This window comes from Nocardia sp. NPDC049190 (assembly GCF_040648115.1).
Lineage (GTDB): Bacteria > Actinomycetota > Actinomycetes > Mycobacteriales > Mycobacteriaceae > Nocardia.
Genome location: NZ_JBEZDE010000006.1, coordinates 1 through 57200 on the forward strand (window position 1 = coordinate 1; position 57200 = coordinate 57200).

56 protein-coding genes and 1 pseudogene (1 of these 57 running past the window's edge) are annotated in these 57200 nt (G+C 67.1%); 35 read left to right on the forward strand and 22 right to left on the reverse strand.

The annotated features are described in order from the left end of the window. Nucleotides 1-542 precede the first annotated feature (542 nt). The 4 genes from AB0B25_RS07325 to AB0B25_RS07340 all read left to right on the forward strand — a co-directional run bounded on the left by AB0B25_RS07325 (nucleotide 543) and on the right by AB0B25_RS07340 (nucleotide 2654). The gene (locus tag AB0B25_RS07325; RefSeq protein WP_357176039.1) at nucleotides 543-1073 is read left to right on the forward strand and encodes a DUF2599 domain-containing protein; all 531 of its coding nucleotides are present in this window, start codon (nucleotides 543-545) and stop codon (nucleotides 1071-1073) included. Between the two features lie 33 nt (nucleotides 1074-1106). After that, a complete protein-coding gene (locus AB0B25_RS07330; RefSeq protein WP_357176041.1) occupies nucleotides 1107-1766 on the forward strand; it encodes an SDR family oxidoreductase in 660 nt (219 codons plus the stop codon). Nucleotides 1767-1829: 63 nt separating this feature from the next. Next, entirely contained in the window at nucleotides 1830-2132 is a 303-nt protein-coding gene (locus tag AB0B25_RS07335; protein WP_357176043.1) for a putative quinol monooxygenase, read from the forward strand. Nucleotides 2133-2486: 354 nt separating this feature from the next. Then, nucleotides 2487-2654, forward strand: a complete 168-nt coding sequence (locus tag AB0B25_RS07340; protein WP_357176045.1) for a hypothetical protein — start codon at nucleotides 2487-2489, stop codon at nucleotides 2652-2654. 242 nt (nucleotides 2655-2896) lie between these two features. Here the strand turns inward: AB0B25_RS07340 and AB0B25_RS07345 are convergent, their stop codons facing one another. Beyond that, nucleotides 2897-3784 carry a helix-turn-helix transcriptional regulator gene (locus AB0B25_RS07345; RefSeq protein WP_357075686.1) on the reverse strand — a complete coding sequence of 296 codons (888 nt, stop codon included), beginning with the start codon at nucleotides 3782-3784 and terminating at the stop codon, nucleotides 2897-2899. An 89-nt stretch (nucleotides 3785-3873) separates the two neighbouring features. After that, entirely contained in the window at nucleotides 3874-4095 is a 222-nt protein-coding gene (locus AB0B25_RS07350; protein ID WP_357176046.1) for a DUF397 domain-containing protein, read from the reverse strand. Between the two features lie 324 nt (nucleotides 4096-4419). Between AB0B25_RS07350 and AB0B25_RS07355 the strand changes: the two genes are divergently transcribed. The 4 genes from AB0B25_RS07355 to AB0B25_RS07370 all read left to right on the forward strand — a co-directional run bounded on the left by AB0B25_RS07355 (nucleotide 4420) and on the right by AB0B25_RS07370 (nucleotide 7706). Then, complete coding sequence (locus tag AB0B25_RS07355; RefSeq protein WP_357176048.1) at nucleotides 4420-5217, forward strand: SAM-dependent methyltransferase; 798 nt, start codon at nucleotides 4420-4422, stop codon at nucleotides 5215-5217. Nucleotides 5218-5438: 221 nt separating this feature from the next. After that, on the forward strand, nucleotides 5439-5681 hold the full coding sequence (locus AB0B25_RS07360) for a hypothetical protein (RefSeq protein ID WP_357176050.1): 243 nt from the start codon (nucleotides 5439-5441) through the stop codon (nucleotides 5679-5681). Nucleotides 5682-5908: 227 nt separating this feature from the next. Next, nucleotides 5909-7201 carry a helix-turn-helix domain-containing protein gene (locus AB0B25_RS07365; RefSeq protein ID WP_357176052.1) on the forward strand — a complete coding sequence of 431 codons (1293 nt, stop codon included), beginning with the start codon at nucleotides 5909-5911 and terminating at the stop codon, nucleotides 7199-7201. A gap of 70 nt (nucleotides 7202-7271) precedes the next feature. After that, complete coding sequence (locus AB0B25_RS07370) at nucleotides 7272-7706, forward strand: CBS domain-containing protein (protein WP_357176054.1); 435 nt, start codon at nucleotides 7272-7274, stop codon at nucleotides 7704-7706. Here the strand turns inward: AB0B25_RS07370 and AB0B25_RS07375 are convergent. After that, nucleotides 7703-8134 (reverse strand): pyridoxamine 5'-phosphate oxidase family protein, encoded by a 432-nt coding sequence (locus tag AB0B25_RS07375; protein WP_357176056.1) that lies wholly within the window; start codon nucleotides 8132-8134, stop codon nucleotides 7703-7705. The genes AB0B25_RS07370 and AB0B25_RS07375 overlap by 4 nt on opposite strands. Nucleotides 8135-8338: 204 nt before the next feature. Here AB0B25_RS07375 and AB0B25_RS07380 point away from each other — a divergent pair, with 204 nt between their 5' ends. From AB0B25_RS07380 to AB0B25_RS07395, 4 genes are read left to right on the forward strand one after another with little or no spacing between them, the layout of a single operon-like run. Beyond that, the gene (locus AB0B25_RS07380; RefSeq protein WP_357176058.1) at nucleotides 8339-9556 is read left to right on the forward strand and encodes an aminotransferase class V-fold PLP-dependent enzyme; all 1218 of its coding nucleotides are present in this window, start codon (nucleotides 8339-8341) and stop codon (nucleotides 9554-9556) included. After that, nucleotides 9553-10842: a heavy-metal-associated domain-containing protein gene (locus AB0B25_RS07385; protein ID WP_357176060.1), complete on the forward strand. Its 1290-nt coding sequence runs from the start codon at nucleotides 9553-9555 to the stop codon at nucleotides 10840-10842. Before AB0B25_RS07380 ends, AB0B25_RS07385 begins: the two co-directional genes overlap by 4 nt. Then, nucleotides 10839-12371 (forward strand): alanine racemase, encoded by a 1533-nt coding sequence (locus tag AB0B25_RS07390; protein WP_357176062.1) that lies wholly within the window; start codon nucleotides 10839-10841, stop codon nucleotides 12369-12371. Before AB0B25_RS07385 ends, AB0B25_RS07390 begins: the two co-directional genes overlap by 4 nt. After that, nucleotides 12371-13696, forward strand: a complete 1326-nt coding sequence (locus tag AB0B25_RS07395) for a pyridoxal-phosphate dependent enzyme (RefSeq protein WP_357176063.1) — start codon at nucleotides 12371-12373, stop codon at nucleotides 13694-13696. Before AB0B25_RS07390 ends, AB0B25_RS07395 begins: the two co-directional genes overlap by 1 nt. A 10-nt stretch (nucleotides 13697-13706) precedes the next feature. Here AB0B25_RS07395 and AB0B25_RS07400 read toward each other — a convergent pair whose 3' ends face one another. Next, the gene (locus AB0B25_RS07400) at nucleotides 13707-15203 is read right to left on the reverse strand and encodes a condensation domain-containing protein (RefSeq protein ID WP_357176065.1); all 1497 of its coding nucleotides are present in this window, start codon (nucleotides 15201-15203) and stop codon (nucleotides 13707-13709) included. A gap of 178 nt (nucleotides 15204-15381) precedes the next feature. On the opposite strand from AB0B25_RS07400, the gene AB0B25_RS07405 reads away from it, so the two are divergent. The 6 genes from AB0B25_RS07405 (at nucleotide 15382) to ligD (ending at nucleotide 20425) form a co-directional block, all read left to right on the forward strand. After that, a complete protein-coding gene (locus tag AB0B25_RS07405) occupies nucleotides 15382-16008 on the forward strand; it encodes a TetR/AcrR family transcriptional regulator (RefSeq protein ID WP_357176067.1) in 627 nt (208 codons plus the stop codon). Nucleotides 16009-16411: 403 nt separating this feature from the next. Then, nucleotides 16412-16645 (forward strand): hypothetical protein, encoded by a 234-nt coding sequence (locus AB0B25_RS07410; RefSeq protein ID WP_357176069.1) that lies wholly within the window; start codon nucleotides 16412-16414, stop codon nucleotides 16643-16645. 19 nt (nucleotides 16646-16664) lie between these two features. Next, complete coding sequence (locus tag AB0B25_RS07415; RefSeq protein WP_357075644.1) at nucleotides 16665-17765, forward strand: SPFH domain-containing protein; 1101 nt, start codon at nucleotides 16665-16667, stop codon at nucleotides 17763-17765. 34 nt (nucleotides 17766-17799) lie between these two features. Further along, nucleotides 17800-18204, forward strand: coding sequence for a cold shock domain-containing protein (locus tag AB0B25_RS07420; RefSeq protein ID WP_357176071.1), 405 nt, complete (start codon nucleotides 17800-17802; stop codon nucleotides 18202-18204). Between the two features lie 137 nt (nucleotides 18205-18341). Continuing rightward, complete coding sequence (locus AB0B25_RS07425) at nucleotides 18342-19427, forward strand: ATP-dependent DNA ligase (RefSeq protein WP_357176073.1); 1086 nt, start codon at nucleotides 18342-18344, stop codon at nucleotides 19425-19427. Then, the gene (ligD, locus tag AB0B25_RS07430; RefSeq protein ID WP_357176075.1) at nucleotides 19424-20425 is read left to right on the forward strand and encodes a non-homologous end-joining DNA ligase; all 1002 of its coding nucleotides are present in this window, start codon (nucleotides 19424-19426) and stop codon (nucleotides 20423-20425) included. The genes AB0B25_RS07425 and ligD overlap by 4 nt, the downstream gene beginning before the upstream one ends. Nucleotides 20426-20446: 21 nt before the next feature. On the opposite strand, the gene AB0B25_RS07435 is transcribed toward ligD, so the two are convergent. The 3 genes from AB0B25_RS07435 to AB0B25_RS07445 form a co-directional block, all read right to left on the reverse strand. Next, on the reverse strand, nucleotides 20447-21205 hold the full coding sequence (locus AB0B25_RS07435) for a DUF4190 domain-containing protein (RefSeq protein ID WP_357176077.1): 759 nt from the start codon (nucleotides 21203-21205) through the stop codon (nucleotides 20447-20449). Between the two features lie 467 nt (nucleotides 21206-21672). Continuing rightward, nucleotides 21673-22308, reverse strand: a complete 636-nt coding sequence (locus tag AB0B25_RS07440) for a helix-turn-helix domain-containing protein (protein WP_357176079.1) — start codon at nucleotides 22306-22308, stop codon at nucleotides 21673-21675. Nucleotides 22309-22318: 10 nt separating this feature from the next. Then, nucleotides 22319-23464: an acyl-CoA dehydrogenase family protein gene (locus AB0B25_RS07445; RefSeq protein ID WP_357176081.1), complete on the reverse strand. Its 1146-nt coding sequence runs from the start codon at nucleotides 23462-23464 to the stop codon at nucleotides 22319-22321. A 212-nt stretch (nucleotides 23465-23676) separates the two neighbouring features. Between AB0B25_RS07445 and AB0B25_RS07450 the strand changes: the two genes are divergently transcribed. Then, a complete protein-coding gene (locus tag AB0B25_RS07450; protein WP_357176083.1) occupies nucleotides 23677-25107 on the forward strand; it encodes an SDR family NAD(P)-dependent oxidoreductase in 1431 nt (476 codons plus the stop codon). Between the two features lie 37 nt (nucleotides 25108-25144). After that, complete coding sequence (locus AB0B25_RS07455) at nucleotides 25145-25558, forward strand: DUF2784 domain-containing protein (protein WP_357176085.1); 414 nt, start codon at nucleotides 25145-25147, stop codon at nucleotides 25556-25558. Nucleotides 25559-25579: 21 nt separating this feature from the next. Here the strand turns inward: AB0B25_RS07455 and AB0B25_RS07460 are convergent, their stop codons facing one another. Together AB0B25_RS07460 and AB0B25_RS07465 are read right to left on the reverse strand one after the other, a co-directional pair. Beyond that, nucleotides 25580-26341, reverse strand: coding sequence for an alpha/beta fold hydrolase (locus AB0B25_RS07460; RefSeq protein WP_357176087.1), 762 nt, complete (start codon nucleotides 26339-26341; stop codon nucleotides 25580-25582). Nucleotides 26342-26559: 218 nt separating this feature from the next. After that, nucleotides 26560-27414 carry an MBL fold metallo-hydrolase gene (locus AB0B25_RS07465; protein ID WP_357176089.1) on the reverse strand — a complete coding sequence of 285 codons (855 nt, stop codon included), beginning with the start codon at nucleotides 27412-27414 and terminating at the stop codon, nucleotides 26560-26562. Between the two features lie 209 nt (nucleotides 27415-27623). On the opposite strand from AB0B25_RS07465, the gene AB0B25_RS07470 reads away from it, so the two are divergent. Then, entirely contained in the window at nucleotides 27624-28574 is a 951-nt protein-coding gene (locus tag AB0B25_RS07470) for a LysR substrate-binding domain-containing protein (protein WP_357176091.1), read from the forward strand. Here the strand turns inward: AB0B25_RS07470 and AB0B25_RS07475 are convergent. Next, nucleotides 28559-29428 carry a serine hydrolase gene (locus AB0B25_RS07475; protein ID WP_357176093.1) on the reverse strand — a complete coding sequence of 290 codons (870 nt, stop codon included), beginning with the start codon at nucleotides 29426-29428 and terminating at the stop codon, nucleotides 28559-28561. The genes AB0B25_RS07470 and AB0B25_RS07475 overlap by 16 nt on opposite strands. A gap of 612 nt (nucleotides 29429-30040) precedes the next feature. On the opposite strand from AB0B25_RS07475, the gene AB0B25_RS07480 reads away from it, so the two are divergent. Further along, complete coding sequence (locus AB0B25_RS07480; RefSeq protein ID WP_357176095.1) at nucleotides 30041-31093, forward strand: nucleoside hydrolase; 1053 nt, start codon at nucleotides 30041-30043, stop codon at nucleotides 31091-31093. After that, a complete protein-coding gene (locus tag AB0B25_RS07485; RefSeq protein ID WP_357176097.1) occupies nucleotides 31090-31992 on the forward strand; it encodes an amidohydrolase family protein in 903 nt (300 codons plus the stop codon). Before AB0B25_RS07480 ends, AB0B25_RS07485 begins: the two co-directional genes overlap by 4 nt. A 54-nt stretch (nucleotides 31993-32046) precedes the next feature. On the opposite strand, the gene meaB is transcribed toward AB0B25_RS07485, so the two are convergent. From meaB to AB0B25_RS07500, 3 genes are read right to left on the reverse strand one after another with little or no spacing between them, the layout of a single operon-like run. Then, nucleotides 32047-33087 carry a methylmalonyl Co-A mutase-associated GTPase MeaB gene (meaB, locus tag AB0B25_RS07490; RefSeq protein ID WP_357176098.1) on the reverse strand — a complete coding sequence of 347 codons (1041 nt, stop codon included), beginning with the start codon at nucleotides 33085-33087 and terminating at the stop codon, nucleotides 32047-32049. Then, entirely contained in the window at nucleotides 33084-35363 is a 2280-nt protein-coding gene (gene scpA, locus AB0B25_RS07495; RefSeq protein ID WP_357176100.1) for a methylmalonyl-CoA mutase, read from the reverse strand. The genes meaB and scpA overlap by 4 nt, the downstream gene beginning before the upstream one ends. After that, nucleotides 35363-37219 (reverse strand): methylmalonyl-CoA mutase family protein, encoded by a 1857-nt coding sequence (locus AB0B25_RS07500; protein ID WP_357176102.1) that lies wholly within the window; start codon nucleotides 37217-37219, stop codon nucleotides 35363-35365. Before AB0B25_RS07500 ends, scpA begins: the two co-directional genes overlap by 1 nt. A 177-nt stretch (nucleotides 37220-37396) precedes the next feature. On the opposite strand from AB0B25_RS07500, the gene AB0B25_RS07505 reads away from it, so the two are divergent. Continuing rightward, on the forward strand, nucleotides 37397-38086 hold the full coding sequence (locus tag AB0B25_RS07505; protein ID WP_357176104.1) for a TVP38/TMEM64 family protein: 690 nt from the start codon (nucleotides 37397-37399) through the stop codon (nucleotides 38084-38086). 339 nt (nucleotides 38087-38425) lie between these two features. On the opposite strand, the gene AB0B25_RS07510 is transcribed toward AB0B25_RS07505, so the two are convergent. The 7 genes and pseudogenes from AB0B25_RS07510 to AB0B25_RS07540 form a co-directional block, all read right to left on the reverse strand. Further along, nucleotides 38426-38797, reverse strand: a complete 372-nt coding sequence (locus AB0B25_RS07510) for a nuclear transport factor 2 family protein (protein ID WP_357176106.1) — start codon at nucleotides 38795-38797, stop codon at nucleotides 38426-38428. Nucleotides 38798-39006: 209 nt separating this feature from the next. Continuing rightward, a pseudogene (locus AB0B25_RS07515) lies at nucleotides 39007-39177 on the reverse strand (SAM-dependent methyltransferase); the annotation flags it as partial. Between the two features lies 1 nt (nucleotide 39178). Then, nucleotides 39179-40900 carry an urease subunit alpha gene (locus AB0B25_RS07520; protein WP_357176108.1) on the reverse strand — a complete coding sequence of 574 codons (1722 nt, stop codon included), beginning with the start codon at nucleotides 40898-40900 and terminating at the stop codon, nucleotides 39179-39181. A gap of 77 nt (nucleotides 40901-40977) precedes the next feature. Further along, complete coding sequence (locus AB0B25_RS07525) at nucleotides 40978-41289, reverse strand: urease subunit beta (RefSeq protein WP_357176110.1); 312 nt, start codon at nucleotides 41287-41289, stop codon at nucleotides 40978-40980. A 55-nt stretch (nucleotides 41290-41344) separates the two neighbouring features. Beyond that, entirely contained in the window at nucleotides 41345-41647 is a 303-nt protein-coding gene (locus tag AB0B25_RS07530; RefSeq protein WP_357176112.1) for an urease subunit gamma, read from the reverse strand. 79 nt (nucleotides 41648-41726) lie between these two features. After that, a complete protein-coding gene (locus AB0B25_RS07535) occupies nucleotides 41727-42116 on the reverse strand; it encodes a PaaI family thioesterase (RefSeq protein ID WP_357176428.1) in 390 nt (129 codons plus the stop codon). Nucleotides 42117-42378: 262 nt separating this feature from the next. Further along, complete coding sequence (locus AB0B25_RS07540) at nucleotides 42379-43080, reverse strand: hypothetical protein (protein WP_357176114.1); 702 nt, start codon at nucleotides 43078-43080, stop codon at nucleotides 42379-42381. Nucleotides 43081-43179: 99 nt separating this feature from the next. Here AB0B25_RS07540 and AB0B25_RS07545 point away from each other — a divergent pair, with 99 nt between their 5' ends. The 11 genes from AB0B25_RS07545 (at nucleotide 43180) to AB0B25_RS07595 (ending at nucleotide 55978) form a co-directional block, all read left to right on the forward strand. Then, nucleotides 43180-44226 carry an iron ABC transporter permease gene (locus AB0B25_RS07545; protein ID WP_357176115.1) on the forward strand — a complete coding sequence of 349 codons (1047 nt, stop codon included), beginning with the start codon at nucleotides 43180-43182 and terminating at the stop codon, nucleotides 44224-44226. 80 nt (nucleotides 44227-44306) lie between these two features. Then, the gene (locus AB0B25_RS07550) at nucleotides 44307-45320 is read left to right on the forward strand and encodes an iron chelate uptake ABC transporter family permease subunit (protein ID WP_357176430.1); all 1014 of its coding nucleotides are present in this window, start codon (nucleotides 44307-44309) and stop codon (nucleotides 45318-45320) included. Further along, a complete protein-coding gene (locus tag AB0B25_RS07555) occupies nucleotides 45317-46219 on the forward strand; it encodes an ABC transporter ATP-binding protein (protein ID WP_357176117.1) in 903 nt (300 codons plus the stop codon). Before AB0B25_RS07550 ends, AB0B25_RS07555 begins: the two co-directional genes overlap by 4 nt. Nucleotides 46220-46290: 71 nt before the next feature. After that, the gene (locus tag AB0B25_RS07560; RefSeq protein WP_357176119.1) at nucleotides 46291-46683 is read left to right on the forward strand and encodes a BlaI/MecI/CopY family transcriptional regulator; all 393 of its coding nucleotides are present in this window, start codon (nucleotides 46291-46293) and stop codon (nucleotides 46681-46683) included. A 42-nt stretch (nucleotides 46684-46725) separates the two neighbouring features. Then, entirely contained in the window at nucleotides 46726-47664 is a 939-nt protein-coding gene (locus AB0B25_RS07565; RefSeq protein WP_357176121.1) for a M56 family metallopeptidase, read from the forward strand. 179 nt (nucleotides 47665-47843) lie between these two features. Beyond that, nucleotides 47844-49460 carry a DEAD/DEAH box helicase gene (locus AB0B25_RS07570; protein ID WP_357176123.1) on the forward strand — a complete coding sequence of 539 codons (1617 nt, stop codon included), beginning with the start codon at nucleotides 47844-47846 and terminating at the stop codon, nucleotides 49458-49460. Nucleotides 49461-49463: 3 nt separating this feature from the next. Then, a complete protein-coding gene (locus tag AB0B25_RS07575) occupies nucleotides 49464-50309 on the forward strand; it encodes a DMT family transporter (RefSeq protein ID WP_357176125.1) in 846 nt (281 codons plus the stop codon). Nucleotides 50310-50845: 536 nt separating this feature from the next. Further along, nucleotides 50846-52282 (forward strand): GuaB1 family IMP dehydrogenase-related protein, encoded by a 1437-nt coding sequence (locus tag AB0B25_RS07580; protein WP_357176126.1) that lies wholly within the window; start codon nucleotides 50846-50848, stop codon nucleotides 52280-52282. Nucleotides 52283-52523: 241 nt separating this feature from the next. Then, nucleotides 52524-53906 (forward strand): hemolysin family protein, encoded by a 1383-nt coding sequence (locus AB0B25_RS07585; protein WP_357176127.1) that lies wholly within the window; start codon nucleotides 52524-52526, stop codon nucleotides 53904-53906. Further along, complete coding sequence (locus AB0B25_RS07590; protein ID WP_357176129.1) at nucleotides 53899-54963, forward strand: hemolysin family protein; 1065 nt, start codon at nucleotides 53899-53901, stop codon at nucleotides 54961-54963. The genes AB0B25_RS07585 and AB0B25_RS07590 overlap by 8 nt, the downstream gene beginning before the upstream one ends. A 49-nt stretch (nucleotides 54964-55012) precedes the next feature. Continuing rightward, nucleotides 55013-55978: a 3-methyladenine DNA glycosylase gene (locus tag AB0B25_RS07595; RefSeq protein ID WP_357176131.1), complete on the forward strand. Its 966-nt coding sequence runs from the start codon at nucleotides 55013-55015 to the stop codon at nucleotides 55976-55978. A gap of 63 nt (nucleotides 55979-56041) precedes the next feature. Here AB0B25_RS07595 and AB0B25_RS07600 read toward each other — a convergent pair whose 3' ends face one another. Together AB0B25_RS07600 and AB0B25_RS07605 are read right to left on the reverse strand one after the other, a co-directional pair. After that, nucleotides 56042-56197 carry a hypothetical protein gene (locus AB0B25_RS07600; protein ID WP_357176133.1) on the reverse strand — a complete coding sequence of 52 codons (156 nt, stop codon included), beginning with the start codon at nucleotides 56195-56197 and terminating at the stop codon, nucleotides 56042-56044. Between the two features lie 658 nt (nucleotides 56198-56855). Next, nucleotides 56856-57200 carry the 3' portion of a hypothetical protein gene (locus AB0B25_RS07605; protein WP_357176135.1) on the reverse strand. The gene runs 33 nt beyond the window's last position, so 345 of the gene's 378 nt are visible here — the last part of the coding sequence; its start codon lies beyond the right edge, outside the window — the gene reads right to left on this strand; it ends in the stop codon at nucleotides 56856-56858.

A 57200-nucleotide genomic window follows, 5' to 3' on the forward strand; every position in this document is an offset into this window, starting at 1 on the left:
CACCACGTGGTCATCGACATGGACGTACAGTGCGGTCAGGAGGGTATCGAGGTCTGTCTTCACAAACCGACGTCGATACCCTCCGCCATGCCAAAACTCGAGCCCTCACGCCCCGAACCGATTAGGAATCACTCGTCTAGGACACCGAGGCCCCGACACAGCGGATCAGCGTCTACTTCGATGGGCCCACCCCGCACGATGCGCTCGTTCTCGAGTACGCGGCCACTCGGACCGAGGCCTGTGAATTCACCGCCGCCGCCGTGCATGCCGGTCTGTCCGTCAGCGTGGACGCCTGGCGCGTCCCGACCTGCGCAGGATTCCCTGCCGATCGCTCTGGCACTGAATACGACGAATTCACGCTCCTGCCCGACCGCTGTCGATCCCGCGCCATGGTCTGTGAGTAACCGCCCACCGACCATCCCTTCCGGAAGTCGGCACCGGAAGCCGGCACACTCGATGCCCCGATCCTCGCCGAGGCCGCCCGTGCTCGCTAGGCTCGAGGGGCACACAGCGGTGCCGAGGAGAACACAGGAGGTTCGACAGTGGCGCAGCGGTACCCGCACCGGGACGGCGTACGGCACCGCGCCGCCGCTTGGTTGTCCCTCGCGCTACTGTCCGTGCCCTGCGTCGCTTGCGGTTCCGACCAGCCTTCCGCCGGTACCCACACAACGGCCAGCCCGGTCACGACCGCACCACCGCGCAGTACGTCGACGTCCCTGGCGTCCACTCCGTCGGAGGCCGTGCCGTCCGTCGACCCTTATGCGGGACTGCCGCTGATCGACCACGTCACGTGGACCGAGGCGGTCGACGGACCGAGGCTGCTCGTGTTTCCCAGTTCCGCCGGGCGCCAGACCACCGTCCCGAGCTCGGACGAACGCGCCTGGCGCGAGGTACTCGCACAATCGGCGGACGCCGACGCCCCCGGCATGCACGACCAGTTCATCTGCCATTGGGCCTGGGCACGGCTGGTGCAGCCGACCAAGTCCAGCTGGAATCTGGAACCCTGGCGTCCGGCGGTCGGCTACCAGGCCACCGTCGAAGCACGCTGCAATCCCGGTGGTCCCGAACGCTGAATACGGCGACCGCCCGACCGGAAGGACCGACTCATGCGCGTCGTCATCGCAGGCGGACACGGGAAGATCGCACTACTGCTCGCCCGATCGCTCACTTCTGCCGGTGACGAGGTCGCCGCACTCATCCGCAATCCCGACCATGCCGCCGACGTACAGGCAGCAGGCGCCGAACCGATCCTCTTCGACCTGGAGAACACCGAGACCGACGGCCTCGTCGCCGTCGTAAAGGGCTCCGATGCTGTGGTCTTCGCGGCCGGGGCCGGACAGGGCAGCGGCGTGGCCCGCAAGTACACCGTGGACTCGGGTGGTTCCGTGCGGTTGGCCGAGGCCGCCGAGCGGGGAGGCACACAGCGTTTCCTGCAGATCTCCACCATGGGCGCCGGCCAGCCGCCCGCGCCGGGCAGCGACGAGGTGTGGACGGCCTACATCGACGCGAAGACCCAGGCCGAGAACGACCTGCGGGCACGGAATCTGAACTGGACGATCCTGCGGCCGGGCCGTCTGATCGACACGGCCGGCACCGGACTGGTGACGCTGGCCTCTCCCCCTGTCGGCCGCGGCGACGTACCCCGCGCCGATGTGGCCGCCGTTCTGACCGCGCTGCTGCCCGCGGCACACACTTTCGGCATGACAGTGGAGCTCGTCTCCGGAAGCACTCCGATTAGCCAGGCGATTGCGCAGCTGTCCGATTGAACGAAAGCGAACACCACCGCAGCCCCGGCCGCTCGACGCCACCGTCACGATGGGAGAACGACCGTGTTCAGTCGTATCGTCTCGATGAAGATCCGCCCCGGCTCGCGCGCGGAGTTCCTCGCGGCCATCTCCCGGAGCGCGGACGCCGCGGTCCGGACCGAGCCGGGATGTCTGCGCTTCGACATCTGCGCAGATCGGGTCGACCCACACCGGTTCTTCCTCTACCAGCTGTATACCGATGACGAGGCAGCGGAAGCGCATCGCTTCACCGAGCATTTCCTGGCCTGGCGTGCCGCGGCGGACCAATTCGTGGAGCCAGGTACGCAGATCGATTACAGCACGGACGTGTTATTCGGACGGGAATGAAAGCACGCGCGCGAGCAGTGCCTCCGCAAACTCACAGACGCCAAAAGCGTAGCGCGACCATGCAATCGATCGTGCAGATGTGCTTGCATCTGAAAGGTACAGCGACCTAGACTCAGTCGGCAACGCTTTACTGGGGACAAGCAGGGGAGGCCGCATGGCCAGCCGAACGCCGAAGTCACCACTTGCTCGCCACTGCCACACAGTAGGGGCATTCGAATGAAACAATCACTGACTGGTGGCCGGCTCGGATTAGCCGATGCCACATCGACTGATCAGCTGGCGAACGGTGGAGGAATGAGCACACCGTCGGCCCGGAGCGGCCCAATCACTACCGCATTCTCGCGGGAAACTGCCGTGGCGTACGTCATCGATGCGGTCGAATCCACCGGTGCGGCGACACGGGATGATTTCGATATCGAGCGAATCGTCACCACCGTGCACGCTATGGCCGACGATTGGGATTTCACCACTTTACAGCGCGCAACATTCTGGCGGATCACCTCCAGCTGTATCAGGCTGTAATTCCGCCTCGCGCTCGATGCCCGGCGCTATGCCCACAAGCACCGCGCCACGAAGACGCCTTCGGTATGGTGCCGTGCCACCATATGGCGCTGGACGTATCCACCGACCACCGAACCAGGGTTTGATCGACTGAAATCGAGTAACCGCTGTAACGCGAGGTAGCGACCGACAATTGAGCCGTAGTTGCCTCGTGTCATCACCTGTTCAGCGACAGCCCCGGTGGATCGGGCCCATCGACGAACTCAGAGTCCGGCAGCGTACTTGTCGATGATCGCGATCGACTTGTCCGGACGCTCGGCCTGGACGCTGAGCCGGTCCATTACCGACAAGTACAGCGCCAAGTCCTGCCGCCGATCCAGATACAGCGCGCTGGTCAGGTGCTCGAGGTAGACGATGTCAGGCAGCTCCGGCTCGGCGAAACGCAAAATGCTGAACGAACTGCCCGCCGCGGCATGCTCACCGGCGGAATAGGGCAGTACCTGGATCGTCACGTTCGGCAACTTGGCGAGTGTGATCAGATGCTGCATCTGTTCGCGGTGCACCTGCGCGCCACCCACGGGCCGATGCAACGCGGCCTCATCGATCACCGCCCAGACGATCGGCGGATCCGATCGGAACAAGATCTCCTGCCTGCGTTGCCGCACCGCAACTCGCCGATCCGTATCGGCGTCCTCGTATCCGAGGGCCACCACAGCCCTGGCGTATTCGGGTGTTTGGAGCAGTCCGGGGACGAGATGCGCCTCGTAGGTGCGAATCTTGTTGGCGGCCTGCTCCAAACCGAGGTAGGTACCGAACCACTGCGGCAGCAGGTCGCTGTACCGATGCCACCAGCCCGGCTCGTTGGCCTGCCTGGCCAATTCGAGGAACGATTCGCGTTCCTTTGCGTCGAGGACCCCGTAGAGGGTCAGCAGGTCACGGATATCGCGTTCCTTGAAACCGGTGCGGCCCAACTCGAGTCGACTGATCTTGGCGTGTGAACCCCGGATCGCATCACCCGCCGCCTCGCGCGTGATGCCTCTGTTCTCCCTGAGCTTGCGCAACTGGCCGCCCAGTGCGATGCGTAGCACGGTCGGACCACGTTCCGCGACAACAGATTGCACATGACCATCGTCATCGGGTTCAGCGATCATCGAGTTCGTCTCCGATACTCCGGGGTTGCCCACAGCGTGTCACAACCACCTGTCGTGAAACACACCGCACCGACCGCCAATGCTACCGCTCAGCTAGTCAAATAGTCGAACTCCCCGGCCTTCGCGCCGCGGACGAACGCATCGATCTCCGGGCGCGTGTAGAAGATCACGCCACCCTCCGGGTTGCGCGAGTTCCGTACTGCCACCTGGCCATTGGCGGCTTCGGCGACCTCGACACAGTTGCCGCTCGGATTACTGAAGGAACTCTTGCGCCAAGTTCCGATGATCTCGTTGACAGATGTATCCGACATCTTCCCCACTCCTCGGTTACCGCAGTTCGACGAATCGGTTCGTGCAGATGCACGCTCAAACGTTCTTGCATTTGCACCCACACCCGGACGATAGCACGAAGTTCGCCCTCGCGCGTTCGGCGATCCGGACCGCTCGATCGCGAGTGTGAAACACGATAGAGTCGACGCCGAAATCCCGTGATCAGCTCGACAATCTCTCCGGCCACTGACGCACGAATCTTGTACTGTCACAGTGCACATCGGATGCACCAGCCATTCGCGACACTCGCGGCGCGACACCCGCACGGCCGTGTCATGGACCCGTTTCACTGAGGAGCCCTACCCATGCCCGAAGACCACAGCCCCTTGATCCGGACCGACATCCCGCACTCCGCGCGGATCTGGAACTACTGGATGGGCGGCAAGGATTACTACGAAATCGATCGCGTCGCCGGAGACGCCGGGATCGAAGTCGATCCCGACATCACCACCATGGCAGTGCAATCCCGCCAGTTCCTCATCCGTGCCGTGCGCTATCTTGCCGGCGAGCAGGGCATCCGGCAGTTCCTCGACATCGGGACCGGCCTGCCCACTATGCAGAACACGCACGAGGTCGCGCAAAGCGTCGCGCCCGAAGCCAAGATCGTCTATGTGGACAACGATCCGTTGGTGCTCACCCACGCCAGAGCACTACTGACCAGCACGACCCCGGAGGGTGTTACCACCTACATCGATGCCGATTACCACGATCCGGAACGCATCATCTCCGACGCCAAGAATGTCTTGAACTTCACGCAGCCGATCGCCGTCATGTTCATGGGTGTGCTCGGCCACGCCAAGACCTACGACGACTTGTTGCGCATCGTGCGGACCGTGCTGGATTCGGTGCCGGCGGGCAGCTTCCTGGTGATGTGGGACGGCACCGACGACAGCAAGGACTACGTCACGCTGTGTGAGAACTACACCGGCACCGGCGGCACACCCTATGTGCCGCGCCCTCGCGCCCAGATCGAAGCGGTCTTCGACGGGCTGGAGCTGGTTGACCCAGGCGTCGTCTCCATCACCCAGTGGCGCACCGACCAGACCCAGATAGGCGAGAACCGCCCGATCTCCGCCTACGGCGCGGTTGCCCGCAAGCCGTAACCCCCCTAGACGTCAAATCTCAAGCGGCACAGCGACGGTCGCACGACCCGAAGTCGGCGACCGCCGCGCCGATTCTCCCGACCGATCGTGCAAATGTACTTGCATCTGTAAGCGACAGAGGCATAGACTCATACTCGAAATCGGGGAGGTACGCAGGGAGTTCGCGCCGGCGTCACCATCACATCGCCTCCCCACCACATGCACACGCGAGGGGTAGTCGAATGAGCCAACCATTCCTAGCTCCCCGCCGGGTTACCGTCCTCGAGGGCACTGGAGCCGGCGCCGAACTACTGCGCCGATGCCCGCCGCCGGAATACCCGATGTCCGATTGCGGAGTCGAGCCGCCCGGCCTCACCTACCGGCAGGCCCGGGACATCCTCTACGCCCATGAGGTTCACGGCCCGCAGTGCAGGCAGTGGCTGGCGGCCGCCGCCTATCTGTCAGCCGGCTTGGACGACGAATAACACACCGAATCGATTGGCGCACACAGTTGTTCGCCCCAGCCCGAGGGCAGTTTCATCATCGGACGCATCCGCAAGGGTCCCCGTCGTGAGCGGGTCATCGCACAATGCGCCAGACCCGCAATCGATCTCGCCGATCACTCGCCACATACACGACCCTTTCGTATAGTGATCCGATCGACTCGGGCGCAGCACTCGCACGCTCGACGTGGCATGGGAGCGAACTCGGCATGACCTTCTCCACGCTGGATCTGTCCACAGATTCCGACTCGGCACTCGAAATCGGCGGACAGCCGGCGTCCGCGCCACTACGCAATACCGATCACGTCGCCTCGCACATGCTCGGATACTTCGAGACCTGCCTGGCCCCCTGCCGCACACTCCCCGGCGAGCACTCGCGCGGAGAAATCACCGAATTCGCCCGCGGCTGCCTCGGCCTCGTCGCCGAGATGTTGGACCGGCGCGCCGTTCCGGATGGTGAGCAACTCGGCGCGATGCGCGAATCGGCGTCCCAGTGGGTTCGGGAGGGCGTACCGCTGAGCACCATCCTGCGCGCCTACCACGAAGGAGTACGCATCGCGTTCGGTCTGGTCACCGCACACGCCGAGGCCGATGACGTCAACGAGGTGCTGATCGCCACCGATCTCGTGCTCGAGCTGCTGGAAGCGATCACCGCAGCGGTATCCGAAGCTTATGTCGACGAGCAGTATTCGGTCGCGCGGGAACACCAGACGGCAGCGCAGACACTGGCCTCTGCACTGTTGAGCGGACGGGGAACTTCGGCGCTGGCACGACAGACGGGCATCCCGATCGCGGGGTCCTATCAGGTGATCGCCCTCGCGATCCCGGAGCATCCGGACGAGCGCGACCCGCAGGTCGACACGAATGTTGCCGCACGCCGCACGTTGCGCAGGCTGCAGTCCGGGCTGGCCACGGTGTTCGCCTCCCGCGCACTGGCCCTGCTCAGCACGAAGGGCGGCACGCTGCTGATTCCGCTGGGCGCGGACACCGAAGCCACCGTCGGGGGTGCGACACTCGATCTCTTGACCGAGGCCGCGGAGGTCCCGCTCACCGCGACCGTCGTGACCAGTGACACCGACCGGATTCCCGAATCCGCCGACCAGGCCCATGAGCTGCTCAATCTGGTCCAGATCGGTAGCCGACCGCCCGGTCTCTATCAGATGGCGGACCTGGCCGTCGAATATCAGCTCACCCGTGGCGGCCCGGCGACCCGGCGGATCGCCACCATTCTCGGTCCGCTCGACGCCCATCCCGAACTGTTCGAGACCATGCGCGCCTACCTCGGCAACGATATGAACCGTCGACTCACCGCGCGCCAGCTCTACGTGCATCCCAATACCGTCGACTACCGGCTGCGCCGCATCACCCAGCTGACCTCCCTCGATCTGGCGACCTCGGCGGGAATCTCGCAGGCTGCGATCGCACTGCTCGCCCGTGACCTGGACCGCAGCGTCGCACGGCCGGTGCGGGCTGCCCGGCCCGTGACCGATCCGTGGCCGTAACGGATTCGTGCTGGTCACCGCACGGCGAACTTGCGATCCTGATAGTGTCGCGACGTCTGGATGGTGAAATATGCGAATTTCGGAGATCCTGCGTAGAAAGGGTAGCGACGTTGCCACCGTCGCCACCGACACAACGGTACGCACGCTGCTCGCCGCACTGGCCGAGCGCAATATCGGCGCGGTCGTCGTCTCCCCGGACGGGAACGCGATCGCGGGCATCGTTTCCGAGCGCGACGTGGTGCGCAACCTGTATGCCCGCGGCGCGGGCCTGCTGGACACCCCCGTCTCGGAGATCATGACGTCCGATGTACGCACCTGCGCGCTCGACGATACGGTCGACGGCCTGCGCCGCATCATGACCGAACACCGTATCCGGCACCTGCCCGTCGTGCACGAGGGGAGGCTGGTCGGCATCGTCAGCATCGGCGATGTGGTGAAAAGCGCGATCTCGGAGCTGGCAACCGAGCGCCAACACCTCGTCGAGTACCTGCAGGGCCGGTACTAGAACTCGCTGAGGTCGCCCAGATCGGCCGAGAGCCAGTGCTCCGGCCGCAGGTAGACCGCTACCTGCTCACCGTATGCCTCGGCGGCCTTCAGATAGGCGTCGACCGATTCCGCGGGCAGATACCGCGCGACCATCTCACGGTGCATCTCGTCGGTCGCCGACGCGACACGGATGACCGGGCCCTCCACGCTCACATAACGGACGGTCGGCTCCACCTGCTGCACCATGAGAGTGAACCGACCGGCTTCCCGGATAAGGCGCATCTTCTGCGACTCCGGGCCGGTGAGCACCCATACCTCGCCGCCGGGGCGGTACTGATACCAGATCGGGACAGCGAGCGGGCCACGTCCGGCTCCCGCCGACACCGACAGTGCCGCGATGTGCGGCCGCGCGAAGAATTCTTGACGCTCGTCCGAGGTCAGTGGCATGACCACCAGGCTAGCGCTCGAAAGCCGTTGTCCACGACAAAACTTCGAAGTCCGTACCGAAAATGCGTATCGTGGGTGACGTCCAGCGGATCCGGCGAAGGGAGCGTCACGTTGGGCTTCCCCGCCCCGAGGTCGCGTGTGCCGCGGGCAGAGGTCACACGGGCAGAGGTCACACGGGCAGAGGTCACACGGCCTTCGGCACTCGTGCCCAGTTCGGTGCGCGAACTGTTCCCCGCGCTGACCGATGCCACCGAGGTCTACCTCGACAGCGCCGCCACCACGCAGAAACCGCTACCGGTCATCGAGACCATCCACCGCTATCACAGCGCACAGACCGCCAACGCGGGGCGCGGTACCTACCCGTGGGCGACCGGACTGTCCGCGCGGATCGCCCACGTCCGGGAGCACGCCGCGACGTTCATCGGTGCCGAGCACGCCGACGAGGTGGTTTTCACCAGCGGAGCCACTGCCGGGCTCAATGCCGTCGCACTGTCATGGGGCATGGCCGACCTCGGCGATGGTGACGAAATCCTCTACAACGCGACCGATCATGCGTCGAATGTGTATCCGTGGCACCATCTGCGCGGATTGCTCGCGCGCTTCGGGCGCCGTATCGCGCTGGTTCCCTACCGAGTGACCGGCACGGGAGAGGCGGACACCGCCGATATCCTGGCCAAGATCACTCCGCGGACCAGGCTGATCACGACCAGTCATCTACACCATGTCTTCGGCGGCCGCACCACGCTGGAAGAATTGCGCGGGCACATCGATCCCGCCATTCTGCTGTGCTTCGACTGCTCGCAGAGCGGTGGGCATCTTCCGGTCGACGTGACCGAACTCGGTGCGGACTTCGCGATCTTCGCCGCGCACAAAATGTTCGGCATGCCGGGAACCGGAATCCTCTACTGCCGCAGACGCGTGCACGACAGGCTGGTCCCGTTCCTGCCGGGCGGCGCCTCCGGGGTGCGCCTGAGCATGGGCGGCCTGTTTCCCGAGGCGATGCCCGAACTACTCGAGGGCGGCACCCCCAACATCCCCGGCATCCTCGCGCTCGGCAGCGCGCTGGACGTGCTGGAATCTCTCGACATCAGTGCGATCGCGGCACACAACCGGAACCTGACGCTGCGCCTGATCGATGGCCTGCGACCGCTCCGAGGGCTGAATTTCCTGCCCGGGCCGGCGCACGCCGACTGCGCCGTCGGGTACGGGATCGTCTCTTTCACGCTTGACGGAATCTCGACCACCGATCTGGGATTCGTATTGAGCGAGTTGGGATTCCTGGTCCGTACCGGCGCGCATTGCACCCCCGCGGTAGTCGAGGAGGCCGACTCGGTGCGGGTGAGTACGCACATCTACAACACCCTCGACGAGATCGACCGATTCACCACTTGCGTCAACAAGATCGCCGAGGAGGTCACGTGACGATCGATACCCCGCGCTACGACCGGCGGGCCGCGTCCCAGGTGTTGGCGGGACTGGCGCAGCCGGGGCTGTTCACCGCACCGCTGCCGCCGCCTACCCAGCCGCGCCGGTTCGAATTCACCTGCGCCGCACTGCCCGCAGAGTCGGGCAGCCACCTCACCTACTCGCAGCGTCTGTATCTGGAGCGGTTCATGCGGCCGTGCCGCGCGGACCAGGTGACCAGCGCCTCCCATCGGATCGCGTGGACCGACAGCGACGGCATCCCGAACACGGGACACTTCCGGGCCGACGGGCTCGGGCCGTTGGTGCCGATCGCCACGCGCGAAGCCGTGCTAGCGCTCTGGCACGCGATCGACGCGAATCCCACCTTCTTCGAACGTGTTTCGGCGCTGCGCCCGAGCGATCGCGCGGTGCTGGCCGGCACTACCACCGATCACGATCCGCTGGACATCGTGCGGGTCGGCATCGAGTCGGCCGGGCGCGTGCTGGCGCAGCACGCGCTGCTCGCCAGGCAGACCCCGTATCGCGATGCCGCCGAGTTCGCCAAGGGAATACAGGATTCCGGACTGTTCGCGGCGGTGGCAACGCGCTGGTTCTGGGAGTTGCAGGCGTCCACCTATCGGCGCGGCATGATCCCGGTGACGCTCGTTGCCCAGCCCAACGGCGCCGTGCGCTACTCGGCGGAGACAGTGGCGACCCTGCGCGCGATGAAAGACGCCACCATCGTCGACGCGCACACTGTGATGTGCCGCGCCACCACCGTCGAGGGGCTCTCGATCCCAGACGCGCTCGCCAAGTACCACGACGATCTCGATCTGATCTCACGTCAGTACGCGTTGCTGCCCGCGGGCACCCGCCCCGCCTGTCTCGCCGCGATGCCGCACCAGATGAACGGCGAACACTACAGCATCCTGCCCGCTGTAATCGACCGGTTCGTCGCGACATTCATCGAGATCACCGAACGCTGCGAGATCGTCCAGGTGAGCGCCGAGCTCGACGGGGCGGTCGCGGACCGCGCCGCCACCGCTGAGGATCAGGTGTTCTCCGTGCCCGACATGACCTGTCAGCACTGTGTCCGCACGATCGGCGGAGTGCTCGCGTCGATGAACATCCGCGTGCTCGACATCGACCTGATCACCAAGCGGGTGGTCGCCGAATTCCGTAGCCCGCGCAACCGGGCACGAGCGTTCGAGGCGATCCGGGACGGCGGCTACAACCCCGTCGCTGTGCAGCCGGAGACCTCGGCACGGCAAGTCGCCACAGAGCCGTCGGAAACCGCGGTATGACGGGTCCGTACCCGGCGCTCCCGGCGAAGCTGCATCCGCTGGTTTCCGCCTTCCTCGACACTCCGGACGCCGTGGCGCAGACGCTCACCCGGTTCGGCTCCCCCGCACACCTGGTGTTCCCGCAAGTGTTCGCGGAGAACCTCACGAGTCTGCGCGACGTGCTCGACCGCCGCGCGCCACGACACCGGATCTGCTACGCGCACAAAGTCAATCAGTCCCGCGCGTTGGTTCGGACCGCCGAGCAGGCGGGTATCGCCATCGACGTCGCCTCGGCGCACGAGCTGGCCAGCGCCGCCGGTGCGGGGTTCGACCCGCCGCGCATCGAGGTGACCGGGCCGAAAGGCGAAGCCTTCCTGCGTGACCTCATCGACCACGGGGCGACCATCAACGTGGACAACCTATGGGAACTGCGCCGGACCGCCGAGCTGGCCGGGGACTCACCAGTGCCTGTGCTGCTTCGGGTCGCCGGGTTCGGCGCCGGTCAGGTGAGTCGGTTCGGCGTGCCGCTCGCGCACACCCGGCAGGCGCTGGACCTGCTGACGGAACACCGCGAGCGCATCGAGTTCCTCGGCTTCGCTTTCCACCTCGACTCCGGTGACCTCGGTGAGCGGGTCCGCGCGATCGACGCCTGCCTGGTATTGGTCGAGCGGGCTTACGATCGCGGGCTCGCACCGTCGGTGCTCGACATCGGCGGTGGATTCCGCCAGGTGTTCACCGCCGACGCCGCGCAGTTCGACACTTATGTGCTCGCACTGCGCGAGTCGCTACTCGGCCGCGGCGAGCCGATGAGCTGGGGCAGCAACACCTTCGGATACCACATCACCGGTAGCGCCGTGCACGGTACGCCGGTGTTCCACAAGTACGCCAACACCGTGCCGGCGAGCACGATGCTCGCTGATCTGCTCGATGCGCCGCTGCAGGCGCACGGCGGGCGCACGGTGGCACAGGTCGCCGGCGACAATCTGCTCGAGCTGTGGCTGGAGCCGGGGAAGTCGCTGGTCGACCACGCGGGCGTCACGGTGGCCTCGGTCGAGTTCGTCAAGCAGACTTCCGACGGCAGTGTGCTGGTGAATGTGGACCTCAGCCGCGATTCGGTGACACCTGCCGACCAGGAGGTCATGGTTGATCCGATCGTCCTGCCCCGCGTGGTGCGCCAGGCTGCGTCCGCCGGGTCGGATCCGGCGCAGGGCAGTACCGAATCCGAGCCGGTCGGCGTGTATTTCGCGGGGCAGCTGTGCCTGGAACGTGACCTGATCACCAATCACAAGGTATGGCTGCCCGCCCCGCCGCGGCCGGGCGATCCGATCGTCTTCCCGAACACCGCCGCCTACCACATGGATCTGTCCGCGGCATCGGCCTCGATGCACCCACCGCCGGGGAAACTCGCCGTCACCTACGACGCCGGCGCCTTCCAGGTCATCCGCGACGCCGACTACGAACCACCCGCCGCCCTCGACCATGCGCACTGCGCGATTCCACACCTTGGCCACCGTCCCACGCGGCCGGTCCGATCCGTCGAGACTCCCTGATGCGCTACGAACACATCACCGAACTCATCGGCAACACGCCCCTGTTGCGCCTCGATCCCACGGTGCACGGGCTGGCGAACGTCGAACTCTACGCGAAACTGGAGTCGCACAACCCGTTCGGCTCGGTCAAAGACCGGGTGGCCTGGGGCATGATCCGCGACGACCTGGCCGACATCGGCGCGGGCCGACAGACCCTCATCGAGGCATCCAGCGGGAACACCGCCAAAGCGTTGCGCATCCTCGGCGCGGTATACGGCATCGGTCTGCGCGCGGTCACCAATCGGATCAAAGTGGCCGAGGTCCGCGATCTCCTACAGCTGTTCGGCACCGAGATCGTAGAACTGCCGGGCCTGTCCGAATGCCCCGACCCGACCACGCCGAACGATGTCTACTCGGTCATCGAGACGACCATGGCACAACAGCCCGGTGTCTATCGCCATCTGTCGCAGTACACCAACGAGAAGAATGTGGAGGCGCACTATTCCGGTACCGGCCGGGAGATCTACGACGACCTCGCCGCCGACGGCATCACCAGGGTCGACTATCTGATCGGAGGGCTCGGTACCACCGGATCCACCCGAGGCACCGCCACTTACCTACGCAAGCACAATCCCGAACTGCGCACCATCGCGGTGGTGTCCGAGCGGTCGGACTTCATCCCCGGTATTCGGTCCGAAAGCGAGATGTGGGATGTCGGGTTGTTCCAACCCGATTTCTACGATCGGATCATCACGGTAGCGGCCGGCGACGCGGTGGACGCGACACTACGGCTCGCCAGCGGATATGGGGTCCTTGCCGGGCCGACCAGCGGCGCAGCCTACGCCGCTGCGCTGGACACGCTCGGCGCACCGGACCATTCGGCGATCGACCCGAGCGATCCGATCATCGCCGTGTTCATCGTCTGCGACCGGCTCGAGCCGTACCTGTCGTATATCAAGAAGCGCAGACCCGATCTGTTCGACCGCGCGGGCGGGGACGCGGCGCCGACTGCTGTCGAGCTGGACGCCACACCCAGACTGTCGCCCGAGCAACTCGTCGAGCTGGACCGGACCGGCCGACCGACCATCGTCGACACGCGTGGCGCGATGGCCTTCCGCATCGGGCACGTGCCCGGCGCACTGAACATCCGCGACGACCAGCTCGACGAGATGTTCACCCACGGCATCCCGTTCCCCCGGTCGCGACCGGTGGTCTTCGTCTGTCCGGTGGGCGAGTTGTCGCTGCGGTTCGCCGCCCGCGCCCATCGAGCGGGATATGACGCCGCCAGCCTGGACGGCGGCATCGTGGCCTGGCGTGACGCAGGTCTGCCCCTGGAACGCGGCTGAGCCCTGCCGGCTACCCAACCGGAGTGGTGCAGTGCCGGATGTTCGCCAGCAGCGGCGCGAGCGGACCGCGGTATCCGGTGGCGAACAATTCGACTGTCGCCGAGAACAATTCGACAAACGCCACTGCTGTGTCGTGCTCGAACAGTGCAGTCGGGTAGATGAAGGCGCCGTCGACGCCCGCGGGCCTGCCCACCCGGTCGTAGCGTTCGACCAGGCCGAACTCGAGATCGTGCTTGGCGCGGATCACGCCGGTGTCGATCTCGGCGACGGTCAGGTCGCCGCCGGTGTGCGCGGGCTGTGCGGCCGCGCCGCGCTGGAGAATCAGCGTCGCTTGGAACAGTGGGCAGGCCGCGTCCTGGAGCAGGCAGCGCTTCAGCCGAGTGTTCGGCGTATCGGGGTTGGCGAACGCCGCCAGCGCGACCCTGCGTACCTGATCGAGCAGGTCGTCCACGTCCGTGGCACGGTCGAGACGGACCCGCATCAGCACGTCATCGGAGAAGTTTCCGACCAGATCATCCAGTAGGCGGTGCCCCCGCCCCGACACCGCGGTGGCCACCGTGACATCGTCGCTGCGGGAGAAGGCTCCGACCGCCACCGCGAACGCAGCCTGCAGCACCATGAAAATACTGGCTTGCGCCGCCGTGGCCCGGTTGAGCAGCCCGCGGTGCACGCCGGCGCCGAACGCGACCGGAAGGAAGGCGCCGGCGGAATCCGCCCGCCGGTCCGGACGTACTCGGGCACAGGGGAATTCGAGCACCGCAGGCCGCCCGGCCAGAACGTTGGCCCAGTACCGCAGCTGCTGGGTGGCCCGACTCCACTCGTCCGCATAGTCGCCGAGCTGGGCATGCTTCCACAGCGTGTAGTCGATATAGTCGACCGGTAACGGCGTCCACCCAGGCGCGACGCCAGCCCGCCTGGCCAGATAGGCGGTGACGAGGTCTCGCAGCAGCGGACCTACAGAGCGGCCGTCGATCGAGATGTGGTGGACGACCAGCACCAGCACGACATCGTGCGGCCCGAGCACACACAGCCGCGCCCGCAGCGGTTGGTCGGTCGCCAGATCGAATTCGTTCGCCGCGAATTCCGCGATGTATTTCGGTAATTCATCCTCGGTGACCATGCAGACCTCAGGCCGCACCCAGGCATCGAGTACCGGAACGACCACCTGGGCCGGACCCGCCCCGGTCTCCGGATAGCGGGTGCGCAATGGCTCGTGCCGGGCGACGACATCGCGGATCGCCGCGACGAGCGCCCCGACCTCCAGCGCTGGACCGCACATCCGCACCGCGCGAGCCACATTCCAGTCACTCGAGCTACCCGCGCGCGCGGCGTGCCACATCCGTTCCTGTGCGGGCGCGAGCGGCACGTACGCCGGACGCGGGCGACGGGCGAGCACGACTGGACGCTGCCGCGGTGGGAGATTGAGGACCGCAGGTCGTCGGTCGCTGGTCGGAGCCACCCCCAGCCCGCCGCCGACGGTGCGGCCTCCCGCAGTGGAGTCGTTCACGCGTTGTAATCCTCCACCGCAGAAACACCGATCAAGCCGGCAGCGTATCCGGCTCGGGTAAACATACAGTTACCATCCCGTAATCGTCCAGCATTTGTTTCGGCAAGACCATGGCGTCCGTACAGGTTCCAGGCCGGTCCCGGATACGTGCGCAGACACCAGGCACTATCGTTGGGCGGTGCAGACAGACCAGGAATCAGAGGGCGACTCAGGCCCACGGATCTGGGGTGGAACCACGCTCACCGAGCGGAGGGAGGCGCGCCGGGCAGCGCTGCTGGAGGCCGCGCTCGATCTGATCGGCGAGGCAGGCGCGAGCGGGGTCACCATGCGCGCGGTATGCCGACGAGCCAATCTCACCGACCGCTACTTCTACGAGAGCTTCACCAGCCGCGACGAACTGCTCGATGTGCTCTACCGTCAGATCGCCGACGAGTTCCTCGCACCGATGACCGCCTTCACCGCCACCGACGACCGGTCGCGCGACCGTGAACTGTCGGAGATCTTGGTGGACGCAGTGCTCGCCGACCCGCGCAAGTCGCGACTGTTCTTGGTCGAGCCGTACTCCAGCACCGGCCTCGGCCAGACCACCATCGCGGTGATGCCGGTGTTCACTCGAATCATGCAGGACCACTTGTTCGGCCACATCGACGACCCGGTCCGGCGCAGGCTTGCCGCGGTGACGATGGCCAGCGGCAACGCCGGTATGTTCGCGGCGTGGCTGAACGGCTCGCTGCGCGCCACCCGGGACCAGATTGTCGACCACTGTGTCGCGATGCTCACCGCGTATCGCTCGCTGTACCGCTGACCGCACGCCTCCCGACACCGATTTCGACCGCGACCGGGTCGCCTCGTACCAACAACTCGGACGCCGGTATTTCCGCCCGGAAATTGCGTGACCCGCCCTCGCGAGGGTGCCGCGAAGGTCCGGTGTACTACCGTGAACTCCTGTGCCCCAATGAGATCGGTGCCACCCCCGCCGGCCGCCACCAGCTGCGGCCGGACGCTCGTACAGCCGTTCGCGAGTTCGCCGATGGACTCCGGTCCCGCCCGACGCCGCACACTCCGAACTCACCACAGCAATACGCACGGGCACGGCTGGATCGCCCAGAACAGGAAAACGCTACCGTCGCGGATCTTTCCGTGTCGAATGTGGTGAGTGCGCACGGGCAGAGACCGACGATCCGGCAGTCCATACAGGAGATCGCGAGATGACCGACCCCATAGTGGGTTTGACAGGTACGCTCACATCGCCGATCCGGGGAGCCGGGACACTCGGTGAGGTCTTGGTCGCGATTCGAGGGGGAACCGAGCTGTATCTCGCACAAGCCGTCGAGCCGATATCGGCTGGATCGGCCGTGCTGGTCATCGCGGTCCATCCGGGACGCGTCGTCGATGTCGTCCCATGGATTCCGCTCGACACGGAATCCGCCGAGGAAATCTGAAACAGTAAGGGAGACAGACGTGCTGGGTTATCACGTTCCGGACCCGGACGAGGCGATGTTGGTCAGCGGCGGCACGAGCCGGGACAACGCGCCGTTCAAGGTGATCATCGGACGCGGCGCTTGGGTGATTCCGCTGTTCCGCAAGGTGAGCTACCTGTCGCTGGCGATGTTCGAGGCCGAGATCAAAGAGCGCTGTGTCACCAAGCAGGCGATCCAGCTCGACGTTCGTGCGGTGATCGCGTTCAAGGTCGCCAACGACACCCCCTCCATCGTGAACGCGGCGCAGCGCTTTCTCTCCGAGCAGGAGCGAGAGATGTCGGTGCTGACCGGACGCATCTTCTCCGGGCACCTGCGATCGATCGTCGGTTCGATGACCGTCGAGGAGATCATCCGGGAACGCCAGAGACTCGCGGACGAGGTGCTCGTCGCGTCGAAAGTGGAGATGAGCAATATCGGCCTGTGGGTCGACTCCTTCCAGATCCAGTCCATCGACGACGGGAACCTCGGCTATATCGCCGCACTGGCCGCGCCGCACAATGCCGCGGTACAGCGCGATGCGCAGATCGCGCAATCGCAGGCGGCGCAGGTGTCGGCGCAGGCCGAACAGGAATCCCAGCGCAGGCAGGCGGAGTACCAGCGCGAGACCGCGATCCTGCGTGCGCAATACCAGCGCGATATCGACAAGGCGAATGCCGAGGCGGCTCAGGCCGGGCCGCTCGCCGAGGCGATGGCACTGCAAGAGGTGCTCACCGCTCAGGCCGAGCAGGCACGCAAAGCGGCCGAACTGCGCGAACAGCAACTGCAGGCCGAGGTCGTGAAACCCGCTCTAGCCGAGGCGGATCGGGTGCGCATCCTGGCCGAGGCGGAGGCCGACCGGACCAGGATCCAGGCCGAGGCGGCCGCGTCGAACAACCGGATCGCGCTGGATCAATTGTTGATCGAACAACTTCCGGAAATCGTCAAGCAGGCCTCGAACGGCCTGGCGAACGCGAATCTCACCGTACTCAATGGACCGGATGGCGTGAGTGAACTGGTGAACGGAATGGTCGGGCAGGGGCTGACCGTGTTCAATTCGCTGCAAAAGGCCCTAACCCCCAACGACAGGGAAGATGCGGGTTAAAGTAGCCGGGTATCGACTGCGGCGAGGAGCGGGTGTGGTGGTGTCCATCGGGAAATTGGTGTCGTTCGACAGCTCTCGGGGATTTGGTTTCATTCGGCCGGAAGATGGCGGGCCTGACGTGTTTGTCCACGTCAATGACATCGGACTGGACGAGGACGAGTTGCGCCAGGGACGGGTGTTCGAATTCGACGTGACCGAAGGCGACCGCGGACCCAAGGCGGTCAATCTCAGCGCGGTCGGCGGCCAGCCCGCTCCTGCGGCTCCCCGGTCCAAGGGGAAGGAAAGAGCGGGCTCGGGACAGCTCACGATCGCCGAACACAAGCGCCTGATCACCGAGTTGCTTCTGGACGCGAGCCCGGCGCTCACGGCCGGTGAGATCCTCACCATCCGGGATCGGCTCACCGCCTTCGCCGACCAACACGGCTGGCTGGAGAACTGAGCCGGAGCGCGAACACGCCGAAGTCCACGAGCTTGTCGGGGGGGCCACCTACCATCGACCGAAGCCGCGCCACGTACCGATGAGTTTGCGCCGTGGGTGACGTCGGTACGGGTGACGATCGACCCGAGGAGGTTCGCGTGGACTTACCGGTGATGCCGCCCGTCCGGCCGATGTTGGCCAAATCCGTGCCCGCGGTGCCACGCGAGCCGGGCCTGAGCTACGAACCGAAGTGGGACGGTTTCCGCTGTGTTGTGTTCCGCGACGGTGCCGACGTCGAGTTGGGCTCGCGCAACGATCGCCCGCTGACCAGGTACTTTCCCGAGGTCGCCGCGCTACTGAAGCTGGCGCTCCCGGACCGGTGCGTAGTGGACGGCGAAATAGTGGTGGTCACCGAGCATGGTCTCGACTTCGACACCCTGCAGAACCGCCTGCACCCGGCTGCGTCCCGGGTCGACAAACTGGCGGTGGAGACACCGGCCAGCTTCGTCGCCTTCGACCTGCTCGCACTCGGCGACAAGGATCTGACCGGTGCGCCGTTCGCCGAGCGGAGGCGATTGTTGGAGACGATCCTGGACACCGAGCTCGCCCGGGTCCATCTGACCCCACTCACCCATGACCCCGATGTCGCCGAAGACTGGTTCACCCGGTTTGAAGGTGCCGGATTCGACGGCGTCATGGTCAAGTCCGACGAGCTGGCCTACCTGCAGGACAAGCGGGTGATGCTCAAGGTCAAGCATGAGCGCACCGCCGACTGTGTGGTGGCGGGGTTTCGCTGGCACAAGGACGGTCAGGGCGTGGGTTCGCTGCTACTGGGGCTCTTCGACGACCAGGGCGCCATGCACCATGTCGGCGTGGCCAGCAGCTTCACCGCGGCGCGACGTAAAGAGCTGGTCGAAGAATTGGCTCCGCTGCGGGAGAACGCGCTGAACAACCACCCGTGGCGGGCTTGGGCCGACGCCGCGGCACAGGCGACGGCAGGGGGCAAGATGCCGGGCGGGGTGAGCCGTTGGACCGGCGGCAAGGACTTGTCCTGGGAGGCGCTGCGGCCGGAACTGGTCGCCGAGGTCCGCTACGAGCACGTGCAGTCGGGCAGGCTGCGCCACGGCGGCAGACTGGTGCGCTTTCGCACCGACCGAACTCCCGAATCGTGCACCTATGCGCAACTCGACGAAGTCGCGCCCGCGGAATTGAGTGCCCTGTTCAGCGAAAGCGCGGCACGATGAGCGAGTCGGTCGATCTCGAGGTCGACGGCAGAACTGTCACGATCAGCAATCCGGACAAGGTCTATTTCACCAAACGCGGCGAGACGAAACTCGATCTGGTGCATTACTACCAGGCGATCGCCGAGCCGTTCCTGAACGTGGTCGGCGGGCGCCCGCTGCTGCTGGAGCGTTATCCCGATGGTGCGTCCGGCAAATCGTGGTTCCAGAAGCGGGTGCCGAAATCCGCGCCGGACTGGTTGCGCACCGTAGAGGTGTCCACGCCGAACGGCACGACAAGCGATGCCCTCGTCGCGCACGATCTCGCTCATATCCTGTGGGCGGTCAACCAAGGCTGCCTCGGATTCCATGTCTGGCCCAATCGCGCCGATAATCTCGAGATCGCCGACGAGTTGCGCATCGATCTCGATCCTTCCCCGGGTATCACGTTCGAGGATCTCAAGCACGCCGCGGTGCTCACCAGAGATCTGTTCGGCGAATTCGACATCGAATCGCGAATCAAGACCTCCGGTTCGCGCGGGTTACACATCTATGTGGCGCTGGAACCGAAATGGGACGGCTACCAGGTGCGTGCGGCTGCGGTCGCGCTGGCCCGTGAACTGGAACGCAGGCACCCGGAGGAGATCACCGCACAGTGGTGGAAGGAAGAACGCGGCAATCGCGTGTTCGTCGACTTCAACCAGAACGCACCGCATAAAACGGTATTCGGCGCCTGGTGTGCCCGGCCGAAAGTCGGTGCGCAGGTGTCGACGCCGATCACCTGGTCGGCTCTGGATTCGGTCGTTCCCGATGAACTGACCATCGCCACCGTGCCGGCCCGCTACGCCGAATTCGGCGACCCGTGGGCCGACCGCGCACCGCAGTCCCTCACCCCGCTGCTGGAAATGTCCGAACGCGACATGGCCGCGGGCCTGATGGACGCTCCCTGGCCGCCGCAGTACCCGAAGATGCCGAACGAGCCGCCCCGCGTCCAGCCGAGCCGCGCCAAGAAGCCGGACTAGCGCACCCCGACATCGATGCGACTAGTCGGTCCACAGGACCCAGGTGCCGGTGCGGCCGGTCCCTTCACACACCAGCGCCCGGCCGTCGGACGTACGGCCGGTCTTCGCACCCGTGGGGTCGCATTTCGATCCGGCCTGCTGGGTCGCGGATGCCACACTGTGCGGACCGGCCCACTGGTAGCCGCCACCGGTGGTGGTGAGGCAGATCAAGGTGCCGCCGTCGGCGGCGGAGCCGATCTGGCCCAGTTGAGCCTCGGTGCATGACGAACCCTTCGTGACCTGCCCCTGGCTCGCCGCGGGTGGAGTGCTCGTAGCCGTGGGGCTCGCCGCGACGGTCGTCGGACCAGGCGCCGAACGCTCGATGGTCGCGGGGGCCACCGATGTCGGGGCCGGGGCGGCCCGAGGTTGCGTGCCACCGGGCAACCAGTTGCCCGACAGCACCACGAACGCGGCCAGCGCGGTCATCTCGGCGACGCCGAGCAACAGCGCGAACATCGCCATGACACGCCCACGGGGATGGCTGTAAGCGATGAACCCGAACACGATCGCGACCGGGAACAGCCCCAGCAGCGCGGCTACCAGCGCGACGATCGCGTACGGATTGACGATCGGCGCAACCTCGACACGCAGTCGACCGGCCCGGCGGCGGTTGGCCGCCTGCTCGGGCCAACGTTCGGTCTCCGTCTCCGACCACCGGCCATCGGACTCCTGCTCGGCCCAGCGTTCGTCCGGTTGCGCCTCCGGCCAACGTTCGCTCTCGCGGCGTTCTGCCCGTGCCATCCAGGTACCTCTCCTACACCACACCGTGCAGGAACCTCGGACTGTCCGAACCCGCCCCGATATACCGACCCAGAATAAGGCGCAAAACGCGAATAGTGGATCTGGAGTCTCGAAACTTCGTGATCGAGTCGTAATAACAGCGATGAGATGCTCGTGCGGATCGATTAGCCACATAAATGCTGGAGCGCCGACAACAGGACAAGGCGCCACCCTTCCACCTCGATGCATGACGACTTAAATCAGATGCCACAGTCCATTCGACCGGAATAGCCCTGCGATATGGGAGGTTTGCTAGACGGCAACTACAATTCGATCTGCTACGGAAACCGCTCTCTCGTGATCGTGGCGACAGCGTGACTCACGCCGCCGCCCAGGATGGCGGAGAACGGGTATCGGAGCCCGCGGGGGCGCCAGCAATCCGCTGCGCGACACTGTGCGCTCCGCACCGAGCGACTCGGCCCGCTGGTTCATCTGCGCCGATCCACCTTCGGCAGCGTCTCATCGACCAGCGTCAGCAGAATGTCCGACAGCAGGTCGTGGACCTGCTCGCGAGTGAGCGTGCGGCGGGTGATCCATTCACGCCCGGCAACTTTTACCAGCCCGCCGTAGGCGCGGACCATCGCGCGCAACTCGGCACTGTGCGCCGAATCGGCGAGACCGACCATCACCAGCAGGCGGTCGGCTGCCGCGTCGTCGGCCGCGTCGAGGATCTGTTGTACCTGCGGGTCGTCTCCGACCCCCTCGTGGCTGGTCACCTTCACCCAGGTGCTGCCATGCTCGGCAATGGTATCCAACAGCCAGCGCACACTGGCATCGACGCGTTCGCGGGTGGCGCCGGTGGGCACGATCATGCTGTCGAGCTTGGGCAGCGTCACCATCCGACGTACCACTGCAAGGTAGAGATCACGCTTGTTGCCGAAATAGTGGTTGATCAGACCCCGGGCCACCCCAGCCCGCTGCGCCAGCTCGGCCGTCGATACGGACGCGTACGGGCGTTCGCCGAACATATCGATCGCGCAGGCGAGGATCTGCGCGCGCCGCTCGTCGGGTTCGAGTCGCCGCCGGCGCGGTAGGACCGGTTCGGCGCCACCGTCCGCGGTCACGCTAGTGGTGTCAGAGAGACCGGGCAATGAGATCCTTCATCACCTCGTTGCTACCTGCCAGGATGCGCAGGACCCGGGCGCCGGTGTAGAGCTGCGAAATCGGATACTCCGTCATGTAGCCGTAGCCGCCGAACAGTTGTAGGCAGCGGTCAACCACCATACCCAGCTGGTCGGTGAGCCAGTACTTGGACATCGCAGCGGTGGGAATGTCGAGTTCGCCACGCAGATGCCTGCCGATGCAGTCGTCCAAGAAGGTACGGGAGACGGTGGCGACCGTCGCGCACTCGGCAAGCTCGAACTTGGTGTTCTGCATGGCGAACAGTGGTTTGCCGAACGCTTCGCGTCCCTTGGTGTAGTCCACGGTGAGCTGCACGGCCTTCTCCATCATGGCGACCGCGATGATGGCGGTGACCAAGCGCTCCTGCGCGAGCAACTGCATCATCTGGTAGAAGCCCTGCCCCTCGTCGGCACCGAGCAGGTTGGACGCGGGCACACGAAGGCCATCGAAGAACAGCTCGGCGGTGTCCTGAGCCTTGCCGCCGATCTTGTTCAGGATGCGGCCACGCTCGAAACCCGGGGTGTCGTCGCCGACTTCGGCGAAGATCAGCGAGACGCCTGCCGCACCCTTGGTCGGATCGGTCTTGGCAGCGATGATGATGCCGTCGCAGAGCCAGCCGTTGGTGATGAAGATCTTCGAGCCGGTGATCACGTACTCGTCGCCTGCGCGCACCGCGCGGGTCTTGATGTTCTGGAGGTCCGAACCGGTGCCCGGTTCGGTCATACCGATGGACAGCACCATCTCGCCACTGGCCGCTTTGGGCAACACACGCCGCTTGAGCTCCTCCGAGCCGAACTCATTGAGGTACGGCGCGATAATCGAGCTGTGCACGGGCATGCCCATCGACCCGTCGCCCGCACGGGACTGCTCTTCGATGATCGCGGCCTCATGTGCGAACGTACCGCCGCCACCACCGTATTCGGCGGGTATCGCGGGGCACAGCAGACCGAGTTCGCCCGCCCGATTGTACAGCGCACGGTCGGGATGCCCCTGGGCGACGAACTCCTCCGCGCGCGGGACGACCTCCTTCTCGAAGAAGGCCCTCGCCAGGTCGCGAACCGCTTCGACCTCGTCGTCACTCCACGCCGCGCGTGCCATCGCTCTATCCCTCGCTCGCTCCGTGTCCGGCCCCGGCACCGGTCTCGCTCCCAGGCTTCCGGACTATTGGCTACGTGTCAACAAGCTGGCGGCCGGCGCACCGGCTCGGCTCGACGTGCGCCACCCAGACGACCGGACGGCGATCCCGCGCAGGGGTTTGCGACAATAGGCCGGTCGATTGCCCAGCTCAGTGAAGGATGTCCCTAGCCGCGATGGCCGAAAGCATGATCGATCCGCAGGACCTTGCGACCTGTCTCAGGGTCTTGGAGCAGGCCGCAGTGCTGGACAAAGCCCACCCCGACTCGGTGACCGTCCAACGCGCGGTCGGGCACATGTTCAAGAAACTCAAGCAGCGTCGCAGGTCCGCGGCCCGCGAGGCGGTCGCCGCGGCTGATCACGCGGTGGTGGCGGCCACCGCGACCGGCTCGCCGAACCGGATCGACGACGAGACTGCGGGTATCCCGATCAGCTCTCGCGCCGCCGGCGCCACCGCGGGCACGCTGCTGCGCCCGCGCCCGTGCTACATCTGCAAGCAGCGTTATTCCCGAGTCGACGCTTTCTACCACCAGCTATGCCCCGAGTGCGCGGCGAGTAGCCACGCCAAACGGAACGCTCGCACCGACCTCGCGGGACGCCGCGCGCTGCTCACCGGCGGACGCGCCAAAATCGGCATGTACATCGCGCTACGGCTGCTCCGCGACGGCGCGCACACCACTGTCACCACCCGCTTCCCCAACGACGCGATCCGGCGTTTCGCCGCGATGGCCGACAGCGCGGACTGGCTGCACCGATTGCGCATCGTCGGCATCGACCTGCGCGACCCGGCTCAAGTGGTGGCCCTCGCCGACGACGTCGCCGCGCACGGCCCGCTGGACATCCTGATCAACAACGCCGCGCAGACGGTGCGCCGCTCCGCGGGCGCCTACAGCGCGCTGGTCGACGCCGAGTCCGGGCCGCTGCCCGCCGGGCAGCTGCCGGAGACGGTGAGTTTCGGCAAAACCATGCAGGCGCATCCCACTGCGCTCACCGCGTCACTCACTCCCACGCTGTCCGCCGCCGACGTGGCCGAACTGGCCCTGGTCGCGGGATCGGCTACGCCGGAACGCATTTCGCGTGGCGTGGCGATCGACGCGGGCGGTCTGGTACCGGATCTCGCGCACACGAACAGCTGGGTGCAGACCGTCGGCGAGGTGGATCCGACCGAACTGCTGGAAGTCCAACTGTGCAACTCGGTCGCGCCGTTCATCCTGGTGTCACGCCTGCGTCCGACGATGGCCGCCGCCGCGGCGCGGCGCAAGTACGTCGTGAATGTCTCCGCCATGGAGGGTCAATTCTCCCGCGCCTACAAGGGGCCGGGGCACCCACACACCAATATGGCCAAGGCCGCGCTGAACATGTTGACCCGGACCAGCGCCCGCGAGATGTTCGAAGAGGACGGCATCCTGATGACCGCCGTCGACACCGGCTGGATCACCGACGAACGCCCGCATTACACGAAAGTCCGCCTGGCCGAGGAGGGTTTCCACGCACCGCTCGACTTGGTCGACGGCGCGGCACGGGTGTACGACCCGATCGTGCAGGGCGAGAACGGTACCGACCTGTTCGGTTGCTTCTTGAAGGACTACCAGCCCTCCCCTTGGTAGCCCCGCGCAGCACGGTTTCGCCAGCTACGCTGGAAGAATGCTGTACCGGCTGCTGGCCGATGCCACCGCTGTCACGCACTTCGCCTTCGTGGCCTACGTCGTGGTCGGCGGTTTCGTCGCGTGGCGCTTGGCGCGCACCATCTGGCTGCATCTGATCGCGGCGTGCTGGGGGCTCGGCTCGGTGGTGTTCGGGTTCGAATGCCCGCTGACCGATCTGGAGAATTGGGCGCGAGTCCACGCCGGCGAAGCGCGGCTGCCGTCGAGCGGGTTCATCGACCACTACATCACCGGCGTGCTCTATCCCGAGGACGCGCTCGGCTTGGTGCGGGTGCTGGTCGCGGTGCTCGTGGTGGCGTCGTGGATCGGGTACGTGTGGACCCGGCGGCATCGGTCCGCATTGCCGACAACCGTCCCCGTGCGCGCCCCGCACCGACCGGCACACCCCGGCTGAACCGCCCCGCGGCACCCGGTCTCAGGAACGCCCGAGGTGACGGCCGACGAAGTCGGCGACCTTCGCACCGTGCTCGTCGAGATAGAAGTGTCCGCCGGGGAAGGTGGCTCGCTCGAAGCCACCGCTGGTCTGCCCGCGCCATTCGTCGGCCTGCTCCGGACGCATCGTCGGGTCCTCGGTGCTCACCAGCGCGGCGATGTCGGTGCGCAGCGCGACGCCGGACCGGTAGTGATAGGTTTCCACCGCCTGGTAGTCGGCACGTACCGCGGGCAGCACGAGTTCGGCGAGACTCGGGTCGCTACGCAACAGTCCGACCGACGCCGGGTCGGTGGCCAGCCGCTCGAGATCCCGGAGCAGCTCGTCGTCGGAGGCCAGATGCAGGCGCTGGGTCTCCACGAACGTGGGTGCGGGACGACCCGATACGAACAGCGCCGTGAGTTGCTGCCCGGCGCGCTCCAGCCTGCGCGCGGTCTCGAACGCCACGGTGGCACCCATGCTGTGCCCGAACAGCGACAGCCGTTCGACCACTCCTCGGGTCAGCACCTCCTCGGCGATCCGGTCCGCGAGCACCGCGATATCCGTAATCGGCGCCTCGCCCAACCGGTCCTGGCGACCCGGATACTGCACCGCGAGGACCGCGATATCCGCGCCGAACCGCTGAGCGAGATCACGATACGCCGTGGCCGGAGCACCACCCGACGGGAAACACAGCACAGCATGCCGAACCTGGGGCCCGGATCGCAACGAACGCAGCCACTTCGAGTTGGTGTGGGATCCCGCCACGTCGATCTCCTCCTCCGTCCGCGCGCATCTGGCTCTCACCGGACACCGTAGTCGCCCGCATCCGGCGGTTCGGAAGTCGCCGCCGGACGACACGTCGCACCGGATCCGGTGTCCATGCGGCTCCGGGCTCGTGCCCCTCTTCTCACGACAACCAGCTCAGCCGGAACCCGAACAAGACCGCAGCCCCGCCCGGGCAATCCTCGACACTCGCATACCGGTCAGGGTGTGAAAGTTTGCAGATGGTCGATGGTGACGAACGCGCTGCGCGGGCTGGCCGCGGCGACGGCCGTGCGCAATGCTTCCAACCCGCCCCAGTCGCGGGCAGGTTCGGCGAGCGGATAGTCGAAATCGTCCCAGTGAGTGGGAATCACATAGCGCGGGTTGCCGGTGACGCGCAGCAGCCGCGCGACGTAATCCTCGATCTTCCCGCCACCCGCGGGCAGCAGCAGAACATCTGGCCGCAACCCCGCCAGTTCCGATTCGATGTAGTTCGATCCGCCGAAGTCCAACACGCTCACCCCGCCGCCGCGCACTTCGTAGGCAAGGGTGCCACCCTCGACGAGATCGCGAATCACTCTGGGCTCGGCCAACTTTCCCGCGCCGAGGCCGGGTCGGGTGCCTGCGAAGGCCACACTGGCCCGTGGCCCGGACGCCGAATGCAGCGAGCGCAGTACCCGGATCGAGTAGTCATCGAAGTGCAGAAACTCACCACCGGTGGCCAGGGCGAGTTGGTTCTCCGGAGCTCCGAGCGCAGCCAGGAGGTTGAGATGGGTTTCGGTGCCGAGCACCGTGGCCCCGGTCTTCGTCGCCAGATACGGCACGTCGGCGAGGTGGTCGTAGTGCCCGTGGGTGACCAGAATGTGGTCGGCGCGTAACTCTCCGCTGTCGACGTAGCGATCGATCAGCGCGGTATCCACCGCGATCGGGGTCTCGGGGTCCGCGCCCTCGGCAGTGTAGGTTCCGGTATGGAACCTGGTCAGCCACGGGTCGATGAGTACGGTTTTGCCGCCGGGCAGGCGTATCTCCCAGCTGTTGTTACCCCACCAACGCAGCGTCACCCCGCCGGAAGCCACGCTACCCGAGGCGGCGACCGAACCATCGTTCTCTGTCGAATCTGTTGTGCCACAAGATAATAAACCCGCCAACGTCGCGACTCCCGCAGTCGCACCGAGGAATCCTCGACGTCCGAAACCTGTCATGCGGGCACCACACCACATCCGCGGCGGCCATGTCCAAGACCAGCGGACCGGCCCCACAATATCGAAGCGGATATCGTCGCAGCGTGGACCATCTGCGTCAGCTGCGGTACTTCATTGCCGTCGCGGAAGAATTGCACTTCGGTCGGGCAGCCGACCGCCTCGGCATCGCCCAGCCGCCCCTGAGCCAACGCATCCGTCGCCTCGAAGCCGACCTGGGCGCTCGTCTCTTCGACCGGGACAGCCGCCGAGTCGAACTCACCGAGGCCGGGCAGATCCTGCTCGCCGAGTCCCGCGATCTGCTTGCCCGCTGGGAGCGGACAAAAACACTGGTCGGCAAGGCGCATCGAGGCGAAATGGACACCGTTCGCATCGGCGTGCCACCCGAACTGGCCGGCCGGGTGCTCGCCGCGCTGCTCACCGCGTTCGAGGCCAGCAACGTCCGGGCCGACCTGCAGGAACTGACCACCGCCGAACAGCTGCGGCTGCTCGCGGACCGCCAGCTCGACGCCGGGCTGCTTCAGCATCCGGTCGATGTGGTCGGCTTGGAGCTCGGTCCCGCTGTCGAGACGCCGCTCGGGGTGGTGCTGCCACGCGATTCACCGCTGGCCGTGCGGTCCACGCTGGAACTCGCCGATCTCGCAGGGCACGGGTTGGTGATCTTCCCGCGGGCCGCAGCTCCCGGGCTCTATGACGCGACGCTGCGCCGGTGCTGGGAGCTCGGCTTCCGGCCCACCTCGGTGCAGCATGCGCACAACCCCGAGTTCGTGCTCGGCCTGGTGCTGTCCGGGCGCGGGATAGCGTTCGACCAGGGCCTGGTGGCACAGAAGGAACCGCGGGTGGTCTGGCGGCCGCTGCCGGCGGGCACGCTGAGCAGGCGATTGTCGCTGGCTTGGCCGGTTGATGTGGCTCATCCGCTGGTACACGAACTCGCCGAGCTGGTTGTCACGGTGCTGCAAGGCGATGGCGCGACCCGGCCCGCAGCCGTCGCGGACCTGCCGCGACGACCTTGGAACGTCGTCTATGGCAGGCCGTGAGCGATGCGGTCGATCGCGTGCGCCGCGGCGGCCCCGACCGCGCGGTCCACTGCGGGCAGCCGCTGCGCGAGCGTCGCCGCCCTGGTGAAAACCGCCACGGCATAACGTTTTCCGTCGGGATACTCGACGACGCCGATTTCGTTGCGCACGCCGGGCAGCGTCCCGGACTTCGCCCAGACCCGCACCTGCGGCGGGAACGCCGCGGCCAGGCGATGCCAGTTCACCTGCTGGCTCATCAGATCGCGAACCCACCGGCACGCCTCGGGTGCACCCGCCCGATCCTGGCCGATCATCGTGAGCAGCCGAACCATCTCACGGGGCGTGCTCGCGGTGGTACGCGCCGGATCGAGCGCCCGTGTGCAGAGCACCTCCTCGGCGCTCAGCGTCGGAAAACGACGCGCGAACTCGGCGGCGTCCGCTGCGCCGATGTCCTCGGCCATGGACTGCACGATGACGCGGGGCGGGCCGGCGACCTGAGTCCCCGTGAGGCCGAGTTCGCGCAGCAGCGAACGCACGTTGTCCACCCCGACCCGGTCGAACAGCAGGTCGGCCGCGGTGTTGTCGCTCAGGGTGAGCGCGAAATACGCGGCATCACGCAAGCTCAACTCGATATCGTCGACGCAGCCCGCGGTGCCGACGCCGCCGAGTCGATCCGCCGCGCGGGCCCGGACTCGATCAGCGGGGTCCAGCTGGCCCGCCGCGACCTGCCTGGCGAACTCCAGCACCAGTGGCACCTTCACCACCGACGCCAGCACAACTGGCTCGTCCGCACCGGCACCGGCCCCGGCGCCGCAGTCGAAACACTGGGCGTACACCCAGCCGTGGACGCCGACAGCGCGAAAGATCTCTTGCACCTGATGCAGCATCCCTGGCTCGTGCGGTTGGCATGGCACCGGGTGCGGACAACGCCGAACAGATCCGCCCTGGTAGGTGACCTGTGTGCGTACCCGCCGAGCTCACCGATCCAGCCCTCGTCCAGAAGGCGATTTCGACCGCGCGGAACGGGCCGGACCATTACATCGCCGTCGAGCCGCCGTCGACCGAGGATCAGTCGGCGGCGGGCGCGCCTCCCGCGAGCACGGCAATCGCCGGTGCCAACCGATCTCCGCCGGGAAGATTCATCTCCGGAGCGATCGTCTACAGCACACCGAGCCCCTGCACGAGCACGAAGGACCACTCGGCTACCGCAAGTGCCTGCTCCTCACTCAGGTGCGGCTGCGCCACGCGCAACGCCGTCGCCATGTCGCGATAAGCACCGGGCGGGCTCTCAGCGAAGCATTTCGCGCGAGCGCGCGACCTGGACCAGGTTCTCCAGTACACCCGCCAGCAGGTCCTCGCGATTTCCCATCGCTCGAGGTTACAGTGTCTCAGACATTCGTACTAGACATCTGTTCTATCACCCCGCGGTCGTCGAGTTGCCGCCGCCTCGACGCGGCGGCGCCGGACCGACTCGCTAGTCTCATGCCGTGCGGCAGAAGATCATCGCGGACGTCGATACGGGTATCGACGACTCACTCGCGCTGCTGTATCTTCTTGCCTCTCCCGATGCCGAGATCGCCGGAATCGCCGCCACCGCGGGCAACGTTCCCGCGGCACAGGTGGCGGCGAACAACCTCGCCTGGCTCGACGTCTGCCGCGCACCCGACATCGAGGTCGCACTCGGCGCCGCCGACCCCCTGGCCATTCCGCTGCGCACCACCGAGGACACGCACGGACCGCACGGTGTCGGGTACGCCGAGCTGCCCCTCTCCGCCCGTCGGCTATCGCGGCGCACGGCCGCTCACCTGTGGGTCGACCTGGCTCGCGCGCACCCGGGCGAGATCGTCGGACTCTGCACCGGACCGTTGACCAACCTCGCCCTCGCCCTGCGGATCGAGCCCGAACTGCCGCTGCTGCTGCACCGCTTGGTCATCATGGGCGGCGCGTTCAACCACCCCGGCAATACGACGCCGACCAACGAGTGGAACGTCCACGTCGACCCGGAAGCCGCCAAGGAGGTCTTCGACGCGTTCGCCGCCGCTCCCGCGCAGCGCAGGCCGATCGTGTGCGCGCTCGACGTCACCGAGACCATCGAGATGCGACCCGAGCACCTCGTCCGCCTTGCCGCACGCGCGAACAGTCACCCGGTGGAACTGGTCACGGAGACCGACCCACCCGAGGCCCGATCCGCCGCGAGCAATCCGATCGTCCGGCACGTCACCGATGCGGTCCGGTTCTACTTCGACTTCCACCGCGGCTACGGCCAAGGCTATCTGGCCCACATGCACGACCCGTTCGCCGCGGCGGTCGCGCTGGACCCTACGCTGGCCCGCACCCGCCCCGCGACGGTCGACGTCGAGCTGGCCGGCACGCTCACCCGAGCGACCACGGTCGCCGACTGGGCGGGGATGTGGGGGCGCGAACCCAACGCCGACATCGTGATCGGCACCGATCCCGACGTGTTCTTCGACCGACTGGTCAACCGGGTCGGCGATTTCGCACGGACCGTCCATCCACCCGCCGCCCAAGAGGTGCGATGATCGACAACGACGACTCCACCTACCTGTCCGCGTTCCGGACCAGGCTTGGGCTGCCGGGAATCATCGACGTGCATACGCATTTCATGCCCGACCAGGTACTGCGAAAGGTGTGGGCATATTTCGATGCGGCGGGCCCACTGGTCGGGCGGAGTTGGCCGATCGCCTACCGCTCCGATGAGCAGGTCCGCCTGAAAACCTTGCGCGAGTTGGGTATTCGCGCGTTCCCCGCGCTGGTGTATCCGCACAAGCCGGCAATGGCGGCGTGGCTCAACGCGTGGACTGCCGAGTTCGCCGAACGCACCCCGGACTGCCTGCACACCGCGACATTCTTCCCGGAGCCGCAAGCCGCGGGCTACGTCGCGGAGGCTGTCGCGCGGGGCGCGCGTATCTTCAAGGCGCACATCCAGGTTGGCGGCTATCATCCGGGCGACCCACTGTTGAACCCGGTGTGGGAACTGCTGCAGGATGCCCAGATCCCCATCGTCATCCACTGCGGTTCCGGTCCTGCGCCAGGCACCCACACCGGACCGGAGCCGATCGCCGATGTGTTGCGCCGCTTTCCGCGGCTGCCGCTGATCATCGCGCACATGGGCACGCCCGAGTATTCCGAATTTCTCGACCTGGCCGAGGATTACCCGGGCCTGCGGTTCGACACCACCATGGTGTGGACCGACTTCCTCGAGGCGAATTCCCCCTTCCCGACCGGCGAGTACGGCAGGCTGCGCGCCTTTGCCGACCGCATTCTGTTCGGCAGCGACTTCCCCAACATCCCGTATTCCTACGGCCATTCGATCCAGGCTCTCGAACGACTCGACCTCGGGGACGAGTGGCTGCGACTGGTCTGCTACCAGAACGCGGCCCGCCTCTTCGGCATCGAACAAGTCCGCGCCCTGGAGTAATGAGCACGACGAGCCCCGGCCCGCGAACGCGCAGCGCAGCGATCGTCGCCTCGGTCAGCTGCCGTCGAAGGCCCGCAACAGTTCCTCGGCCGCGAGGGCGGCGGTCAGCGTTCCGTCGCGAACCCGCTGTTCCACCTGCGCCCGCACGGATTTCACGTCCGGGTTGTCCGCGAGCCTGCGAAGCAACTGGTCGTACACCATGGTCCAGGTCCAATCGATCTGCTGACGGCGGCGCTTCTCGTCGAACTCCCCGGCGTCGGTGAGTACCCGCCGGTGCTCCAGCACCGTGTCCCAGAATGCCTCCAGACCAACGCCCTCCAACCCGCTCATAGTGAGTACCGGCGGCCGCCACAGTGCGTCGTGCGGGTGAATGAGACGCAGCGCTCCCGCCAGCTCGCGGGCGGCCGCCTTGGCCTCCACCTCGTGTGTGCCGTCGGCCTTGTTCACCGCGACCAGGTCGGCGAGCTCGAGCACGCCCTTCTTGATGCCCTGCAGCTGATCGCCGGTCCGAGCCAGCGTGAGGAAGCAGAACACGTCGACCATATTCGCGACCGTGACCTCGGATTGGCCGACACCGACAGTCTCCACCAGAATCACGTCGTACCCCGCGGCCTCGAGCAGCACGATGGTCTCTCGGGTCGCCTTGGCCACGCCGCCGAGCGTGCCCGCGGTCGGCGAGGGGCGGATATAGGCGGCGCGTTGCACCGACAGACGCGCCATCCGCGTCTTGTCACCCAGAATGGAGCCGCCGGTCCGGGTCGAGGAAGGATCGACCGCCAGCACGGCGACCCGATGTCCCTTCCCGATCAGGTACATGCCGAGCGCGTCGATGAACGTGGACTTGCCGACGCCTGGAACCCCCGTGATGCCGACCCGGTTCGACACCGGGCTCGTCGCAGCGGCATTCGTGTCCGGGGTCGCCTTCAGCAACAACTGCTGCGCCAAGGCCCTGTGGTCGGCCCTGGTGGATTCCACCAAGGTGATCGCCCGCGCCACAGCGGCCCGTTCGTTACGGCGGACCGCCTCGGCCAGCGCGTCGACGTCGATCAGCCTGCGCCCAGCGACCTGCGCGGCAGCCGGATTTGCTTCGCTCATTCGGTCGCGGCGGAATCCGCGGCGCCGCCACCGAGTTCGTGACCGAGTTCGGCGCCGAGCTTCTTCAGCAAGTCGATCGCCGCATCCGCGATCACGGTACCGGGCGGGAAGATCGCCGCGGCGCCTGCCCGGTACAGCTCATCGAAGTCACCGGGCGGGATGACGCCGCCGACGATGACCATGATGTCGGGACGCCCGACCTCGGCCAGTGCCTGCCGCAGCGCGGGCACCAGCGTGAGGTGGCCTGCCGCGAGCGAGGATACGCCCACGACATGCACGTCGTTGTCGGCCGCCTGCTGCGCCACCTCTTCAGGAGTCTGGAACAGCGGGCCCACGTCGACATCGAAGCCCAGATCGGCGAAGGCCGTGGCGATCACCTTCTGTCCTCGGTCGTGACCGTCCTGGCCCATCTTGGCGACGAGGATGCGGGGGCGACGACCTTCGGCGTGGGCGAATTCCTCGACGAGCTCGCTCGCCGCGGTGATGTTGGTAACCTTCCCTGCCTCGTCGCGGTACACACCGGAGAGCGTACGGATCTCGGCTCGATGGCGGCCGTATACCTGCTCCAGCGCGTCGGAGATCTCGCCGACGGTCGCCTTCGCGCGCGCCGCGTCGATCGCCAGCGCGAGTAGGTTGTTCGCGATGCCACCCTCGGTAGCGGCCGCGGCGCGGGTCAAGTCCGCGAGCGCACGCCGCACCGCGTCGGGGTCACGCTCGGCGCGCAGCCGACGCAGCTTCTCGATCTGCTCGGCACGCACCCGCGAGTTTTCGACCTTGAGGACCTCGACCTGCTGATCCTCTTCGACCTGGTACTTGTTGACGCCGATCACCGGCTGCTGGCCGGTGTCGATGCGCGCCTGGGTCCGCGCGGCGGCCTCTTCGATGCGCAGCTTCGGGATGCCGTCGCCGATCGCCTGCGCCATGCCGCCGTGCGCCTCGACCTCGGCGATGTGCGCGCGGGCACGGTTGGCGAGCTGATGGGTCAGCCACTCGACGTAGTATGAGCCGCCCCACGGGTCGATCGGACGGGTGGTGTTGGACTCCTGCTGGATCAGCAGCTGCGTATTGCGGGCGATGCGCGCGGAGAAGTCCGTGGGCAACGCGAGAGCCTCGTCGAGCGCGTTGGTGTGCAACGACTGGGTGTGGCCTTGCGTGGCGGCCATCGCCTCGATGCAGGTGCGCGCGATATTGTTGTAGGCGTCCTGGGCAGTGAGCGACCAGCCGGAGGTCTGCGAATGGGTACGCAGCGACAGTGATTTCGCGTTCTTCGGAGTGAAGTTCGCGACCAGTTCGCTCCACAACAGACGCCCGGCGCGCAGCTTGGCGACCTCCATGAAAAAGTTCATGCCGATAGCCCAGAAGAACGATAGGCGCGGTGCGAACTCGTCGACGTCCATGCCGGCGTCGATGCCCGCGCGGATGTACTCGACACCGTCGGCGAGGGTGTAGGCCAGCTCCAGATCGGCGGTCGCGCCCGCCTCCTGGATGTGGTAGCCGGAGATGGAGATCGAGTTGAACTTCGGCATCTTCGCGCTGGTGTAGGCGAAGATGTCGGAGATGATCCGCATCGAGGGCTGCGGCGGGTAGATATAGGTGTTGCGGACCATGAACTCTTTCAGAATGTCGTTCTGAATGGTTCCGGCGAGCTGTTCTGGCGCGACGCCCTGTTCTTCGGCGGCGACGACGTAGAGCGCGAGAATCGGCAGTACCGCGCCGTTCATCGTCATCGACACGCTGACCTGGTCCAGCGGGATGTGGTCGAACAGCTGACGCATGTCCAGGATCGAGTCGATGGCCACGCCCGCCATGCCGACATCCCCTTGCACCCGCGGGTGATCGGAATCGTAGCCGCGATGGGTGGCCAGATCGAAGGCGACCGACAGTCCTTTCTGTCCCGCCTGTAGGTTGCGGCGGTAGAAGGCGTTCGAGTCCGCGGCGGTGGAGAAGCCCGCGTATTGGCGGATGGTCCACGGCTGGTTGACATACATCGTGGGGTACGGTCCGCGCACGAACGGCGCGATGCCGGGTACGCTGTCGAGCGGATACCCTTCGGCAGCAACGGCATCCCGATCGGCTTTGGTGAACACCGGCGGCACATCGATGCCTTCCGGCGTCGACCACACCAGTTGGTCGGGCGTGTAGTGGTTGGCCGCTGATGCCGCCCGTACGTACGCCTCCACCTGCGCGGCATCGACGGCGGTCGCGGTCGGCGCCGTCTCCGCCAGCGGGACGTCGGCGAAACTGCCGATCAGATGTCTGATCTCGCGAGTAGTCATCACGCTCCCACCTTCTCCAGCAGGCCGGACAGCGCCGCGACCGCGTCTATACCCACCGTGACGAATCCGTCCGGACGCTGCGCGTCGCTCAGTTCGCCGACGGCCTCCGCCGCACCAGCCACCAGCACGGTCGGCACGCTCACGGCACGCAACCGCTCGACCGCTTCGCCCAGTTCCATCCGGTAGCGCGCGTTCGAGCCGCACAGCACCGCGATCGGCGCCCCGGCGTCGGTTGCCGCGGCGGCGATCGCGCCCACCTCGAGCGGCCCGGGATTGATCGATTCGATCCCGCCCGATGCCAAAAGGTTCGCGACGAAGGTGACCCGCACGTTGTGTTCGGCAACCGAGCCCAGCGGCACCAGCAGGGCTTTCGGGCGGGCGCCGACGGCCTCGAGATAGGCGTCGGAGCGGTCGCGTAATTTCTCGAACGCCGCGCCGTATCGGGCGACCCGACCCGGCTGCCGCGCCGCCTCGGTCAGCGGCTGCTCGGCTAGGTTCGGGAATTCGTTCACGCCGGTGACAGCGGTACGTCGATGCGCGACATCGGTGTCGCGTGCGGCCTTGGTGGCGCCGATCCGCTCGGCGAGCAGACCGGAGTCCAGCGCGGCCAGGTAACCACCCGCCGCCTCGATCTCCTGCATGAACGCCCACGCTTTCGCGGCGACCGCCGCGGTGAGGTCCTCCACGTACCAGGAGCCCGCGCTCGGGTCCTGCACATGGCCCAGATGTGACTCCTCGAGCAGCAGCAGTTGGATATTGCGGGCCATTCGATCGGAGAACGCTTTCGAGACGCCGAGTTCACCCGGCGGCAGCGCCGTGTCGAAAGGCAGCACGGTCACGGTGTCGGCACCGCCCACCCCCGCACCGAACGCGGCCAGCGTGGTGCGCAACATATTCACCCACGGATCGCGCTGGCTCATCATGGCGGCCGAGGTCACCGCGTGCTGGGGCGCGCCTCCGAAATCCGGCGCACCGCACACGTGCGCGATCCGCGCCCAGAGTTGCCTCGCGGCACGGAACTTCGCGATGGTGACAAACTGGTCGTCGGTCGCGGCGAACCGGAATTCCAGCTGCTCCAGCGCATCAGCGATGTCGAGATGCTCGGTCATGGCACGCAGGTAAGCAAGACCTGCCGCAACCGTGGCGCCGATCTCCTGGGCGTCGGAGGCACCGACATCGTGGAAAACGGTGCCGTCCACGGTGATCGCTCGCACCGTCTCGGCCCGCCCCGCCGCCCGCCCGGCGAGCACGACCGCCGCAGCGAGCCCGATGTCGTCGATGCCCGCGAAGCGGCTGGTCAGCGTCGCGGCGCCGAGCGCAATCCGAATATCCTCGCGGACGGGCACCTGGTAACCGTCGAGCACGGTGAACAGCTGGTCGGCAGCTTCGGCCGCCGCACTGCCCGCATCCAGGGCCAGCGGAGCCAGCTCGAACAGCAGGCCGGCGAGGGCGGTCGGCAGGTCGGCCACCGGCACGCCGCGCTCACCGGCACCCAGCCGGATCGCACCGATCCCGTTCTCCAGACCGGCGAGAATCTCCCGGTTGGCCGCCGCGGCATCGCGGGTGTCGACCTGTGCGCCGACGTACCACCCGCGGTGGACGTCCCGGGTGGCGTCCCGGCCGCGGACGAACGGGAAGGCGCCCGGCAGCGGCTGTTCGGGCAGCTCGTCGCGAAGGGTGTACAGCGGGGCGATGGTCAGTCCGTCGTAGGTGGTCTGGTCCAGCAGCCGCTCGGGCTCCTCGGGAAGTTCCGTGAGATCGACCCGTCGAGCCTTCGCCAGCACCCCGGCAACACTCTTGCGCCACGTGGCGTATTCGGGTATCGGATCCACCCCAGGATCTGAAGCAATCGGCATAGCTTGCTGTTCCCCTTCCTCGACACGGACACCGTGTGTGTATGCCCGATACCCTCACATTCGACCAGCTCAGCGACTACTTCGGTTAACGAGCATTCGTCCTGCCCCTCTGATGCTAGCGGGCGGTCGCCGGCCGGTTGATGCTGCCCGCCGCTACTACCCGGTAGCCTTTCCTGGGTGACCAGGCTGATCCGCGACCCGCGTGTCGTCGCGTTGCTTGTCGGCGCTGCCGCGTTGTTCGTCGCGGCGACGCTCGCTCCGCTCCCGAGTCCGCGCCAGATCCAGGAGTGGGCGACTTCCGTCGGTCCGGCCTTTCCCTTGCTGTTCTTCATCGTCCACGCGGTGGTCACAGTGGCGCCGATTCCGCGCACCGTGTTCACCGTCAGCGCGGGGCTGCTGTTCGGCCCGTTACTCGGCATCGCGCTCGCGGTGGGCGCCACCACCGTCAGCGCGGCACTGGCGATCCTGCTCATCCGAGCACTCGATCGCGATCAGGTCGCCTCCCGCCTCACCCATCCCGCCGTGCGTGCCGTCGATGACCGCCTGCGCCGCCGCGGCTGGCTGGCGGTCGGTTCACTACGGCTCATCGCCGCGGTGCCGTTCTCGGTGATCAACTACTGTTGCGGACTGTCCTCGATCCGGTTCTGGCCGTACATGACCGCCACACTGTTGGGCGTACTGCCCGGTACCATCGGCACGGTCATCCTCGGCGACGCGCTCACCGGGACGACGCATCCGGGCCTGCTGGTGTTCTCCGCCGCCTGCCTGGCGGTCGGCGTCGTCGGCCTGATCGTCGACACGCGGTGGAAGACGAGCACGCCCCCACCACCGATTCCGGCCGTCGCACCCGTCTCTGTTGCCGAGTAACTCGGCCGCGGCGCCCACGTTCACCGGCGGTCGGCTCGATCGGCACTGCGATCACATCCACCATGGCGCCGACGCGCGGCACGATCTCGGTCGCACCCGTATTCGTGACCGCCGCTAATAGATCGCGGCGGACTCTACAGGTCGCGGGATAATTCCCCGGATCCTCTCCCAGCAGGAGTCGGGACAGTCGTCGGGCGTGCCGATTCGCCGACCGTGTACGGCATGATCAACAGTCGCCGGGACAAAACGATCGCATTCGCATCCCGCGGGGCGGGGGCCGGGCCCGATGAGCCGGCCCCACGACGAGTGTCGGTGGACTCCCGCGCCCCCAGTCAGACGCTACGCGGGCGGCACCCGGTCCAGGAATCCGCGCACGCCCGTGATCCGGTCATCATCGGCGCCGAGGGTGATCACATCGGTGCCCGCGACCGGCGCGCTGCCATCGGCGCGCGAAACCAGCTCCCAGGAGAATCGAACGATGTCGTGGTGGCCGTCGACCACGCCGATCGGACGGAATTCGAAGCCGGCGAACTGCGTCTGCACTCCCCCGATCGCGGCCACAAGTTGGTCGTGACCGCTGACGTCCGCGAGCGGGTCGGTGTAGAAACCGTCCTCCGTCCACGCGGCGGCGACCGCCTTCGCCCTGATCTCATCGTCGGTGGCGTTCCACGCGGCGAAGTACCGGTCTACTGCCTGCTCGTATCGCGACATGTCGAAACCTCCTGTGCCCAAATACATTTCGTTATCCGTCCCGCATCTCCGGGCCGGCTGACTCCAACCATGCCGCAGTGCGTGCGCCCAGTCGATTACGCGCGAGGTAATGATCAGCCTGATCCGGGTCAGCGCAACCAGACCTGGCCACCGCCGATCTTCCGGCGTATCGGACGGCCGAGTCGGTGTTGAGGTCGGAGCCGGACGTACTTGGTTGCCGTGACGAGTCTCGTGGGAAACCAGCGGCGCCCCACCACGCGCCAGCCGAGGTTGTATCGCCGCACGTCGGTCGACCCGAGTTCGTGTCGGCGCGCGCAGTGTCGATTCGTGGCCCACAGATCAGCGATCGTCAGTCGACCGCCGGGTCGGAGCATACGGAGTTCAGAACAGAAAATAGCGCTGAGCCATCGGGAGTTCGGTGGCGGGTTGTTCTTGCCAGACCTCGCCGTCGATGCGGACGGTGAACGTGTCGGGGTCGACCTCGATCTGGGGCCTGGCGTCGTTGTGCGGCATGTCGGCTTTCGTGACGCGACGGACATTGCCCACGGGCACGAGTTTTCGCTGGACGCGCAGACGATCGGCGAGCCCGTCGTCGATCGCCTGCTCGGAAACGAAGTGCAGCGACGTGGCGGCCGCGCTTGTCGGGGCAGCGCCGAACATGGGACGCGGCAGTACCGGTTGTGGTGTCGGAATGGAGGCGTTGGCATCGCCCATCGCGGCCCAGGCGATCGCACCGCCCTTGAGCACGGCATGGGGACGAACGCCGAAGGACGCGGGCTCCCACAGCACCAGATCAGCCAGCTTGCCGACTTCGACCGAGCCGATCTCGTGGTCGAGGCCGTGCGCGACAGCCGGGCAGATGGTGTATTTCGCGATGTAACGCTGTACGCGCGCGTTGTCCGCGGCGCCGTCGCCGGGCAACGCGCCGCGGCGCCGCTTCATCACATGCGCGGTCTGCCAAGTGCGCAGCACGACCTCCCCGATCCGCCCCATGGCCTGCGAGTCGCTACCGATCATCGAGATGGCGCCGAGATCGTGCAGCAGGTCCTCTGCGGCGATGGTGGACGGGCGGATGCGGCTCTCGGCGAATGCGAGATCCTCGGGGATGGCGGCGCTGAGATGATGGCAGACCATGAGCATGTCCAGGTGCTCGTCCAACGTGTTGATTGTGTGCGGGCGCGTCGGATTCGTCGAGCTGGGCAGCACGTTGAGATGGGAAGCGACGGTGATGATGTCGGGCGCGTGCCCGCCGCCCGCGCCCTCGGTGTGATACGCGTGGATGCCACGGCCCGCGATCGCCGCGAGAGTGTCCTCGACGAAACCGGCTTCGTTCAGTGTGTCCGAGTGCAACGCCACCTGCACCCCCGCGGCGTCGGCCACCGTGAGGCAGGTGTCGATCGCGGCGGGCGTCGAACCCCAGTCTTCGTGCAGCTTGAATCCCGATGCGCCGCCGCGCAATTGCTCCCACATCGCCTCGACACTGACGGTATTGCCCTTGCCGAGCAGCACGATGTTCATCGGCCAGCCGTCGGTCGCTTCCAGCATCCGCGCCAGGTGCCAGGCGCCGGGCGTCACCGTGGTCGCCTTGCTACCCTCGGCGGGACCGGTCCCGCCGCCGATCAGCGTGGTGATGCCGCCACCGAGCGCCTCGTCCATCAACTGCGGGCAGATGAAGTGCACGTGACAGTCGATCGCGCCCGCGGTGAGAATGCGGCCATTGCCCGCGATGATCTCGGTGGACGGGCCGACGACCAGGTCCGCGTGTACCCCGCTCATGGTGTCGGGATTGCCGGCCTTCCCGATCGCGCGAATTCGGCCGTCCCGAATGCCGACGTCCGCCTTGATGATTCCCCAATGGTCGATGATCACCACACCGGTGATCACGGTATCGGGGGCGCCCTCGGCGCGGGTCGCGCGAGCCTGCCCCATGGACTCGCGGAGCACCTTGCCACCGCCGAACACGGCCTCGTCGCCGGCACGCCCCGGTCCCCCGCTGCGGTCCTCGGTGATCTCGATCAGCAGATCGGTATCCGCCAACCTGATCCGGTCACCGGTCGTCGGACCGAACAGTTCGGCGTACCGGGCCCGACTCAGCTCACTCATCGCGTCCTCCGTTTCGAACCGCGTACCGCGTTCTGCGAACTCCTGAGCGCCGCATCGAATCGGGCGACATCCACGTACTAGTCATCGAGCCGGCCTGGCGGGGTCAGGGTGAGCCCATGGACCTCGCGGGCGCCGCCGAGCGGCACCAACCGCACGCGCTGCGAGAGACCGGGTTCGAAGCGCACCGCGGTCCCGGCCGGAATGTCGAGGCGGCGGCCGTGCGCGGCATCCCGGTCGAAGTACAAGGCCGGGTTCGCCTGTGGGAAGTGCACGTGACTGCCGACCTGCACCGGCCGATCGCCGGTATTGACCACGTCGAGCTCGATTCGGTCCGCGCCGGAGTTCAGTTCGATCGTGCCCTCGGCGCACAGGTACTCACCCGGAATCATTCCGCGCCTCGTTCTACCCCGGCAAACTCTTCACGCGGGTATCGCATGCGGCCCCCTACCCGATCGGGTTGTGCACGGTGACGAGCTTGGTGCCGTCCGGGAAAGTCGCCTCGACCTGGACGTCGTGGATCATCTCCGGCACGCCCTCCATCACGTCGTCGCGGGTCAGCACCGTCCGCCCGGACGACATCAACTCGGCGACGGTGCGCCCGTCCCGCGCACCCTCGAGCACGTGGTCGGTGATCAGCGCGACCGCCTCCGGATGGTTCAACACGAGTCCGCGCGCCCTACGCCGCCGGGCCAGCTCGGCGGCGTAGCTCAGCAGCAGGCGTTCCTGTTCGTGCGGCGACAGGCGCATCCGGACTCCTCACCGGGTCACAGTGACTGGATGACGGTCATTCTGGCACGCCCGTTCCACCGCGGCCGGACGAGCGCGGTCAGGACCGATGCGGCAAGTTCTGTAGCCGCACCTGGCCGCGCGCCACGACGCGGTCCTGCTCGTCGGTGATGACGACTTGCCACAGCTGCTGGAGCCCGCCTCGATGCACTGGCGTCGCCGTACCGGACAGTGTGCCCTCGCGGACCGCGCGAAGGAAGTCGGTGTTGTTGTTCACACCGACGACCGTGCCTTGGTCGCCGAACCAGATTCCGCCCCCGACGCTGGCCAGCGTCTCGATGACGGTGCAATACACACCACCGTTCTGGATACCGGCCGGCTGGTACAGGTGCGGCTTGACGACCCACTCGCCACGTACGCGGTCGGCGGTCAGCTCGGTGTAGCGCAGGCCGATCAGGTCGGCGAAGGTGCCTTCGCTGTAGTTGTTCATCTGCTCGGGCGTGACATTCGCCAGCGAGCCGATCGCTTGGGTCTCCTGCTGCGTCATTCATTCACTGTCGCACAGCGTCGACAACCGGTCGCCGCAGGATCACCCGATCGGGCGTCCCGCGGGTCGATGTGTCGGGAAGAAACAGAGCGACGGGCCCCACCGGTGTGGAGCCCGTCGCGGCACGGGATCAGGGGTCGCCGCAGCCCTCGGGACTCTCGCACGATCCGTACGCCGCCTACGAGTGTAGGTCAGGCTTACCTAACTAAGCAACCCGGACTGCGGGACGCACCGGCAGTCCACGATCGCTCAGCGCCGCCAGCAGCCCCTGACCACGCCGCGCCCCGAGGGTTGCGTCGGTTCGCGCCAGAGCGGGCACGTAGGTCGAAGCGCCGGCGATGGACTCACCGACCAGCGACCAGAATCGGCGCGGACTCAGCCCGGAGCAGTGGGCCATGCTCGCCTGAATGAGCGCCAGCGCTGGCTCGCACCGATGCGCGAGCCACACGTACATCGCCTCCTCGCACGGCAGTGCGACCACGCCAGGCCCACCCGCGAGGCGATCACCGTCCAATACCCGAATCGTGGTGTCCACCAAGCCCGCCCAGTCGATCCCGCCATCGTTGTCGGTGTGGATCCAGAGATTCTCCACGCCGGGGTCCCATGCGCGCCCCGCCACGATGAGCAGCGCGCTCACCCTGCCGATGACTGCGTGGATCAGCGCTGTCGCAACGACTTCCGCCGCGATGTCGGCACGAATAATCTCCGCAGCATGGCGCTGGTACATGAGTTCGATCCGCCCCTCGCGCGCACCGCCCGATAGTGGCCACCACCGCCGCTTTCCCTGCTCGACCATCGCCGCCACGGCATATACCCGCGGATGCTCCGGCCGCAGGGCGCGGAGCTTCGTGCAGGCATGCCCGAACGCCGCCTGAGATCGGCGCGGCGTGATGCTGAGTTCGGTCATCGAACCTCCTCGAGGGTTGGCTCCGTCGTACCGAAAGATAGGTTAGGCTTACCAGACCTAGCAAGGGTCAGATTGTCGAGTCAGGAGTAGTTCGCCGCCGTGACACCCCTCGACACCGTGCGCCGACGGCGACTGACCGGACTGCTTCTTCTCACCACGCTGCTAGGGCTGGCGATCGTGGCGGGCGTCACGGTCGGCGCCCGATCGCTCGCACCGGGCACTGTTTACGACGCCGTGCACCACGCGCTCGCCTGCCCCGGCGGGCCCTTTTCCTGCGCGGCCGACTCCACCGAGGAACAAATCGTGCGGGGACTGCGCCTCCCCCGCACCGCGCTTGCGCTGGTCTGCGGGCTGGCCCTGGGCATCGCCGGCGCGCTCATCCAGGGCTACACCCGAAACCCGCTGGCCGACGCCGGACTGCTCGGCCTCAATGCGGGTGCGGCCTTCCTTGCAGCGCTGAGTGTGTATCTGTTCGCGTTCAGCGCGCCCGAGCAATACATCTGGTTCGCGTTCGCCGGGGCATTGATCGCCGGGCTGGTGGTGTTCGGGATCTCGGCCGTCGGGGGCGGAAAAGCGAGCCCACTGAGTCTCGTGCTCGCCGGCGCAGCGGTGACCGCGTTCCTGCAGGCGATGACGAACGCCGTCATCCTGCTCGACGCGTCGGCCCTGGATACCTACCGCTTCTGGGTGGTCGGCACCGTGGCTGGTCGCGATGCCGAGGTGTTCTGGCAGGTGCTTCCCTTTCTGGCGGTCGGCACACTGCTCAGCGTGGTGGCATCGCCGGGCCTGAATCTGCTGAGCCTCGGCGAGGAGGTCGCGCGGGGTCTCGGTGTGCACGTCGGTCGCAGCCGGGCACTGGGATTGGCGGCCGTCGTGCTGTTGTCGGGAGCCGCGACGGCGGCGGTCGGACCGATCGCGTTCCTCGGCCTTGCCGTCCCGCATCTCGCCCGGGTGCTCACCGGGCCGGACTATCGCCGGCTGATTCCCTACTCCGGCTTGCTCGGCGCGTTGCTGCTGGTGGTGGCCGACATCCTCGGCCGCGTAGTGGCCCGACCCGGCGAGCTACAGGTCGGGGTGATACTCGCCGCGCTCGGCGCGCCGTTCTTCCTCGCGTTCGTCCGTCGCAGGAAGTTGGTGGGCCTGTGAGGATTTCGCCGCAGATCACAGCAAGCGCCACCCGGCCCGCACTGCGCGTCGGGCCGGTCTCGACGGTACTGCGCCCGCGGATGGCGCTGGTCGTCGCGGCGCTGGCGGTGGTGGCCCTCGTCCTGTTCTGCCTCGACATCGCCGTTGGCGAATCACACATCCCGCTCGGGCGCGTGCTCGACGTGCTGACCGGGGGCGGCACCCGCGCACAGCGGTTCATCGTGCTCGAATCCCGGCTGCCACGGGCGCTCACCGCGCTCGTGGTGGGGATCGCACTCGGCCTCGCGGGCGCCATCACCCAGTCGATTCTGCACAACCCACTGGCCGCCCCGGACATGCTCGGCATCACCTCCGGCGCGAGCCTCGGCGCGGTCACCGTCCTGGTCGGCACCGGCGGCACGGGCACCGGACTGGCGGCCACGGTCGGTGCGCCACTTGCCGCGCTGGTCGGCGGGCTACTCACCGCGGTGGCCATCTATCTGCTCGCCTGGGGACGCAGCGCCACCGGTGAGCGCGGTATTACCGGACTGCGGCTGGTGCTGATCGGCGTCGGCATCAACGCACTGCTGACCTCCGGCATCAGCTGGCTGCTCACCCGCGCCAGCCTTGCGGACGCACAACGCGCTCAGTTATGGCTGAGCGGATCACTCAACGCGGCCGACCGAGCGCATCTGGCGCCCGCCGCAATCGCCACCACCGTGCTGGCGCTCGTCGCGCTGGGATCGGCCCGCACCCTCGCCGCGCTGCGCCTCGGCGCGGAGACGACCCGTGCGCTCGGCGTGCGAATCCAGACCCAGCAGGCGATCCTGATCGGGGCGGCCGTGGTCGGCGCCTCGATAGCGACCGCCGCCGTCGGGCCGGTCGGCTTCGTCGCCCTCGCTGGGCCGCAGATCGCGCGCAGAGTACTGCGCACACCGGGCGAACCGCTGATCGGCTCAGCGCTGATCGGTGCCATCCTGGTCGTCGGCGCGGATGTCGCGTCGCGCACGGTGTTTCCGGTCGATCTGCCGGTCGGCGTCGTCACTGCGGCGTTCGGCGGCCCGTTCTTGCTGTACCTGCTCGTGCGGATCAATCGGAAGGCGACAGTGCGATGACGGCCGCAGACCTCAGCACGACGGATGCCGTGGGCGATCCGACGTACGCCTACGCGCATCGCCTCCGCGCGGACGGCGTCACCCTGGGCTACGGCGATGCAGTCGTCGTCGACGGTCTGAATCTGGATATCGCCCCCGGAGTGATCACAACGGTGATCGGGCCGAACGGCTGTGGCAAGTCCACGCTGCTGCGCTCGCTGGGGCGGCTACTGCGCCCACGTGCGGGCCGAGTTCTGTTGGACGGCAAGGCAATTTCCACGATGACCACCAAAGCCGTGGCTCGCATCATCGGCGTGCTTCCGCAGTCACCGGTCGCGCCGGAAGGACTCACCGTCGCCGATCTCGTCGCGCGCGGTCGCCATCCACACCAGTCCTGGTTCCGCCAGTGGTCGGCCACCGACGAAGCCGAAGTGCTGACCGCGCTGGAGCAGACCGGGATCGCCGATCTGGCCGACCGCGCACTCGATGAACTATCCGGCGGACAGCGCCAACGTGCCTGGATCTCGATGGCACTCGCCCAGGGCACCGACATCCTGCTGCTCGACGAGCCGACCACCTACCTCGATCTGGCGCATTCGATCGAGGTGCTCGATCTCGTCGACCGGCTCCACGATGACCTCGGCCGCACCATCGTCATGGTGCTACACGACCTCAACCTCGCGATCCGCTACAGCGACCAACTCATCGTCATGCGCGCTGGGCGCATCGTCGCCAGTGGCGCCCCGGCCGACGTGGTCTCGGTAGAGCTGCTGCGGGAGGTGTTCGACCTGGAGGCCGCAGTGCTCGAGGACCCGGTCTCGGGCAGGCCGATGATCGTGCCGATCGGCGCCCGACATGTCCGCGGCACGGTGGGCGGGCCGGCTGTCTCCGGGCCGGAAACCGCTCCCTATGACAAATGACACACCAGCTATTACATAGTTACGACACCCTGTAGTACGCATCACCGTCGTTGAGTACCTAAAATTGTGGAATGGCAGGTCTTGGTGAACTCGAGAAAGCGGTCATGGACCAGTTGTGGTCGGCCGACGAACCACAAACGGTTCGGCAGGTGCACGAGGCGCTCGCCGCACGCCGGGAGCTCGCCTACACCACGGTGATGACCGTGCTGCAGCGCCTGGCGAAGAAGAACCTCGTGGTCCAGCGGCGCGACGACCGCGCGCACCGCTATGCGCCCGTGCACACGCGCGACGAACTGGTGGCCAGTCTGATGGTCGACGCGTTGCAACAGGCCGACGCGGCGGGCAGTCGCGCCGCAGCGCTTGTGCACTTCGTGGAACAGGTCGGGAGAGATGAGGCTGCCGCACTACGGGAGGCACTCGCTAAGCTCGAAGCAACCGAGGATCCGGCACCGCCGCCGGAGTAAACTCCTCGACGTTCTGGCCCCACAACGCAGTGAGCTGAGTCGATGAACGCAACAGCGCCGGTCTTCGCCGGACTCGCATTGCTTCTCGCGGGACCTGCCCCGGCTTTGCTCAGCCGAGCAACCTGGACTTACCGGACACCTCGTGCCGCACTGGTGCTCTGGCAGGCCATTGCGCTCGCCGCCGTGCTCAGCGCGTTCGGGTCGGGACTCGCCATTGCGTCCGAGCTGCTCGTACCCGGCCCGGACGGACATCCGACCACCGCACCGACCCGCGAGATCGACGCGCTCGGCGTGCCGCTGTGGCTGGCTTATGTGTCCGTCTTCGCGCTCACGCTGTTGGTCGGCGCCCGACTGATCTACGCGATAGTCCGGGTCGGCGTGCACACTCGCAGGCGGCGTGCCCGGCACCGCATGCTCGTCGACCTGCTCGACCAGGGCGGTCCGCACCGCCGCGCCGCCGACATCCGGGTGCTGGCGGCTACCGAGCCGATCGCGTACTGCCTACCCGGCCTGCGCCAGCGGGTGGTGCTCAGCGAGGGCACGCTGACCAATCTGGCGGATGCCGAGGTCACCGCCATCGTGAGTCACGAGCGGTCGCACCTGCGGGCGAGGCACGATCTGGTGCTGGAGGCTTTCACCGCAGTGCACGAGGCGTTCCCGAGAGTGGTGCGCAGCAAGGCGGCACTCGGCTCGGTGAAACTGCTGATCGAACTGCTCGCCGACGATTCCGCAGTCAAAGTCACCGGACCGAAACCGCTCGCCCGCGCCCTGATCGCGTGCGCGAAATCCACCGCACCGCAAGGCGCGCTCGCCGCGGGTGGTCCGACCACACTGATCCGCATCCAGCGACTCAACGATCGGATCGGCGACGTGCGTATCGCCACAGCCGCCTACCTCGGTTCCGCCGCCATCCTCGTGGTGCCGACGCAGGCCGTGGCCGTACCCTGGCTGGTCGAACTCAGTCGGCTGTTCCACGGCTGATCCGCCAGGCCGTATCCTGGACTCTCGGCCCGGTCTCCGATCGGCCGCGCCAGCTCCTCACGCGGCATGCGATCACTCGCGCCGCAGCGCGCGATGAACCGCATCGTGCACCGCTCTCGAACCCACCGAACAGCGCGTTCGCGTCGAACGCGCTGTGCGACGAAAGGCATACATCCCTCGTGACCCCCTCGACATCCGTCGCCGCGGCGCCCACCGTGACCTTCGCGGAACTGGGCCTGCCCGCCGTGCTCGTGCAGGCACTGCGGCGCGACGGCATCGAGACGCCGTTCCCGATCCAGGCCGCCACGGTGCCGGACGCCTTGGCCGCCAAGGACGTACTCGGCCGGGGGCCGACCGGTTCCGGGAAGACCCTCGCCTTCGGCCTCCCGATGCTCACCCGCTTGGCCGGCTCACCCGCCAAACCCGGCAAGCCGCGCGGGCTCGTGCTGGTGCCGACCCGTGAGCTGGCAGCACAGATCGAACGGGCTCTCGACGAACCGGCGCGCGCGCTCGGCCTTCGGGTCGCCTCGGTGGTCGGCGGCGCGCCGATCAAGCGCCAGGCCGACCGACTCGCGCGCGGCGTCGACCTGCTCATCGCAACGCCGGGCCGGCTCGCCGATCTCATCATGCAGGGCTCCGCCGACCTGTCCGACGTATCGATCACCGCGCTGGACGAAGCCGACCACATGGCCGACATGGGCTTTCTGCCGCAAGTCACCAAGCTGCTCGACCGCACACCGAAACACGGTCAGCGACTGCTGTTCTCGGCCACACTCGACGGGGAGGTCGACAAGCTGGTCAAGCGTTACCTGCGCTCCCCGGTCACCCATTCCACCGCACCGCCCTCGGCCTCGGTCGCGACGATGTCGCACCACCTGCTGTACGTGCGCGACAAGGTGGCCAAGCGAGCCGTCGCCACCGAGATCGCTGCCCGCGACGGGCTGACCATCATGTTCGTTCGCACCAAGCACGGCGCCGATCGGCTGGCCAAGCAATTGCGGGGCGCAGGCGTCCCCGCGGGCGCACTGCACGGCGGCAAGGCACAGAACAACCGGACCCGCACGCTCGCGGCGTTCGCCGACGGGTCGGTGCCGGTCCTGGTCACCACCGATGTCGCCGCACGTGGCATCCACGTCGACGGAATCTCCCTCGTCGTGCACGTCGATCCGCCCGCCGAGCCGAAGGCCTACTTGCACCGGGCCGGGCGCACCGCCCGCGCGGGCGAGGACGGTGTGGTGGTCACACTCGTGATGACCGAGGAACGGCGCGACGTCGAGACGATGGCACGCAAGGCCGGGGTCGAGGTCGAGGGAGTCGAGGTGCGTCCGGGCGACCGCACGCTGATCGAGATCACCGGCGCGCGGCGCCCCTCCGGCGTTCCGATTGCGGCGACGCCCGCACCGGCGCCCGTCGCGAGCACGACGAAGTCTCCCCGCAGGAAGCCGGGGCGTCGGGGCGAGCAGGCCGCTTCCGGTAGCCGTGGCGCGGGCGCGGCAAACAAGTCGGGCGCACGACAGAGCTCGGGGGCATCTTCTGCCGATCGTATCGGCGGACTCGCCAAGGCCACGTCGGGCCGACGCGGCGGTGTCACACCGGCTGGAAACTCGGCGACGAGCAACTCCGCAGGACGGCATGCGGGCGCACCTGGGGCAACGCGGGTACGCAACTCCGGCAGTACGACGGAGTTCTCCAGCCGCGACGCGGGTTCCGGGTCCGGCGACACACCCGGGCGACCACGACGACGCGCCGTGCGAGCACAGCAGTCGCCGCGACATGGCAATCATGTAGCAAACTAATAGGTGTCGAATCACCCGATCGGGGCCGTCGCCTGCGCAGTGCTCGCGGCGTTGCTGTTCGCTGTCGCGGCGGTCACCCAGCAACGGGCGGCCGCGGCGGTACCGGAGGGGGAATCCCTCGTCCGATCGCTGGCGCGTAACCCGCGCTGGTTGGCGGGCATCGTCGGCGACGCGGGCGGATACGCGATGCAGGTCGCCGCGCTCGCACTCGGTGCCGTGCTCCTTGTGCAGCCGATCCTGGTCAGTGCCCTGGTGTTCGCGCTGCCCCTGGCAGCGCGACTCAATAATCGCCGCATTACGCCCCGCACCTGGCTCACCGCGCTGATCTTGACCGCAGCGCTGGCATGTTTCCTGCTCGTCGGCGACCCGACCGAAGGCAATACCAGTGCACCCCTGCGCGAGTGGATCCTCCCGCTCGGATTCATGCTCGCCCTGATCGTCGGGGCTGTCGTGGGCGGCATCATCGCGGTGGACCCGGCACGCCGAGCGTTGTTGCTCGGCGCGGTCAGCGGCTCGCTGTACGGACTCGCCGCCGCCCTCACCTCTTATGTCACCGACCTGTTCGAGCACGGCCTCCTGCACGTACTCGGCAGCTGGCAGACCTGGGCGCTGATCGCGGCCGGCGTGACCGGCGTCTACCTTCAGCAGCGCGCCTTCCAGGCCGGACCGCTCGCCGCGTCCCTGCCCGCCGTGACGATCGCCGAGCCACTCGCCGCCGCCTTCCTCGGACTCACCGTGCTGGATGAACACTTTCGGACGAACACCCTCGGCCTCGTGGTCACCGGGCTGGCGGTGATCGTCATGTGCGCAACCACGATCGCGCTCTCCCGCTCGCAGGCCACCGCCTGACCGCGACGATCCGACGTGCGCACCGTGACATCGGTGCCGTACCGGGCGGCCGCCCAGCAGGGTCGTCAAGAGTAGTGACGCCTGCCGGCATCCGTGGCGGCGTCCTCCGAATCCTGCACAGCATCAGCCGGATTCTCCGAGATCTCACCGAATCCTGTTGTACCGAGCATCGACTCGACCGCGGCCGACCTGGGCGGCATCCCGTCGGACGCTCGCCGCGACACAGTGGCAACGCATCCGGTTGAGAACGTGATGAGAAATGTTTGAATGACCCCATCGACACCGCCGGGCCGGTACGGAAAACAGCTGCTCGTCACGCTGCCGTACGTACTCATGACCGACCCCGCAGCTGCTGTGCTCGCCCGCGCGCGCACGGGTCCGGGCTGGACCGTTCCCAGCGCCGATCGGGCCGCGAAGAAGTCGTGGGATCGTCGTCGGGGCACAGCGCTCGGAACTCGGGGCGGGCGAACCGTGTGGCAGGTGGCGTTGCCGGGAGAACGGCGCGGCGCGCACGGGTCCCCGTTATCATCGGTCAAGTGCACTTTCTCCCCGGTCACCAGCCGCCATACGACCTGACCTACGACGACATCTTCCTGGTCCCGAATCGGACGGATGTCGCGTCGCGCTTCGACGTCGACCTGTCGACAGCCGACGGGTCCGGCACCACGATCCCGATCGTCGTGGCGAACATGACCGCAGTAGCCGGGCGCCGGATGGCTGAGACCGTGGCACGTCGTGGCGGCATCGTGGTTCTCCCGCAGGATCTGCCGAACAGCGCGGCGGCCGACACCATCGCTTTTGTCAAAAGCCGCTCGCTGACCGCCGATACCCCGGTGACTCTCGCCCCCGACCGCTCGGTCTCCGAGGCGGTCGCCCTGATGCACAAGCGCGCGCACGGCGCCGTCGTCGTGGTCGACGCCGGGCGTCCGGCCGGCGTGGTCACCGAGGCTTCCTGCGCCGACGTCGACCGATTCGCCCGACTCCGCGAGGTCGCGGTCACCGATTTCGTGCGGGCCCCGGCCAGCGCCACCCCACGCGATCTGTTCGACCTGCTGCACACCGAGCACGCCGACTTCGCCGTGCTCACCGCCGAGGACGGCACCCTGGCCGGGGTGCTGACCCGCACCGGCGCCCTCCGCGCCGGCATCTACCAACCCGCCGTCGACGCCATGGGCAAGTTGCGCGTCGCGGCCGCGGTCGGCATCAACGGCGACGTCGCCGCCAAGGCCAAATCCCTCGTCGACGCGGGCGCCGATCTGCTCGTCATCGACACCGCACACGGTCACCAGGCCAAGATGCTCGAAACCCTTGCCGCCGTGCGCGATCTCGGTCTCGGCGTCCCGCTCGTGGCGGGCAATGTGGTATCCGCCGAGGGCACCAAGGACCTCGCCGAGGCGGGTGCCGACATCATCAAGGTCGGTGTCGGCCCCGGCGCCATGTGCACCACCCGCATGATGACCGGCGTCGGCCGTCCGCAGTTCTCCGCGGTGGCCGAGTGCGCCGCCGCCGCCAGGGAACTCGGCGTGCACATCTGGGCCGACGGCGGCGTGCGCCATCCTCGTGATGTGGCGCTCGCGCTCGCGGCGGGCGCGTCCAACGTGATGATCGGCTCGTGGTTCGCCGGCACCTACGAGTCGCCCGGCGACCTGCGGGTCGACCGCGATGGTAACGCGTACAAGGAAAGCTTCGGTATGGCGTCCAAGCGTGCCGTCGCCGCCCGCACCGCATCCGACAGCGAATTCGACCGCGCGCGCAAAGCGCTGTTCGAGGAGGGCATCTCCAGCTCGCGGATGCGGCTGGACCCGGAACGGCCCGGGGTGGAGGACCTCATCGACCACATCTGCTCGGGCGTACGCAGCGCGTGCACTTACGCGGGGGCGCGCAACCTCTCGGAATTCCACGACCGTGCCGTACTCGGCGTGCAGTCCGCGGCCGGATTCGCCGAAGGCCGTCCGCTACCCAGCGGTTGGTGAACCCGACACCCTGAAACAGCGGGCACCGGCCCACGCGACTCGACGCGTGGGCCGGTAACATAGTGGTTGCCGGTCACCGGCACCATGACTCATTTCCCGAAAGGATCCAGTTGTCACCCGCGTCCGAGGGCGCCGCACAGGAGGGCTCCTCTACCGAGCCGGGTGACAAACCCGGCGTCCCTCACTCCGCAGTCGTCCCCTTCCCCGGCTGGTACTCAGCACCGTTCGGGTGGTGCTGACGATGTCCGTCGCACTCAATGCGCTCAGCCTGATCGGGTTCGTCGCGCTGACGGTCGGCACCGCGCTGTTCGTCGCCGCAGAGTTCTCTCTCACCGCACTGGAACGCAGCACCGTCGAGGCGCATGCTCGCACCGGCGACGTGCAAGCGAGGATGGTCCGCAAGGCGCATCGCACGCTGTCGTTCCAGCTGTCCGGCGCGCAGCTCGGCATCACCATCACCACGCTGATCACCGGTTACATCGCCGAGCCGGTGCTGGCCAGGCTGTTGAATCCGGTATTCACCGGGATCGGACTGAGTGACGCCGCCGCGCACGGCGTCGCACTGACGCTCGCCCTGGTGCTGGCCACCTCGCTGTCGATGATCTACGGCGAGCTCGTGCCGAAGAACATCGCCATCGCCAAGCCACTCGCCACCGCCCGCGCCACAGCCGGTCCGATGATCGGGTTCTCGGTAGCGTTCAAGTGGATGATCCATTTCCTGAATGGCACCGCGAACTGGGTCGTCCGCAGGTTCGGCGTCGAGCCGGCCGAAGAGTTGCGCTCGGCGCGGTCCCCCCAGGAGCTCGGTTCGCTGGTGCGTACATCCGCACTGCGCGGGGCGCTCGACCAGCGCACCGCACAGGTGATGGATCGCTCGTTGCAGTTCGGCGAGCGCAGCGCCGAGGAACTGATGACGCCACGGGTCAAGATCGAATCACTGGACAAATTCGACACCATCGCCGATCTCATCGATGCGACGAGCCGCACCGGCTACTCCCGTTTTCCCGTGATCGACGGCGATCTCGACAACACGTTGGGTTTCGTGCACGTCAAACAGGCATTCACGCACCCGGCAAATGGGCGCCGCAGCACTCCCCTGCAGGTACTCGCCCGCCCGGTGCCCATCGTGCCTGCGAGCCTGGACGGCGACGAGGTGCTCGAACGCATCCGTGCCGATGGTATGCAGGTCGCGCTCGTCGTCGACGAATACGGCGGTACCGCGGGCCTGGTCACCATGGAGGACATCATCGAGGAAATCCTCGGCGACGTGCGTGACGAGCACGATGAAGAGGAGCGCGATGTGCGGCGCGTGTCCGACGGCTGGGACTGTTCGGGCCTGCTGCGCATCGACGAGGTCTCCCGAGCCACCGGATACGACGCCCCCGAGGGCGAGTACGAGACCCTGGGCGGCCTCGTGCTGACCAGGCTGGGCCGGATCCCGGTGGCGGGCGACGAAGTCGTGCTGCCGAATCCTCGCTCGCAACAGTGGTCGACCGGGGAGCACCCCGGCGCCGGCGGCTGGATCGCCCGCGTCGAACGAATGGACGGGCGACGCATCGACCGGGTGCGCTTGATCCCGGTCGCCGCCGACGCCCTCGTCACCAAGGAGCACAGCCATGGGTGACCTGTTCGGCGTACTACTCACCGCCGTGCTGCTCGGCGGCAATGCCTTCTTCGTCGCCGCCGAGTTCGCGCTCATCTCCGCTCGCAGGGACCGATTGGAAGCGCTTGCGGCACAAGGTAAACGCAACGCGAACACGGTGATCCGGGCGGGCGAGAACCTCTCGATGATGCTCGCGGCGGCGCAGCTGGGCATCACGATCTGTTCGATCCTGCTCGGCCGCGTCGGTGAGCCCGCCGTCGCGCATCTGCTCGAGGGTCCGTTCGAGTTGCTCGGCCTGCCCGAGCAGCTGTTGCATCCGTTGGCGTTCGCTCTCGCGCTGACCATCGTGGTCATCCTGCACATCCTGTTCGGCGAGATGATCCCGAAGAACATCGCGCTGGCCGGGCCGGAGCGCAGTGCACTGCTGCTCGTTCCCGCGCATTTGATGTGGCTACGACTGGCCCGTCCGCTCATCGCGCTCTACAACCTCGCCGCCAACCTCTCGCTGCGGCTGCTGCGCGTCGAGCCGAAGGACGAACTCGAAGCCACCGTCTCCTCGGTCGAGTTGGCCGAGATGATCGGCGAGTCACGCTCGGAAGGACTGCTCGACGAGGAGGAACATCGCCGTCTCACCCAGGCGCTGGACACCAGCAACCGCGTGGTCGCCGACGTGATGGTGCCGCTCGACGCGACGTGGTCGGTGCCGTTGCGCGGAAGCGGGACCACGCTCGGCGACATCGAATCCGCCGTCGCCGAGACCGGGTTCTCCCGATATCCGGTGCGGGCGAGCGACGGCTCGCTGGTCGGCTACCTGCACGTGAAGGACGTGCTCGACAAGGTCGCCGACGAGAGCGCGGGGCCTGCGACGCCGATCCCGCGCACCGACATCCGGCCGCTGCCCACCGTCGGCATGGGGACAACGCTCTACGAGGCGCTGGCCCGGTTGCGTCGCACCAACAGCCACCTCGGCCGGGTGGTCGACGAACGAGGCAATACCACCGGCGTCGTCGCCATGGAGGACCTGGTGGAGGAGTTCGTCGGCACCGTCCGCGACGGTACGCATCGGGTGATCGAATGAGGGCTGCGCGTCGCGCACGGGAGCCCCGCCGTAGCGACCGGGTGCGGACATGACGGTGCGAGCGCTGCCCGCCGCACTGTGGCGAGCGACCGCCGCGGAGCACCGAGTCCGGCTCGACAAGCTGGTCGGACCGTATCTCGAGCGGCGGGCACAGGGTTTGTCGCATCCGGTGATCGACTTCTTGTTCACCTACTACGGTCACAAGCCCACTCAGTTGCGCCGCTGGCACCCGGGCTATGGCGTCGCGCTGGCAGACGCCGCCGAGTACGCCGGCACCCGGGGGTACCACCGGGTGACAGCGGTGTGCGCTACCGAAAGCGACGGATGCGCTTCGTCCGTCGACGGCTTCTACTCCGACGGAGCCGTCTTCACGGCCGACCCGAGCCACTTGGCCGCGCGGCGGGACACCCTCGCGTTCATCGCGAACCTCCTGCGCGCCACCGCGTCCCGTCCCGCACAGCTGTCCTGTTTCGGGCTGCACGAGTGGGCGATGGTCCATCGTACCGACGACATCCGCCACCAGAAGGTCCCGTTACGGCTGGGTCGAGCAGGCACCGACGCCGTGGTCGAGTCGATGTCGTTGCGCTGCACGCATTTCGACGCCTACCGCTTCTTCACCCCGGAGGCGGTCGGCCGGAACGCCGAGCCGCTGACCCGAGCCGACCAGGTCGACCACGAACAGCCGGGATGCCTGCACACGAACATGGACTTGTACAAGTGGGGCTTCAAACTGATCCCCCTGATCTCCTCGGAACTGCTGCTGGACTGTTTCGAACTGGCCTGCGACGCCCGCGAACTCGATATGCGCGCCAGCCCCTACGATCTCTCCGAATACGGCTACGAGCCGGTACGCATCGAGACCCCCGCAGGGCGCGCCGAGTACGTCCGTGCCCAAGCCGCACTGGCGGAACGCGCGGCGGACGTGCGCCGGAAATTCCTTGGTGTCTGTGACGAACTCCTGGCGCTGGAGCACGCCGGGCCCGACTCGCACCTTATGCGGACCGGGCGACAATAGACGGACTGCTCGCGCGATTCGCGCGAACGCCCTCCGACAGGTGGTCGGTGCTCCGGCTGGCGATCAGGGTGGCAACACCCAGACGTCGCCCGGGATCCGCTGCTGCTTGCGGAGATTTTCCAGTCGTGCCACCGCTCCGTCTATCGCGTTGGGGTGCAAACCCACGTCGCCGAGCGCTGCCCGAAACCGGTCCATATCCACGCTCTGTACAGCCCGCAACACGTCGCCTTCGAGTAGCTCGCCCTTATGAGCCGCGACGAAATCGGAGTCGATCGGAATCTCGAGCGGGCGTTGCGACAGGGGAACGTTCTGCCGTGGTCGATGGCGACCACGTCGAGGTGATCGCCGCGGTCGACGGTGCGATAGTTGCCCGGATGGCGGTCGAGTGCACCGGTGACGTAGTCGAGTACGGCGACCTGCTGTTGCTGGACTCTCGGGTAGGCACCGACTGCTCTGGACGGTTCGGAATCGACGAACTGCTGGATCATTCCGGGGCCGAAAGGTCGGCCATCAGCTCCGATTACGCCGTCTGTTCGGGCAGTGGGAGGCACTCTGCCGAATCCGAGCAGTTCATCGACACGATATGCCGCGATCTCCCTACTTGTCAGCGCACCGGGGGCGTGCACGAAAGGCAACCCCGAGTCGTATTTTTCACCGTGTCGAGTCCTCGCCACCTGCATCGGATGTGGTTGCCGCATCCTCCGGGGCTCGTCGAACAGCGGCGAGGACCGCTCGTCGGTCTCCCGGAAAGTGCGGGCGGCACTGCTGGTGGTCTTGCCGGTGCGTCGGTAGACGCCCTCGACTTACCGCGCACCCAGGTCCAAGGTTCTGGTCAAACGTTTGGCAATGCTGCGCAGCAGCGGGGTAACGCCCTCTCTCACGGCGCGGGCGGTGCCAGGGGCCCGCCGGAACTCTGATCCGGCCGCCGCTGCCACGGGGTGCGACCGACCCTCGTCGCCGACTTTCCTGCGCTTTCGTCGACTACACGGTAGTAACTCATCCCCGCTGACCTGATCAGCTCACGCAGGAACCGTGGTCCATCGTCGGACCTGATCCGGCTGGGCGGGTCGTAGACCTTGAGACCGCGGTTGTGCCAGCGCTCGGCAACCAAGCATCCGCGAGGGTCGAGCACGGTGAGCGCCGCGGCACCCCCGGATGTCAGCCTGAACTCGGCCACTCGTCGTGGTTCCGAAGAACCCACGTCATAGAGAACGACCAGTGT

Excerpts from the sequence above, each read along its gene's own strand:
- AB0B25_RS07330 (WP_357176041.1), top strand. The coding sequence starts at position 1,107 with ATGCGCGTCGTCATCGCAGGCGGACACGGGAAGATCGCACTACTGCTC.
- AB0B25_RS07345 (WP_357075686.1), bottom strand. The coding sequence starts at position 3,784 with ATGATCGCTGAACCCGATGACGATGGTCATGTGCAATCTGTTGTCGCG.
- AB0B25_RS07350 (WP_357176046.1), bottom strand. The coding sequence starts at position 4,095 with ATGTCGGATACATCTGTCAACGAGATCATCGGAACTTGGCGCAAGAGT.
- AB0B25_RS07355 (WP_357176048.1), top strand. The coding sequence starts at position 4,420 with ATGCCCGAAGACCACAGCCCCTTGATCCGGACCGACATCCCGCACTCC.
- AB0B25_RS07360 (WP_357176050.1), top strand. The coding sequence starts at position 5,439 with ATGAGCCAACCATTCCTAGCTCCCCGCCGGGTTACCGTCCTCGAGGGC.
- AB0B25_RS07365 (WP_357176052.1), top strand. The coding sequence starts at position 5,909 with ATGACCTTCTCCACGCTGGATCTGTCCACAGATTCCGACTCGGCACTC.
- AB0B25_RS07370 (WP_357176054.1), top strand. The coding sequence starts at position 7,272 with ATGCGAATTTCGGAGATCCTGCGTAGAAAGGGTAGCGACGTTGCCACC.
- AB0B25_RS07375 (WP_357176056.1), bottom strand. The coding sequence starts at position 8,134 with ATGCCACTGACCTCGGACGAGCGTCAAGAATTCTTCGCGCGGCCGCAC.
- AB0B25_RS07390 (WP_357176062.1), top strand. The coding sequence starts at position 10,839 with ATGACGGGTCCGTACCCGGCGCTCCCGGCGAAGCTGCATCCGCTGGTT.
- AB0B25_RS07395 (WP_357176063.1), top strand. The coding sequence starts at position 12,371 with ATGCGCTACGAACACATCACCGAACTCATCGGCAACACGCCCCTGTTG.
- AB0B25_RS07410 (WP_357176069.1), top strand. The coding sequence starts at position 16,412 with ATGACCGACCCCATAGTGGGTTTGACAGGTACGCTCACATCGCCGATC.
- ligD (WP_357176075.1), top strand. The coding sequence starts at position 19,424 with ATGAGCGAGTCGGTCGATCTCGAGGTCGACGGCAGAACTGTCACGATC.
- AB0B25_RS07435 (WP_357176077.1), bottom strand. The coding sequence starts at position 21,205 with ATGGCACGGGCAGAACGCCGCGAGAGCGAACGTTGGCCGGAGGCGCAA.
- AB0B25_RS07445 (WP_357176081.1), bottom strand. The coding sequence starts at position 23,464 with ATGGCACGCGCGGCGTGGAGTGACGACGAGGTCGAAGCGGTTCGCGAC.
- AB0B25_RS07450 (WP_357176083.1), top strand. The coding sequence starts at position 23,677 with ATGGCCGAAAGCATGATCGATCCGCAGGACCTTGCGACCTGTCTCAGG.
- AB0B25_RS07455 (WP_357176085.1), top strand. The coding sequence starts at position 25,145 with ATGCTGTACCGGCTGCTGGCCGATGCCACCGCTGTCACGCACTTCGCC.
- AB0B25_RS07485 (WP_357176097.1), top strand. The coding sequence starts at position 31,090 with ATGATCGACAACGACGACTCCACCTACCTGTCCGCGTTCCGGACCAGG.
- meaB (WP_357176098.1), bottom strand. The coding sequence starts at position 33,087 with ATGAGCGAAGCAAATCCGGCTGCCGCGCAGGTCGCTGGGCGCAGGCTG.
- scpA (WP_357176100.1), bottom strand. The coding sequence starts at position 35,363 with ATGACTACTCGCGAGATCAGACATCTGATCGGCAGTTTCGCCGACGTC.
- AB0B25_RS07500 (WP_357176102.1), bottom strand. The coding sequence starts at position 37,219 with ATGCCGATTGCTTCAGATCCTGGGGTGGATCCGATACCCGAATACGCC.
- AB0B25_RS07510 (WP_357176106.1), bottom strand. The coding sequence starts at position 38,797 with ATGTCGCGATACGAGCAGGCAGTAGACCGGTACTTCGCCGCGTGGAAC.
- AB0B25_RS07520 (WP_357176108.1), bottom strand. The coding sequence starts at position 40,900 with ATGAGTGAGCTGAGTCGGGCCCGGTACGCCGAACTGTTCGGTCCGACG.
- AB0B25_RS07525 (WP_357176110.1), bottom strand. The coding sequence starts at position 41,289 with ATGATTCCGGGTGAGTACCTGTGCGCCGAGGGCACGATCGAACTGAAC.
- AB0B25_RS07530 (WP_357176112.1), bottom strand. The coding sequence starts at position 41,647 with ATGCGCCTGTCGCCGCACGAACAGGAACGCCTGCTGCTGAGCTACGCC.
- AB0B25_RS07535 (WP_357176428.1), bottom strand. The coding sequence starts at position 42,116 with ATGAACAACTACAGCGAAGGCACCTTCGCCGACCTGATCGGCCTGCGC.
- AB0B25_RS07540 (WP_357176114.1), bottom strand. The coding sequence starts at position 43,080 with ATGACCGAACTCAGCATCACGCCGCGCCGATCTCAGGCGGCGTTCGGG.
- AB0B25_RS07550 (WP_357176430.1), top strand. The coding sequence starts at position 44,307 with ATGGCGCTGGTCGTCGCGGCGCTGGCGGTGGTGGCCCTCGTCCTGTTC.
- AB0B25_RS07555 (WP_357176117.1), top strand. The coding sequence starts at position 45,317 with ATGACGGCCGCAGACCTCAGCACGACGGATGCCGTGGGCGATCCGACG.
- AB0B25_RS07560 (WP_357176119.1), top strand. The coding sequence starts at position 46,291 with ATGGCAGGTCTTGGTGAACTCGAGAAAGCGGTCATGGACCAGTTGTGG.
- AB0B25_RS07565 (WP_357176121.1), top strand. The coding sequence starts at position 46,726 with ATGAACGCAACAGCGCCGGTCTTCGCCGGACTCGCATTGCTTCTCGCG.
- AB0B25_RS07585 (WP_357176127.1), top strand. The coding sequence starts at position 52,524 with ATGTCCGTCGCACTCAATGCGCTCAGCCTGATCGGGTTCGTCGCGCTG.
- AB0B25_RS07590 (WP_357176129.1), top strand. The coding sequence starts at position 53,899 with ATGGGTGACCTGTTCGGCGTACTACTCACCGCCGTGCTGCTCGGCGGC.
- AB0B25_RS07595 (WP_357176131.1), top strand. The coding sequence starts at position 55,013 with ATGACGGTGCGAGCGCTGCCCGCCGCACTGTGGCGAGCGACCGCCGCG.